This is a genomic window from Diaphorobacter sp., from assembly GCF_050251835.1.
In the GTDB taxonomy this organism is placed as follows: Bacteria; Pseudomonadota; Gammaproteobacteria; order Burkholderiales; family Burkholderiaceae_C; genus JBFXIE01.
Genome location: NZ_JBFWLZ010000008.1, coordinates 1 through 55578 on the forward strand (window position 1 = coordinate 1; position 55578 = coordinate 55578).

Annotated in this window: 50 protein-coding genes and 1 riboswitch (1 of these 51 only partly in view); of the genes, 31 read left to right on the top strand and 19 right to left on the bottom strand. The window is 68.4% G+C overall.

The window, feature by feature from the left end; translation table 11 throughout:
* Positions 1–153: 153 nt before the first annotated feature.
* The 3 genes from AB7E35_RS04565 to AB7E35_RS04575 all read right to left on the bottom strand — a co-directional run bounded on the left by AB7E35_RS04565 (position 154) and on the right by AB7E35_RS04575 (position 3642).
* Positions 154–1344, bottom strand: a complete 1191-nt coding sequence (locus AB7E35_RS04565; protein ID WP_428162513.1) for a CaiB/BaiF CoA transferase family protein — start codon at positions 1342–1344, stop codon at positions 154–156.
* A gap of 171 nt (positions 1345–1515) precedes the next feature.
* A complete protein-coding gene (locus AB7E35_RS04570) occupies positions 1516–2676 on the bottom strand; it encodes an acyl-CoA dehydrogenase family protein (protein ID WP_428162514.1) in 1161 nt (386 codons plus the stop codon).
* 72 nt (positions 2677–2748) lie between these two features.
* Positions 2749–3642 (bottom strand): FAS1-like dehydratase domain-containing protein, encoded by an 894-nt coding sequence (locus AB7E35_RS04575; protein ID WP_428167164.1) that lies wholly within the window; start codon positions 3640–3642, stop codon positions 2749–2751.
* A gap of 194 nt (positions 3643–3836) precedes the next feature.
* On the opposite strand from AB7E35_RS04575, the gene AB7E35_RS04580 reads away from it, so the two are divergent.
* From AB7E35_RS04580 to AB7E35_RS04630, 11 genes are all read left to right on the top strand, one after another.
* Positions 3837–4754, top strand: a complete 918-nt coding sequence (locus AB7E35_RS04580) for an SDR family NAD(P)-dependent oxidoreductase (RefSeq protein WP_428162515.1) — start codon at positions 3837–3839, stop codon at positions 4752–4754.
* 242 nt (positions 4755–4996) lie between these two features.
* Positions 4997–5890, top strand: coding sequence for a MaoC/PaaZ C-terminal domain-containing protein (locus tag AB7E35_RS04585; protein ID WP_428162516.1), 894 nt, complete (start codon positions 4997–4999; stop codon positions 5888–5890).
* A gap of 57 nt (positions 5891–5947) precedes the next feature.
* Positions 5948–6742 carry an enoyl-CoA hydratase/isomerase family protein gene (locus AB7E35_RS04590; RefSeq protein ID WP_428162517.1) on the top strand — a complete coding sequence of 265 codons (795 nt, stop codon included), beginning with the start codon at positions 5948–5950 and terminating at the stop codon, positions 6740–6742.
* A 243-nt stretch (positions 6743–6985) separates the two neighbouring features.
* Entirely contained in the window at positions 6986–8269 is a 1284-nt protein-coding gene (locus AB7E35_RS04595; protein WP_428162518.1) for an acetyl-CoA hydrolase/transferase family protein, read from the top strand.
* 68 nt (positions 8270–8337) lie between these two features.
* On the top strand, positions 8338–9546 hold the full coding sequence (locus AB7E35_RS04600) for an acetyl-CoA C-acetyltransferase (RefSeq protein ID WP_428162519.1): 1209 nt from the start codon (positions 8338–8340) through the stop codon (positions 9544–9546).
* Positions 9547–9755: 209 nt separating this feature from the next.
* The gene (locus tag AB7E35_RS04605) at positions 9756–10733 is read left to right on the top strand and encodes a Bug family tripartite tricarboxylate transporter substrate binding protein (RefSeq protein ID WP_428162520.1); all 978 of its coding nucleotides are present in this window, start codon (positions 9756–9758) and stop codon (positions 10731–10733) included.
* A gap of 55 nt (positions 10734–10788) precedes the next feature.
* Positions 10789–11766, top strand: a complete 978-nt coding sequence (locus tag AB7E35_RS04610; RefSeq protein WP_428162521.1) for a tripartite tricarboxylate transporter substrate binding protein — start codon at positions 10789–10791, stop codon at positions 11764–11766.
* Positions 11767–11864: 98 nt separating this feature from the next.
* Entirely contained in the window at positions 11865–12251 is a 387-nt protein-coding gene (locus tag AB7E35_RS04615; protein ID WP_428162522.1) for a Zn-ribbon domain-containing OB-fold protein, read from the top strand.
* Positions 12248–13456 (top strand): thiolase, encoded by a 1209-nt coding sequence (locus AB7E35_RS04620; RefSeq protein ID WP_428162523.1) that lies wholly within the window; start codon positions 12248–12250, stop codon positions 13454–13456. The genes AB7E35_RS04615 and AB7E35_RS04620 overlap by 4 nt, the downstream gene beginning before the upstream one ends.
* Before the next feature lie 91 nt (positions 13457–13547).
* Positions 13548–14705 carry an acyl-CoA dehydrogenase family protein gene (locus AB7E35_RS04625; protein ID WP_428162524.1) on the top strand — a complete coding sequence of 386 codons (1158 nt, stop codon included), beginning with the start codon at positions 13548–13550 and terminating at the stop codon, positions 14703–14705.
* Between the two features lie 116 nt (positions 14706–14821).
* The gene (locus tag AB7E35_RS04630; RefSeq protein ID WP_428162587.1) at positions 14822–15205 is read left to right on the top strand and encodes a PaaI family thioesterase; all 384 of its coding nucleotides are present in this window, start codon (positions 14822–14824) and stop codon (positions 15203–15205) included.
* Between the two features lie 52 nt (positions 15206–15257).
* Here the strand turns inward: AB7E35_RS04630 and AB7E35_RS04635 are convergent, their stop codons facing one another.
* Positions 15258–16181: a LysR substrate-binding domain-containing protein gene (locus AB7E35_RS04635; RefSeq protein ID WP_428162525.1), complete on the bottom strand. Its 924-nt coding sequence runs from the start codon at positions 16179–16181 to the stop codon at positions 15258–15260.
* 271 nt (positions 16182–16452) lie between these two features.
* Between AB7E35_RS04635 and AB7E35_RS04640 the strand changes: the two genes are divergently transcribed.
* On the top strand, positions 16453–17736 hold the full coding sequence (locus AB7E35_RS04640; protein WP_428162526.1) for a CaiB/BaiF CoA transferase family protein: 1284 nt from the start codon (positions 16453–16455) through the stop codon (positions 17734–17736).
* Positions 17737–17743: 7 nt separating this feature from the next.
* Here AB7E35_RS04640 and AB7E35_RS04645 read toward each other — a convergent pair whose 3' ends face one another.
* From AB7E35_RS04645 to AB7E35_RS04655, 3 genes are all read right to left on the bottom strand, one after another.
* The gene (locus tag AB7E35_RS04645; protein ID WP_428162527.1) at positions 17744–18724 is read right to left on the bottom strand and encodes a porin; all 981 of its coding nucleotides are present in this window, start codon (positions 18722–18724) and stop codon (positions 17744–17746) included.
* 341 nt (positions 18725–19065) lie between these two features.
* Positions 19066–20388 (bottom strand): Glu/Leu/Phe/Val family dehydrogenase, encoded by a 1323-nt coding sequence (locus tag AB7E35_RS04650; protein ID WP_428162528.1) that lies wholly within the window; start codon positions 20386–20388, stop codon positions 19066–19068.
* A 180-nt stretch (positions 20389–20568) separates the two neighbouring features.
* The gene (locus AB7E35_RS04655) at positions 20569–21486 is read right to left on the bottom strand and encodes a PPK2 family polyphosphate kinase (protein WP_428162529.1); all 918 of its coding nucleotides are present in this window, start codon (positions 21484–21486) and stop codon (positions 20569–20571) included.
* Between the two features lie 121 nt (positions 21487–21607).
* Between AB7E35_RS04655 and AB7E35_RS04660 the strand changes: the two genes are divergently transcribed.
* Entirely contained in the window at positions 21608–22102 is a 495-nt protein-coding gene (locus tag AB7E35_RS04660) for a PACE efflux transporter (RefSeq protein ID WP_428162530.1), read from the top strand.
* Positions 22103–22166: 64 nt separating this feature from the next.
* Here AB7E35_RS04660 and AB7E35_RS04665 read toward each other — a convergent pair whose 3' ends face one another.
* Positions 22167–22727, bottom strand: a complete 561-nt coding sequence (locus tag AB7E35_RS04665; protein WP_428162531.1) for a hypothetical protein — start codon at positions 22725–22727, stop codon at positions 22167–22169.
* On the bottom strand, positions 22724–23554 hold the full coding sequence (locus AB7E35_RS04670; RefSeq protein ID WP_428162532.1) for a DODA-type extradiol aromatic ring-opening family dioxygenase: 831 nt from the start codon (positions 23552–23554) through the stop codon (positions 22724–22726). Before AB7E35_RS04670 ends, AB7E35_RS04665 begins: the two co-directional genes overlap by 4 nt.
* Before the next feature lie 75 nt (positions 23555–23629).
* Here AB7E35_RS04670 and AB7E35_RS04675 point away from each other — a divergent pair, with 75 nt between their 5' ends.
* The 4 genes from AB7E35_RS04675 (at position 23630) to metH (ending at position 28740) form a co-directional block, all read left to right on the top strand.
* Positions 23630–24526 (top strand): LysR family transcriptional regulator, encoded by an 897-nt coding sequence (locus AB7E35_RS04675; RefSeq protein WP_428162533.1) that lies wholly within the window; start codon positions 23630–23632, stop codon positions 24524–24526.
* A 3-nt stretch (positions 24527–24529) separates the two neighbouring features.
* Positions 24530–24655 carry a hypothetical protein gene (locus AB7E35_RS04680; RefSeq protein WP_428162534.1) on the top strand — a complete coding sequence of 42 codons (126 nt, stop codon included), beginning with the start codon at positions 24530–24532 and terminating at the stop codon, positions 24653–24655.
* 71 nt (positions 24656–24726) lie between these two features.
* The gene (locus AB7E35_RS04685) at positions 24727–25719 is read left to right on the top strand and encodes a tripartite tricarboxylate transporter substrate binding protein (RefSeq protein ID WP_428162535.1); all 993 of its coding nucleotides are present in this window, start codon (positions 24727–24729) and stop codon (positions 25717–25719) included.
* A 175-nt stretch (positions 25720–25894) separates the two neighbouring features.
* Positions 25895–25973: riboswitch (S-adenosyl-L-homocysteine riboswitch) on the top strand.
* Positions 25974–25998: 25 nt separating this feature from the next.
* Positions 25999–28740: a methionine synthase gene (gene metH / locus AB7E35_RS04690; protein ID WP_428162536.1), complete on the top strand. Its 2742-nt coding sequence runs from the start codon at positions 25999–26001 to the stop codon at positions 28738–28740.
* Positions 28741–28827: 87 nt separating this feature from the next.
* On the opposite strand, the gene AB7E35_RS04695 is transcribed toward metH, so the two are convergent.
* The 6 genes from AB7E35_RS04695 to badH all read right to left on the bottom strand — a co-directional run bounded on the left by AB7E35_RS04695 (position 28828) and on the right by badH (position 35329).
* The gene (locus AB7E35_RS04695; RefSeq protein WP_428162537.1) at positions 28828–29424 is read right to left on the bottom strand and encodes a shikimate kinase; all 597 of its coding nucleotides are present in this window, start codon (positions 29422–29424) and stop codon (positions 28828–28830) included.
* Between the two features lie 117 nt (positions 29425–29541).
* Positions 29542–30531: a Bug family tripartite tricarboxylate transporter substrate binding protein gene (locus tag AB7E35_RS04700; RefSeq protein WP_428162538.1), complete on the bottom strand. Its 990-nt coding sequence runs from the start codon at positions 30529–30531 to the stop codon at positions 29542–29544.
* Between the two features lie 88 nt (positions 30532–30619).
* Entirely contained in the window at positions 30620–32263 is a 1644-nt protein-coding gene (aliA, locus tag AB7E35_RS04705) for a cyclohexanecarboxylate-CoA ligase (protein WP_428162539.1), read from the bottom strand.
* A 69-nt stretch (positions 32264–32332) separates the two neighbouring features.
* Positions 32333–33490, bottom strand: a complete 1158-nt coding sequence (aliB, locus tag AB7E35_RS04710; RefSeq protein WP_428162588.1) for a cyclohexanecarboxyl-CoA dehydrogenase — start codon at positions 33488–33490, stop codon at positions 32333–32335.
* Between the two features lie 244 nt (positions 33491–33734).
* Positions 33735–34517, bottom strand: a complete 783-nt coding sequence (gene badI, locus AB7E35_RS04715) for a 2-ketocyclohexanecarboxyl-CoA hydrolase (RefSeq protein ID WP_428162540.1) — start codon at positions 34515–34517, stop codon at positions 33735–33737.
* A gap of 44 nt (positions 34518–34561) precedes the next feature.
* Positions 34562–35329, bottom strand: a complete 768-nt coding sequence (gene badH / locus AB7E35_RS04720) for a 2-hydroxycyclohexanecarboxyl-CoA dehydrogenase (protein WP_428162541.1) — start codon at positions 35327–35329, stop codon at positions 34562–34564.
* Positions 35330–35473: 144 nt separating this feature from the next.
* Between badH and AB7E35_RS04725 the strand changes: the two genes are divergently transcribed.
* Positions 35474–36019: a MarR family winged helix-turn-helix transcriptional regulator gene (locus AB7E35_RS04725; RefSeq protein WP_428162542.1), complete on the top strand. Its 546-nt coding sequence runs from the start codon at positions 35474–35476 to the stop codon at positions 36017–36019.
* Positions 36020–36081: 62 nt separating this feature from the next.
* Here AB7E35_RS04725 and AB7E35_RS04730 read toward each other — a convergent pair whose 3' ends face one another.
* A complete protein-coding gene (locus AB7E35_RS04730) occupies positions 36082–36855 on the bottom strand; it encodes a ferredoxin--NADP reductase (protein WP_428162543.1) in 774 nt (257 codons plus the stop codon).
* 199 nt (positions 36856–37054) lie between these two features.
* Here AB7E35_RS04730 and AB7E35_RS04735 point away from each other — a divergent pair, with 199 nt between their 5' ends.
* Genes AB7E35_RS04735 through AB7E35_RS04750 form a run of 4 tightly spaced genes read left to right on the top strand, consistent with a single transcriptional unit; the run spans position 37055 to position 41684 of the window.
* Positions 37055–38251, top strand: a complete 1197-nt coding sequence (locus tag AB7E35_RS04735; protein ID WP_428162544.1) for an ABC transporter substrate-binding protein — start codon at positions 37055–37057, stop codon at positions 38249–38251.
* Complete coding sequence (locus tag AB7E35_RS04740; RefSeq protein ID WP_428167165.1) at positions 38251–40161, top strand: ABC transporter permease; 1911 nt, start codon at positions 38251–38253, stop codon at positions 40159–40161. The genes AB7E35_RS04735 and AB7E35_RS04740 overlap by 1 nt, the downstream gene beginning before the upstream one ends.
* Positions 40154–40945 carry an ABC transporter ATP-binding protein gene (locus tag AB7E35_RS04745; RefSeq protein WP_428167166.1) on the top strand — a complete coding sequence of 264 codons (792 nt, stop codon included), beginning with the start codon at positions 40154–40156 and terminating at the stop codon, positions 40943–40945. Before AB7E35_RS04740 ends, AB7E35_RS04745 begins: the two co-directional genes overlap by 8 nt.
* Positions 40938–41684, top strand: coding sequence for an ABC transporter ATP-binding protein (locus AB7E35_RS04750; protein ID WP_428162547.1), 747 nt, complete (start codon positions 40938–40940; stop codon positions 41682–41684). The genes AB7E35_RS04745 and AB7E35_RS04750 overlap by 8 nt, the downstream gene beginning before the upstream one ends.
* A 209-nt stretch (positions 41685–41893) precedes the next feature.
* Here AB7E35_RS04750 and AB7E35_RS04755 read toward each other — a convergent pair whose 3' ends face one another.
* Complete coding sequence (locus AB7E35_RS04755) at positions 41894–43672, bottom strand: methyl-accepting chemotaxis protein (RefSeq protein WP_428167167.1); 1779 nt, start codon at positions 43670–43672, stop codon at positions 41894–41896.
* Positions 43673–43752: 80 nt separating this feature from the next.
* Entirely contained in the window at positions 43753–45294 is a 1542-nt protein-coding gene (locus tag AB7E35_RS04760; RefSeq protein ID WP_428167168.1) for a YifB family Mg chelatase-like AAA ATPase, read from the bottom strand.
* A 259-nt stretch (positions 45295–45553) separates the two neighbouring features.
* Between AB7E35_RS04760 and AB7E35_RS04765 the strand changes: the two genes are divergently transcribed.
* From AB7E35_RS04765 to AB7E35_RS04795, 7 genes are all read left to right on the top strand, one after another.
* A complete protein-coding gene (locus AB7E35_RS04765) occupies positions 45554–46273 on the top strand; it encodes a TorF family putative porin (RefSeq protein ID WP_428162589.1) in 720 nt (239 codons plus the stop codon).
* 20 nt (positions 46274–46293) lie between these two features.
* Complete coding sequence (glnK, locus tag AB7E35_RS04770; protein WP_428162550.1) at positions 46294–46632, top strand: P-II family nitrogen regulator; 339 nt, start codon at positions 46294–46296, stop codon at positions 46630–46632.
* Positions 46633–46658: 26 nt separating this feature from the next.
* A complete protein-coding gene (locus AB7E35_RS04775; RefSeq protein ID WP_428162551.1) occupies positions 46659–48089 on the top strand; it encodes an ammonium transporter in 1431 nt (476 codons plus the stop codon).
* Between the two features lie 146 nt (positions 48090–48235).
* Positions 48236–49357, top strand: a complete 1122-nt coding sequence (glcE, locus tag AB7E35_RS04780; RefSeq protein ID WP_428162552.1) for a glycolate oxidase subunit GlcE — start codon at positions 48236–48238, stop codon at positions 49355–49357.
* A 3-nt stretch (positions 49358–49360) separates the two neighbouring features.
* Positions 49361–50179, top strand: a complete 819-nt coding sequence (locus tag AB7E35_RS04785) for a YoaK family protein (protein ID WP_428162553.1) — start codon at positions 49361–49363, stop codon at positions 50177–50179.
* 27 nt (positions 50180–50206) lie between these two features.
* Entirely contained in the window at positions 50207–51451 is a 1245-nt protein-coding gene (gene glcF, locus AB7E35_RS04790) for a glycolate oxidase subunit GlcF (protein WP_428162554.1), read from the top strand.
* A gap of 82 nt (positions 51452–51533) precedes the next feature.
* Positions 51534–52496, top strand: a complete 963-nt coding sequence (locus tag AB7E35_RS04795; RefSeq protein WP_428167169.1) for a ProQ/FINO family protein — start codon at positions 51534–51536, stop codon at positions 52494–52496.
* 97 nt (positions 52497–52593) lie between these two features.
* Here the strand turns inward: AB7E35_RS04795 and lplT are convergent, their stop codons facing one another.
* Complete coding sequence (lplT, locus tag AB7E35_RS04800) at positions 52594–53871, bottom strand: lysophospholipid transporter LplT (RefSeq protein ID WP_428162556.1); 1278 nt, start codon at positions 53869–53871, stop codon at positions 52594–52596.
* Positions 53872–54014: 143 nt separating this feature from the next.
* Between lplT and alr the strand changes: the two genes are divergently transcribed.
* On the top strand, positions 54015–55112 hold the full coding sequence (gene alr / locus AB7E35_RS04805) for an alanine racemase (protein ID WP_428162590.1): 1098 nt from the start codon (positions 54015–54017) through the stop codon (positions 55110–55112).
* 76 nt (positions 55113–55188) lie between these two features.
* Positions 55189–55578 carry the beginning of a DNA repair protein RadA gene (gene radA, locus AB7E35_RS04810; protein WP_428167170.1) on the top strand. It continues 996 nt past the right edge of the window, so only the first 390 of its 1386 coding nucleotides appear in the window; it begins with the start codon at positions 55189–55191; the stop codon falls past the right edge of the window.

Sequence of the window (55578 nt, forward strand, 5' to 3'; positions counted from 1 at the left end):
TAGACGGTCAGCTGTCCACGCCGCATGCTCTCCCACGGGATGCTCACAGCTCCCAGAGGGCTATCAGGCTGTGGACAACTTTCCGAAACCATGTCCTGAACTTCGAGGTTTAGAAGATACAAGGGCGGGGGTGAGGGCGCCCGCCATGTCGCATCAAATGGCCTGGGGTGATTGCAAAGCGTCGATCTGCTGCGCCGTCCAGCCCAGCCCGGCCAGGATGGCGGCGTTGTGCTGGCCCACGGCGGGCACGGCATCCATGCGGTAGTCAAACGCGCTGTTCACGCCCGGCGGCAGCAGCGCGGGTACATCGCCCGCGGGCGTGCCCACGGTGCGCCAGCGCTGGCGCGCCTGCAACTGGGGGTGCGCCCACAGGTCGGCCATGTCGTTCACGCGGGCGTTGGCAATGCCGGCAAGCTCCAGGCGTTCGACCACCTGGGCGGCGCTGAGGCTGGCAAACGTCTGCACGATCAGCGCCTGCAGCGCCTCGCGGTGGGCGTTGCGCTGGGCGTTGGAGCAAAAGCGTGCATCGGCGGCCACCTCGGGGCGCTGCAGCACGGTGTCGCAAAAGGCCTTCCATTCGCGCTCGTTTTGCAGGCCCAGCATCACGGTCTTGCCGTCGCCGGCCACAAACGGGCCGTAGGGGTAGATGCTGGCGTGGCTGGCGCCGGTGCGCGGCGGCGGCGGGGCGCCGTCGTAGGCGTAGTACATCGGGTAGCCCATCCACTCGCCCATGGCTTCGAGCATGGACACGTCGATATGGCTGCCCTCGCCCGTCTTGCCGCGCAGCAGCAGGGCCGACAGGATGTTGGTGTAGGCATACATGCCCGCGGCAATGTCGGCCACCGAGATGCCGGATTTGCTCGGCGTGTCGGGCGTGCCGGTGACGGACAGAAAACCCGCCTCGCTCTGGATCAGCAGGTCGTAGGCCTTCTTGTCGCGGTACGGGCCATCGGCGCCATAGCCGCTGATGTCGCACACGATCAGCTTCGGGTTGTGTGCCTTCAGGGCTTCATGCGACAGGCCCATGCGCGCGGCCGCGCCCGGCGCGAGGTTCTGCACCAGCACGTCGGCCGTCTTGAGCAGCTGCAGCAGCGCGGCCTTGGCCTGCGGCTGCTTCACATCGAGCGCCAGGCTTTCCTTGTTGCGGTTGAGCCAGGTGAAGTGCGAGGACTGGCCCTTCACGCGCTGGTCGTAGCCGCGCGCAAAGTCGCCGCTGCCGGGGCGCTCCACCTTGATGACGCGCGCGCCCAGGTCGGCCAGCTGGCGCGTGCAAAACGGCGCGGCGACCGCGTGTTCCAGCGAGATGACGGTGATGCCGTCGAGGGGGCGGATGGTTGGATTCATAGCTCGGGACTTTTATCGATCGGTGGCACTGCCCGCGACGTTCGCCACTGGCGCGACCCACACCAGCGGACGCCGCGCAAGGGCCGCCCCGCCGCGCTGGCGTCGTCCCCCTTCCCGCGCGAAGCGCGAGAGAAGGGGGAAGCGGCGCAGCCGCTCAGGGGGTTGTTCATCTCAGAACGAACGGGGCAGGCCCAGGATGTGCTCGGCCACGTAGCTGTAGATCATGTTGGTCGAGATCGGCGCCACCTGGTACAGGCGGGTTTCGCGGAACTTGCGCTCGATGTCGTATTCGCAGGCAAAGCCGAAGCCGCCGTGCGTCTGCAGACAGACGTTGGCCGCTTCCCAGCTGGCCTTGGCGGCCAGGTACTTGGCCATGTTGGCCTCGGCGCCGGCGTTTTGCATGGCGTCGATCTTCTCGCAGGCCTTCCAGCGCATCAGGTTGGCGGCTTCCAGCTCGATGAAGGCGTCGGCAATCGGGAACTGCACGCCCTGGTTCTGGCCGATGGGGCGGTTGAACACCACGCGCTCGTTGGCGTACTTGCTGGCGCGGTCGATGAACCAGTAGCCGTCGCCGATGCACTCGGCGGCAATCAGCGTGCGCTCGGCGTTCAGGCCGTCCAGCAGGGTCTTGAAGCCCTTGCCTTCCTCGCCCAGCAGCGCGTCCTCGGGGATTTCGAGGTTGTCAAAGAACAGCTCGTTGGTCTCGTGGTTGACCATGTTCAGGATGGGGCGCACCGTCAGGCCGTTGCCAATCGCGGTCTTCAGGTCGATCAGGAAGCAGCTCAGGCCTTCGGACTTCTTCTTCACCTGGTCGGCGGGTGTGGTGCGCGCCAGCAAAATCATCAGGTCGCTGTGCTGGATGCGCGAGATCCACACCTTTTGTCCATTGATGACCCAGCGGCCGTCCTTCTTCACCGCCGTGGTCTTGAGCTTGGTGGTGTCGCTGCCGGTGGTGGGCTCGGTCACGCCCATGGACTGGATGCGCAGCGCGCCGGATGCAATCTGCGGCAGGTACTTTTCTTTTTGCGCCTGCGAGCCGCTGCGCACGATGGCGTTCATCACGTACATCTGGCCGTGGCAGGCGCCCGAGTTGCCGCCGCTGCGGTTGATCTCTTCCATGATGACCGAGGCCTCGGCCATGGTCAGGCCCGAGCCGCCGTATTCCTGCGGGATCAGCGCGGCCATCCAGCCGGCCTGGGTCAGGGCATCGACAAACTCCTCGGGGTAGGCGCGGGCCTCATCGACCTTGCGGAAATATTCGTCAGGGTACTGGGCACAAAGGGCGCGCACGGCGTCGCGGATTTCCTGGTACTGGTCGGGCTGGTGAATCATGGTGGTTTTCTCAAGTGTTTTTAGCCTTCAGCGCTTATGGGTAAAGCGCTGGTAGCTATAAAGTTTGCAGCGTTAGAACAGCGTGGCCGTGCCCTGCATGGTCAGCCAGCCTTCGTGGTCTTGCGCCCACAGCTCGACGGTCTTGCCATCGGCCGACGGCTTGCCGTGCACGCTGAACGGGTGCAGGTCAAACGTGGGCCGCACCGCGCGAAAGTCGAAGCGGGCGACCTGCGCGCCGGGCAGGCTGCGGCGCAGCAGGTCCAGTAGCAGTGTGGCGATCAGCGGGCCATGCACGATCAGGCCGGGGTAGCCCTCGACCTCGGTCACGTACTTGCGGTCGTAGTGGATGCGGTGGCCGTTGAAGGTGAGCGCCGAGTAGCGAAACAGCAGCACATCGTCGGGAGTAATGGTGCGCGACCACGCGGCCTGGCCATCGAGTGGTGGTTTTTGCGGTGCAGGCGCGGGGTCGCCGGGCTGGGCGGCCGATCGGTACACGATGTCGTGCTCCTCGGTCAGCGCCAGGCCCTGCGCGTTGCGGTACTGGTGCTCCACCAGCACGAACAGCAGCTCGCCCGTGCGCCCCGCCTTGTGCTTGACCGACTGAATGGTGGACTGGCGCTGCACCTCTTGCCCTACCTGCAGCGGGTTGGCGGCCTCCCAGCGCAGACGCCCGCCCGCCCACATGCGGCGCGGCAGCGGCACCGGCGGCAAAAAGCCCCCGCGCCTGGGGTGGCCGTCAGGGCCAATCTCGCTTTGGCGCGCATGCGGCAGAAAGTACAGCCAGTGCCACAGCGGCGGCAGGGCGGTGCCGGCGGCGGGCGCCGGGTCGTCCCGGTCCAGCGTGGCCGACAGGGCGTCCACGGGCGCGGCGGTGAGGGTGTCGCTCAGCGTCTCGCTCTTGCCCTGCCAGGTTTGCAGGTGCGCGAGCTGGGCGGTATCGATGGTGGGTTCTGTCATGGCCGTCATGGTGCGGGCTGGTGGGCGAGCGCGCAATCCGCGTTTGTGGAAGCGTGCCTTCGGCGCCCATGAAGCCCCAGGTAAGCCCTGATCAAAGCTTTCATGCAGCCAAAGCCCCGCCTAGCGATTGCCGAATGGCGCCAGCGCGCCTTTGCGTTCATGCTTCGCCGCTCATTGACAACACAAACCGAAGGACGACGAACATGGCGCAACAAATGGTGCAGGACAAAGTGGTGGTGGTGACGGGCGCGGGCGGCGGCATTGGGCGCGACATGGCGCTGGCGCTGGCAGCGGCCGGCGCCAAGGTGGTGGTGAATGACATCGGCACCTCCACCACCGGCGAGGGCACCGACGCCGGCCCCGCGCAAAAAGTGGTGGACGAGATCAAGGCTGCCGGCGGCCAGGCCGTGGCCAACATGGACAGCGTGGCCGACGCTGCCGCTGCCGGCCGCATCATCCAGTGCGCGCTGGACCACTTTGGCCGCATCGACGGCGTGGTCAACAACGCGGGCATCCTGCGCGACCGTTTCTTCCACAAGATGAGCCTGGACGAGTGGGACGCCGTGATCAAGGTGCACCTGTACGGCAGCTACTACATGGCCCGCGCCGCCGCCACCCACTTCAAGGAGCAGGAAAGCGGCGCCTTCGTGCACATGACCTCCACCTCGGGCCTGATCGGCAACTTCGGCCAGGCCAACTACAGCGCCGCCAAGCTGGGGCTGGTGGCGCTGTCCAAGAGCATTGCGCTGGACATGCAGAAGTTCAACGTGCGCTCCAACTGCATTGCGCCGTTTGCCTGGAGCCGCATGATCGGCTCCATCCCCACCGACACGCCCGAGCAGCAGGCGCGCGTGGCCAAGATCCAGCAGATGACGCCCAACAAGATCGCGCCGCTGGCCGTCTATTTGCTGTCGGATCAGGCCCAGGACGTGAACGCCCAGGTGTTTGCCGTGCGCAACAACGAGATCTTTTTGATGAGCCAGCCGCGCCCCCTGCGCTCGGTGCACCGCAGCGAAGGCTGGACGCCCGAGTTCATCGCCGAGCACGGCATGCCCGCGCTCAAGGCCTCGTTCGTGCCGATGGACCGCTCGGCCGACGTGTTCAGCTGGGACCCGGTGTGATGGTGACAACCCCCTGAGGCGCTTCGCGCCTCGGTGCAGCCGCCAGAGGCGGCAGCTCTTCGGGGCCGTCCAAGCCTGCGCAGGCAGGCTTGGAGCCGCGGCCCTCAGCCCCTTCTCTCTGCGCGCTCCGGGAAGGGGGACGCAGCCCTCGCTGCGGGGCGGCCCTGGCTCGGCTGCCCTGGCCTGGGGCGGCGCCAATTGCCGGGGTTGCGCAGCGGCGTAAAGCGTCATGAAAGACCGAAATGGCTATTGACTACCAACACCTGAAAAACCGGGCCTTCGCGCCCGTGCACCAGCACTACACCGAGCGCGACACCATGCTGTACGCGCTCAGCCTGGGGCTGGGCAACGACCCGCTGGACGCCGGCGCGCTGCCCTTTGTCTATGAGGGGCTGGAGGGCGGCCTGCGCGCCCTGCCCACGCAGGCCGTGGTGCTGGGCTACCCGGGCTTTTGGGCACGCGAGCCCGACACCGGCATCGACTGGGTCAAGCTGCTGCACGGCGAGCAGCGCGTGCGCTGGCACCAGCCGCTGCCCGCCAGCTGCGAGGTGGTGGGCAAAAGCCGCGTCACGCATCTGATCGACAAGGGCGAGGGCAAGGGCGCCATCCTGGTCGTCGAGCGTAGCCTGCACAACCAGGCCGGCGAGTTGCTGGCCACGCTGCAGCAGGTCACTTTCTTGCGCGGCGACGGCGGCTACAGCCAGCTCAAGGGCGGCCAGCCCAGCGACGCACCGCTGCCCGCGCTGGCGCCCACACCCGACGACCGCGCCCCCGACTTCACCGACACCCAGGCCATCCGGCCCGAGGCGGCGCTCCTGTACCGCCTGATGGGCGACTACAACCCGCTGCACGCCGACCCCGCCGTGGCCGCCAAGGCGGGCTTTGCGCGCCCCATCCTGCACGGCCTGGCCAGCTACGGCCTGGTGGCGCATGCCATCTTGCGCCAGTGCGCGGGCGGCGACCCGGCACGCCTGAAGGCGCTGGACATCCGCTTTGCCGCGCCGGTGTACCCGGGCGAGACGCTGGTCACCGAGATCTGGCGCGTGCCCGGCCAGCCGGGGCAGCTGCAGCTGCGCGCCCGCGTGGCCGAGCGCGGCATCGTGGTGCTGAGCCACGGGTTTGCCGAACTGGCCTGATCGGGCCTGAACACCTCGCCCGGCCGTGGGCAAGGGAAAAATGACAAGGAGACACCCATGAGCGAATCCCCCGTGTTGACCTCCGTGCAGGACGGCATCGGCACCATCACCCTCAACCGCCCCGAGGCGCGCAACGCGCTCAACCAGGCCATGCGCCCGGCGCTGGCTGCCGCCATTGCGCAGATGCGCGACGACGCCAGCGTGCACGCCGTCATCCTCACGGGCGCGGGCGGCGCGTTCTGCTCGGGCGGCGACATCTCGGCCATGCTGGACACCAGCCGCACCGGGCTGACTTTTCGCAAAGGCATGCGCGAGCTGCACCAGTGGTTCCCCGAGCTGGAGAACCTCGAAAAGCCCGTCATTGCCGCGGTCGATGGCCCGGCCTTCGGTGCCGGCCTGGGCCTGGCGCTGGCGGCCGACTTCGTGCTGGCCACGCGCCGCGCCAAGTTCTGCGCGGTGTTCGGGCGCATCGGGCTGGTGCCCGACCTGGGCGTGATGCGCCTGCTGCCGCGCATCGTGGGCCAGCAGCGGGCCAAGGAGCTGGTCTTCACGGCGCGCACCGTCGATGCGCAGGAAGCCAGGCAACTGGGCATGGTGTTCGACATCGTCGAAGACGCCGCCGCGCTGCACGATGCCGCGCAGGCGCTGGCGCGGCGCTTTGGCGAGGCCTCCACCGCCGCCATCGGCATGGCCAAGACCGTGATGAACCAGGCCTTCGAGCTGGACGCCCATGCCATGGCCGAGCTGGAGTCTTACGCACAGTCGCTGTGCCGCGGCTCTGATTACCACCAGGACGCGGTGCGCCGCTTCAAAAACAAAGAGCCGCTGCGCTTCGATTGGGAAAAATTGTGAAGCATCCCCCTGAGGCGCTTCGCGCCTCGGTGCAGCCGCCAGAGGCGGCAGCTCTTCGAGGCCGTCCAAGCCTGCGCAGGCAGGCTTGGAGCCGCGGCCCTCAGCCCCTTCTCTCTGCGCGCTTCGCGCTGCGGGAAGGGGGACGCCGCCAGTGCGGCGGGGCGGCCCTTGCACGGCGGCCCTGGCCTGGGTTGCGCCAGTTTCAGGGGTTGCAGGTGCGTCGCAGCGCCGTGGAGAACTGACATGAGCCTCTTGGCTGACCAGTTGCAGCAGCTGATCCGCCCCGGCGACACCCTGTGGTGGGGCCAGTCCACGGCCGAGCCGCTGACGCTGACGCGCGCCGTGACCGCGCACCGCCACGCGCTGGCGCAGGGCGGGCGGTTGCGCGTGTTCGTGGGCATCGGCGCGTCGGACACGCTGGCGCCCGGGCAGGCCGACGTGATCGACTTTTTTGGCTACGCCGCGGGCGGCCCGCACCGCAGGCTGGCCGATGCCGGCGTGCTGGACATCCTGCCCAGCCACTACTCGCACCTGCCGCACCTGATCCGCGCGGGCGTGCTGCCTGCCGACGTGGTGCTGCTGCAGGTGTCCCTGCCCGACGAACAAGGCCGCTACAGCCTGGGCCTGGCGCAGGAATACCTGCCCGCCGTGCTGGCGCAGGCGCGCGTGGTGATTGCCGAGGTCAACCCCCAAGTCCCCTGGACGCACGGCAGCGTGCACCTGCAGGCCAGCGACTTTGCGTTGCTGATTGACGCCGAGCACCCGCCGCTGGAGCAAAGCCGCGCCGCCCCCGGCCCGGTGGAGCTGGCCATTGCCCGCCATGTCGCCGCGCTGGTGGAGGACGGCGCCACGCTGCAGTTGGGCGTGGGCAACCTGCCCGAAGCGGTGCTGGCCGCGCTGCACAGCCACCGCGACCTGGGCCTGCACAGTGGCGCGGTGGGCGACGGCATCGCAGCCCTGGCCGAGGCCGGTGTTTTGACCAACGCGAAGAAGAGCCTGGACACCGGCGTGGGCATTGGCGGCATCCTGATGGGCAGCGACAAGCTGCGCCGCTGGGCGCACCGCAACCCGCTGATCGAGTTGCGCGGCACCGGCTACACGCATGACCCCGATGTGCTGGCTGCCAGCCACAAACTGGCGGCCATCAATGCCGCCATCGAGGTGGACCTGACGGGCCAGATCAACGCCGAGGTGGCGGCCGGCTGCTACGTGGGCGCGGTGGGCGGCGCGGTGGACTTTTTGCGCGGCGCGGCCAAGAGCCGCGGCGGCCTGCCCATCGTGGCGCTGCCCGCCACCGCCAAGGGCCAGACGCGCATCGTGGCGCAGCTGGCAGGCCCGGTGAGCACGCCGCGCAGCGACGCGGGCCTGATCGTCACCGAGCATGGCGTGGCCGACCTGCGCGGGCAGACGCTGTCGCGCCGGGTGCAGCGGCTGATCGCCATTGCGGCCCCTGAACACCGCGAAGACCTGGAGCGCCAGGCCCACGCGCTGCTGCGCCGCTGCGGCGCGGTTTTTATTCAAAAGTGATAGCTGCTGGCGCTTGATAAACAAGCGCTAGTCCATTTTTTCATTCAGATTCATCAAGGAGAACCACCATGCGCAGAGCCGCCATCGTCACCCCTGTTCGCACCCCCGTCGGCACCTTTGGCGGCAGCTTGCGCCCCGTGCCCGTTGAAGAGCTGGCCGCCACCACGGTGCGCGCCGTGGTGCAGCGCAGCGGCATCGACCCCGCCCGCATCGACGACGTGGTGATGGCCCAGTCGTACGCCAACAGCGAAGTGCCCTGCGTGGGCCGCTGGGCCGCGCTGCAGGCGGGGCTGCCGGTGTCGGTGCCCGGCATGCAGCTGGACCGGCGCTGCGGCGGCGGCCTGCAGGCCATCGTCACCGCCGCGATGATGGTGCAAAGCGGCGCTGCCGACGTGGTGATTGCCGGTGGCGTGGAGAGCATGAGCAACATCGAGTACTACAGCACCGACATGCGCTGGGGCGCGCGCTCGGGCAATGTGCGCTTTTACGACCGGCTGGACCGCGGGCGCGAGCGCTCGCAGCCGGTGGAGCGCTTCGGCAAGATCAGCGGCATGATCGAAACCGCCGAAAACCTGGCGCGCGACTACGGCATCACGCGCGAGCAGGCCGACGTCTTCGCCGTGCGCAGCCACCAGAAGGCGGCCGCCGCCTGGGCTGCCGGGCGTTTCAACGATGAGGTCGTCCCCGTGCAGGTGCCGCAGCGCAAGGGCGACCCGGTGGTGTTTGGCCAGGACGAAGGCTTTCGCGCCGACGCCACGCCCGATAGCCTGGGCAAGCTGCGCGTGCTGATGCCGAACGGCACCGTCACCGCCGGCAACGCCAGCCAGCAAAACGATGCCTCGGCTGCCTGCCTGATCGTGGCCGAGGACAAGCTGGCCGAGCTGGGCCTGACCCCCATGGCCACGCTGGTGGGCTGGGCGGCCGCGGGCTGCGAGCCATCGCACATGGGCATCGGCCCGGTGCCGGCCACGCAAAAGCTGCTGGCGCGCCTGGGCCTGAAGATCGACGACATGGACCTGGTGGAGCTCAACGAGGCCTTCGCCTGCCAGGTGCTGTCGGTGCTCAAGGGCTGGGGCTGGCAGGACCAGGACGCCATCGAGCACAAGCTCAACGTCAACGGCTCGGGCATCTCGCTGGGCCACCCCATAGGCGCCACCGGCGTGCGCATCCTGGCCACGCTGCTGCACGAGCTGCAGCGCCGCAAGGGCCGCTACGGCCTGGAGACCATGTGCATCGGCGGTGGGCAGGGGATTGCGGCGGTGTTTGAGCGGGTGTAAATCCGCTAGCTGCGGGGCCTGCGGGAAAACCCTCTCCAAGCAGGCCTGAAGCCCGGCTTCGGCAAAAGCAGATTCACACCAGGCCCGCCGGGGGGCACCATCGCGGCCGTTGCTCACGCGCCGCACCACGGGTGCGTGGCCGTTCCGCCGGGGCAGTTCGCGCGTGCAACGCAGCCCCCGGCCCCCCAAGACTGACAGGAGACATTTTCATGACCGCATCCCCCCGCCGCCTCGCCCTGGCCGCCCTGGCGCTGGCGCCTTTTGCCCTTGCGCTGCCCGCCGCCGCGCAGGACGGCCAGCCCGTGCGCCTCATCGTGGGCTATGCCGCGGGCGGCCCCGTGGACCAGGGCGCGCGCCTGTTTGCGCCGGCGCTGTCCAGGGAACTGGGCATGCCGGTCATGGTGGAGAACAAGACCGGTGCCAACGCCACCATTGCCGGCAGCGAGGTGGTGCGCGCCAAGCCCGATGGCCTGACGCTGTGGTTTGCCGCCAGCCCCACCATCACCATCAGCCCCAACGTGATGACCAAGATGCCGTTCGACCCGGCCAAGGATCTGACGCCCGTGGCGCCCATCCTGAGCTACCACAACGTGCTGGTGGTCAATAACAACGAGCCCTACAAGAGCGTGCGCGAGCTGGTGGCTGCCGCCAAGGCCAGCCCCGGCAAGCTGGCCTACGGCTCGGCGGGCGTGGGCGGCTCCAACCACCTGGGCGCGCTGCTGTTTGCCAAGCGCAGCGGCATCGACATGAACCACATCCCGTACAAGGGCAACGCCCCGGCGATGACGGACGTGATCGGCGGGCAACTGAACATGATGCTGGACATCATCAGCACCGCCAGCACCTACATCCACAGCGGCAAGGTACGCGCCATTGCCGTCACCTCGCCGCAGCGCAATGCCTCGCTGCCCGACGTGCCCACGTTCGCCGAGTCGGGCATCGAGGGCCTCAAGGGCTTTGACGTCGGCGGCTGGTATGGCGTCTATGGCCCCAAGGGCATGTCGCCCGAGCTGGTGGCCAGGCTCAACAAGGCCGTCAATGCCGCGCTGCAGCAGCCAGACCTGAAGAAGCGCTACAAGGAACTGGGCTACGACGAGTGGACCGGCGCGCCGCAAAAGCTGGCCGAGCGCGGCGCACAAGAGCGCGCCATGTGGGCCACGGTGACCCAGGGCATCACCGTTGATTGATACGGGGCAAGGCCCATCGGACCGCAGCCGGTCTGACAACGATAGGAGACACCTCATGCATGCATTGACTTCGCGCCGCAGCTTTATCGCGGCCAGCCTGTTCACCGCAGCCCATCCGCTGGCGGCACTGGCTTCCGAGCCCTGGCCCACCAAGCCCGTGCGCTTCATCGTGCCCTTCCCGCCGGGCGGCCCGGTGGACACCACGGCGCGCGTGTTCAGCCACAAGCTGTCGGAAATCTGGAAGACGCCCACCGTCATCGACAACCGCGCGGGCGCCGGCGGCGTGGTGGGCGCGACAGCCGCCGCCAAAGAGGCGCCCGATGGCTACGGCCTGTTCGTGGGTGCCATCCACCATTCGGTCAACCCGGCGCTGATGGGCAAGCTGCCCTATGACATCGAAAAAGACTTCGTGCCCATCAGCTTCGCGGCCATGTTCCCCGTGTTCATCGTGGCGCACCCGTCGGTGCCGGCCAACACCATCCAGGAGCTGATCGCGCTGGCCAAAAAGGGCACGCCGCTGGCCTATGGCTCTTCGGGCAACGGCGGCGGCACGCACCTGGCGGGCGAGCTGTTCAACATGGAGGCCGGCACCAAGTTGCAGCATGTGCCCTACAAGGGCAGCGCCCCGGCGATGAACGACCTGCTGGGCGGCCAGGTGCAGCTGATGTTCAGCGACGCGCCCACGGCGCTGCAGCACATCAAGAGCGGCCGCGTGAAGGTGCTGGGCGTGGCCAGCCGCCAGCGCTCGGCCATGTTGCCCAACGTGCCCACGGGGGTGGAGGCGGGTCTGTCCGGCTACGAGGCCTATTCGTGGGCCGCGCTGTTCGCGCCCGCCAAAACGCCGCAGGCCGTGCTGGACAAGATCAACGCCGACTTCAATACCGCCATGAAAGACCCCGCCGTGCGCCAGCGCCTGCTGGACGCCGGCGCCGAGGCCGACCCCGGCACGCAGGAGCAGATGCGCCAGCGCCTGCGCAGCGAGCTGGACAAATGGGCCAAGGTGATCAAGACGGCGGGGATTACGCCGGGGTGATGCCGCGGCGAAGACGCCCTTTCATATTGTCAAATTGAAGTGACGCGGGCGCCGGGGCATGCTGCACTCGGTACTGCAAAGACTTTCAAGAGAAACCCATGCACCTGAGCGCACACACCCACTACCAGGCCGAGCTCGACGCCGGCCGCTTTTGCCTGCAGCACTGCCCGCAGTGCCAGCACCATGTCTTCACGCCGCGCGAGCTGTGCCCGCACTGCGGCGCCAGCACGCTGCGCTGGGTGCGCGCCAGCGGCCGGGGCACCGTGTATTCCGTCACCACCATTGCGCGCAAGGCCGATGCGGGGGGCAACTACAACGTGGCCTTGATCGACCTGCATGAAGGCGTGCGCATGATGAGCCGCGTGGAAGGCGTTGCGCCCGAGGACGTGCGCATCGGCATGCCGGTGCAGGCCCATGTGGCGCAGAAAGACGGGCGCGGGCTGGTGCTGTTCCAGCCGGTGGCGCAAGAAGGGGGTGCCGCATGAGCCGTATTCCGCAATCCCACCTGGACGCCGCCGCCGTCAACCGCCCGCTGCGCGGGCGCGTGGCCATCGCTGGCGCCGCCACCTATGGCTGCGGCGAGGCGCCCGGCATGGACGACATGACCCTGCTGGTGCGTGCCGCGCAGGCCGCCGTGGCCGACGCCGGGCTGACCATGCGCGACATCGACGGCCTGGCCACCTGCAGCGTCAATGCCAGCATGTGGACCATGCCGGTGATCGAGCATCTGGGCATCAACCCCACCTATGTGGACGGCACGATGATCGGCGGCAGCAGCTTCATTGCCCACCTGCTGCCTGCGATGCGCGCGCTGGAGGCCGGCCAGTGCAAGGCGGTGCTGGTGTGCTACGGCAGCGCGCAGCGCTCGGCCACCTTTGGCCGCAAGGAAAGCCAGGCCGCGCGCCGCTTTCTGGACCCCCAGCCCTACGAGTTTCCGTACGAGCCCGTGCTGCCCGTGGCCGCCTACGCGCTGGCCGCCGCGCGCCACATGCATGAATTTGGCACCACGCGCGAGCAGCTGGCCGAGGTGGCCGTGGCCGCACGCGCCTGGGCGCAGCTGAACCCCGAAGCCTTCATGCGCGACCCGCTCAGCATCGAAGACGTGCTGGCGGCACGCCCCATTGCCAGCCCGCTGTCCGTGCGCGACTGCTGCCTGGTGACCGACGGCGCTGGCGCCGTGGTGCTCACCCGCGCCGACCGCGCGCGTGACCTGGCGCGCCCGCCGATCTATGTGCTGGGCAATGCCACGGCCATCTGGAACCGCCAGATCTCGTGCATGCCCGACCTGACCACCACGGCTGCCGCGCAATCGGGCGGCCAGGCCTTTGCCATGGCGGGCCTGCAGGCCAGGGACATGGACATGGCCCAGGTCTATGACGCCTTCACCATCAACACCCTGCTGTTCCTGGAAGACCTGGGCTTTTGCGCCAAGGGCGAGGGCGGCGCTTTCGTGCAGGGGGGCGGCATCGCGCCCGGCGGGCGCCTGGCCGTCAACACCAACGGCGGCGGCCTGTCGTGCGTGCACCCGGGCATGTACGGCATCTTTGCGCTGATCGAGGCCGTGCGCCAGCTGCGCGGCGAGGCCGGTGCGCGCCAGCTCAAGCATTACCGCACGGCCGTGGTGCATGGCAACGGCGGCACGCTATCGAGCCAGTCCACGGCGGTGCTGGGCACGGCGGAAACCCTGTGACACCGCCAGAGGCGCGGCCCGCGCTGGTTTCATACACCGCCGGTGGCGCGCAGCGCTTGGAAACAACTGAAATACAGAAAGTGAAGCACACATGATCCGCGATCCAGAAATTCTTGAAGCCCTGCTCGACAGCGTGCGCCGCTTCGTGCGCGAGCGCCTGGTGCCCGCCGAAAACGAAGTCGCCGAGACCGACGAAATCCCCGAGGCCATCGTGCAGGAGATGCGCGAGCTGGGCCTGTTCGGCATGACCATTCCCGAGAAGTTCGGCGGCCTGGACCTGACTATGGAAGAGGAATGCCGCGTGCTGTTCGAGCTGTGCCAGACCTCGCCGGCGTTTCGCTCCATCATCGGCACCACCGTGGGCATCGGCTCGCAGGGCATCCTGATGGACGGCACGCCCGAGCAGCAAGAGCAGTGGCTGCCCAAGCTGGCGACGGGTGAAATCATTGCTTCGTTCGCGCTGACCGAGCCCGAAGCCGGATCGGACGCGGCATCGCTGCGCACCACCGCCATCAAGAACGGCGACCACTACATCGTCAACGGCACCAAGCGCTACATCACCAACGCGCCGCATGCCGGCATGTTCACGCTGATGGCGCGCACCAACCCCGAGGACAAGGGCGCGGGCGGCGTGTCCTCTTTCATCGTGGACGCCAAGACGCCCGGCATCAGCTTTGGCAAATACGACAAGAAAATGGGCCAGCGCGGCGCCCACACCTGCGACGTGATCTTCGACAACGTCAAGGTGCCCGCCGCCAACCTGATCGGCCTGAAAGAAGGCCAGGGTTTCAAGACGGCGATGAAGGTGCTGGAAAAGGGCCGCATCCACATTGCCGCGGTGGCGGTGGGCGTGGCCAAGCGCATGCTGCGCGATGCGCTGCAATACGCGCTGGAGCGCAAGCAGTTCGGCCAGGCGATCTGCGACTTTCAACTGGTGCAGGCCATGCTGGCCGACAGCCAGGCCGAGCTGTACGCCGCCGAGTGCATGACCATCGACGCCGCGCGCCGCCGCGACGACGGGCACAACGTGTCCACCGAGGCCTCTTGCGCCAAGATGTTCGCCACCGAGATGTGCGGCCGCGTGGCCGACCGCGCGGTGCAGATTCTGGGCGGCGCGGGCTACATGACGGAGTACGGCATCGAGCGCTTCTACCGCGACGTGCGCCTGTTCCGCCTGTATGAAGGCACCACACAGATCCAGCAGATCATCATCGCCCGCAACATGGTGCGCGAGGCGCGTAACGCATGAGCGGCACGATTGCGGCGCAGGACGCGGCACCGGGCCTTGCGCCTGACCCGGCGCGCACCGAGCCGCAGGACAGTGCATGGCCCGGCGGCGCGCCGCCGCCCGACCGCAGCGCTTTCATGCGCCTGATCGGCGCGGCGCAGGTGCCTGCGCCGCCGGGCAAGGTGCACGTGCGCCTGCCGCAGCTGCGCGAGGATTTGCTCAACCAGCTGCCGGCCGCGCACGGCGGCGTGATCATGACGCTGCTGGACTCGGTCATGTCACGCGCAGCGGGCCAGCTGCCCGGTGCGCCCTCGCAGACCGCCGTGACGGTGGAGATGACCAGCCGCTTTCACCGCCCTGCGCGCGGCCCGCTGCTGGCCGAAGGCTGGGTGGTGCACGCCACGCGCAGCCTGTGCAGCTGCGCGGGCCAGCTGCTGGACGAGCAGGGCCAGGTGGTGGCCACGGCCCAGGGCACCTTCAAGTACTGGCTGGCGCCGGTGACCTGGAAGTCCCTGGAGTAATTGGGCTAAAAGTGCCTCCAGCGCTTGTCAATAAAGCGCTAGGCGCTCCTTTTTAAGGAGCGTTGTCCAGCTTCAGCCGCCCTTGCGCGTCAGCCACCAGCAGCTGCACCAGCTCCTGCGCAAAGCTGGGCAGGGCCTCCAGGCTGCGCACGCAGATTTGCATGTCGCGCACCGACCACGCGTCCGACAGCGGCACGATGGCGATGTCCATGTGCTGAGCGTGGCGGCTGGCCGCGGACTCGGGCAGAACGCCCACGCCCACGCCGGCTTCGATCATGCGGCAGGCGGTCTCGAAGTTGCCCACCTGGATGCGCAGCTTGATCGGGCGGTGCAGCTGGTCGCTGGCCTGGCGCAAAAACGCATGGATGGCGCTGGACTCGTGCAGCCCCACGTAGTCCAGCTCCAGCGTGTCGGCAAAGTCGATCTGCATCTGGCCGTCCAGCGCATGGCCGCGCGGCACCACCAGCACCAGGCGGTCGCGGCGGTAGGGCAGGGTTTCCAGGTTTTCGGTGCGCACCAGCCCGGCGACGATGCCGATGTCGGTCTGCCCCTCGGTCACGGCGCGCACGATGTCGTGCGACAGCCGCTCGCGCAGGTCGATGTTCACGTCCGGGTTGCGGCGCAGGAAGTGGCGCAGCACGGGCGGCAAAAACTCGCCCAGCGAGGTGGTGTTGGCAAACACCCGCACATGGCCCTTGATGCCGCGCACGTATTCCTGCATGTCGCCGCGCAGGTGTTCGATCTGGCCCAGCACCATGCGCGCATGGGTCACAAAGGCCTGGCCCGGCGGCGTCAGCGTCACGCCCTGGCTGGTGCGGTACAGCAGCTTGGTGCCAATGCTTTCCTCCAGGTTCTTGATGCGCGTGCTGGCCGCGGGCAGGGAGATGAAAGAAAGCTCGGCGCCGCGCGTCATGCTGTTGGCGTCGGCGATATGCACCATCAGGCGCAGGTCCACAAGGTCGAAGTGCATTGCCATAGGGGCGCGATTTTAGGAGCCTGTCGGACTTGGAAATCGCCGGCTGCAAATCGACCGCAGCGGCCCATTTTTCACCGTCTTCTTGCCTAATAGCTGGGCTATTGGGCTGCGAACCCGGCAAAAACTGTGCTCGCTGGGGCCGATTTTCGCTTTCGACGCTCCAAGTCCTACAGGCTCCCAGAAAGCATCGCAAACGCCGGCTTTCACAAATGCGAACCAGGGCCGCAGCGGTGCGCGTACGATTGCTCCCACTTTTTTCATCCAAGCCCTCATGACTGCTGTTGCCGACCTTTCCTCTACCAGCGCCGCCACCGGCGCCCTGAGTCACCTGCGCGTGCTCGACCTCTCGCGCGTGCTGGCCGGTCCCTGGTGCACCCAGAACCTCGCCGACATGGGTGCCGACGTGATCAAGATCGAAAAACCCGGCGACGGCGACGACACCCGCCACTGGGGCCCGCCCTTTTTCCCCGACGCCGAGGGCAAGCCCACCGACAACGCCTGCTACTTTGCCGCCTGCAACCGCAACAAGCGCTCCGTCACCGTGGACATGGCCACGCCCGAGGGCCAGCAGCTGATCCGCGAGCTGGCCATGCAAAGCGACGTGGTGGTGGAGAACTTCAAGACCGGCGGTCTCAAGCGCTACGGCCTGGACTACGAGAGCCTGTCGGCGCTCAACCCGCGCCTGATCTACTGCTCGGTGACGGGCTTTGGCCACACCGGTCCCTACGCTCCGCGCGCTGGCTACGACCTGCTGATCCAGGCGATGAGCGGGCTGATGAGCATCACCGGCCACGCCGACGACCAGCCCGGCGGCGGCCCCATGCGCGTGGGCGTGGCTGTGATCGACCTGTTCACCGGCATGTACGCCACCACCGCCATCCTGGGCGCGCTGGAGGCCCGCCACCGCACCGGCCGCGGCCAGCACATCGACATGGCGCTGCTGGACGTGGCCATGGCCGTGCTGGCCAACCAGGGCGCGGGCTTTCTCAACGCCGGCAACATCCCCAGGCGCCAGGGCAACACCCACCCCAGCGTCGTGCCCTACCAGGACTTCCCCACGCAAGACGGCAACATGCTGCTGGCCATTGGCAACGACGGCCAATTTGCCCGCTTTTGCGAGGCGGCGGGCGTGGACTGGGCGAGTGACGAGCGCTTCACGCTCAACGCCGGCCGCGTCATTCACCGCGACACGCTCATTCCCATGATGGCCCAGCTCACACGCACGCGCAGCACGGCCGAGTGGGTGCGCCTGCTGGAAGACAAGGCCGTGCCCTGCGGCCCCATCAACCACGTCGGCCAGGCGTTTGACGACGTCCATGTGCGTGCGCGCGGCCTGCGCGTGGAGCAGCAGCGCTACCCCGACGGCGACATGCCCGCTGGCGAGGTGGTCAACCGCGTGGTCACCACGGCCAGCCCGCTGCGCCTGTCCGACACGCCCGTCACCCTGCGCCATGCCCCGCCCGCACTGGGCCAGCACACCGACGAGGTGCTGCGCGAGCGCCTGGGGCTGGATGCCGCGCAGCTGCAGGCGCTGCGCGCGCAGCGCGTGCTCTGAGGCGGCGTCAGAAGGCGTGGGCCACGCCCACGCCGAACGCCGTGCGCGAGGGGTTGTGTTCGTAGCGCTGGTGCCCCAGGCTCGCGTAGAGCATGGTGCGCTTGGACAGGTGGTACTCCGCCCCCAGTGACGCCATGTGGTGGGTCACCCCGTCGTTCAGCCGCTGGCGGCCATAGCTGGCGCGCAGCGTGGTGACACCCAGGGCGTAGCTGCCGCCCACCGACACCATGCGCGACGTATCGGGGCTGCTCCCCGCGCGGCTGTGGTCGTAGGCCATCATCAGCGTGGCGGCGCCCAGGCGGTACAGGCCGCCCAGGAACAGATCCTTGTCGCCGCTGCCGTTGCGCTCGTAGCCCACCATGGCGGCCAGCGGGCCCTGGTCGTAGTTCAGCGACACAGAGCTGCCGCGCCCGTCGCGTCCGGGCGCCTGGGTGCGCTCGGTCGAGGCGCTGGCATTGAACGAGAAGCCGTCCCAGGTGGGCGAGTCGTAGTAAATGCCGTTGGCCATGCGCCCGTATTCCGCGGCCCCGTTGTTGCTGGCGCGGTCGGTCGGCGTGTAGTAGTGGGCCAGGTGCCAGGCGGTGGAGGCAATGCGGTTGAAGTTCGAGAAGGCGTCGAACTTCCATTCCTGGCCCCACATCGCGCTGAGGGCGCGGCCCAGGCGCAGCCGGCCCCAGCTGCCTTGCAGGCCCACGGTGGATTCGTCATGCCAGAAGGGCTTGCTGCCCGCGCCTTCGGATTGCCCCGTGTCCAGCTCGAAGCGCGTGCTCAGGCGGAAGGTGGCCTTGAGGCCGCCGCCCAGGTCTTCCGTGCCGGCAATCGCCAGATTGCTGCGCTGGATCGTTCCCAGCTTGCTGGTCTTGTCGTAGTCACGAAAAACGCCGGTGTCCAGGTAGCCGCTGATGGTCACTTGCGACTGGGCGGCAGCCGGCAGGGCGAGGGCGGCGAGGGTGGCAAAACTGAGAGGCAGGCATTGGGACATGCGCATCCTGGGGAACTCCTTGTGTGATGGGAGCGCCAAACCGTTTCCTGCCGGAAATGGCATGGGCGCGACGCTGCCGCTGGCAGCAGGGAGAGCAATGAAACCGGCCATCGTAGGAATGGCCGGTGCGATGACGCGCCCGGCAGACGGTTCGGGATTCCAGGGGGCCGCAGGCACTGCGGACCGCCCGAACAAAGGGCGCATGCGGGCCGCCTGGGGCAGCCTGCACGGCCCATTATAAAAATGGGGTGCGCGCGCGCCATCCGCGATGTCCCGTATGCGCGTGCCGCCCGGACCGGCAAAGAAAAAGCGGCCCGAAGGCCGCCTTGCGCACGGAGCGGGCCGTTTCAGGGGTACAGGCCGCGCATCTCGCGCGCATGCAGGATGCGCTTGCAGGCCACGATGAAGGTCGCCGTGCGCAGCGTGACTTTGTTCTCCTGCGCCACCTGCCACACGCCCGCGAAGGCGTCCTGCATGATGCGCACCAGGCGGGCGTTGATCTCGTCCTCGGTCCAGAAGAAGCTGGAAAAGTCCTGCACCCACTCGAAATAGCTCACCGTCACGCCGCCGGCGTTGGCGATCACGTCGGGCAGCACCAGCACGCCCTTGCCTTGCAGGATGTCGTCGGCCTCGGGCGTGGTGGGGCCGTTGGCGCCCTCGATCACCATCTTGGCGCGTATGCGGTCGGCGTTGTCGCGGGTGATCTGGCCCTCCAGCGCGGCGGGAATGAGGATGTCGCAGGCCACGCCCCAGAACTCGTCGGGGGCCATGGCGTCGGCGCCCGCAAAGCTGGCCACGCCGCCCGTGTGCTGCACATGCCGCTGCAGCGCGGTCACGTCCAGGCCCGCGGCGTTGTGCACCGTGCCGGTGTGGTCCTGCACCGCCACCACCCTGGCGCCGGCCTGGGCAAACAGCTTGGCGGCGGTGCCGCCCACGTTGCCAAAGCCCTGCACCGCCACGCGTGCGTCGGGGATGGTCAGGCCCGTCAGCCGGGCGGCTTCCACGCCCACGGTGAACACGCCGCGGCCCGTGGCCTCGTTGCGGCCCAGCGAGCCGCCCAGATCCACCGGCTTGCCCGTGACCACGCCGGTGGCGGTGGCGCCCACGTTCATGGAGTAGGTGTCCATCATCCAGGCCATGATCTGCGCGTTGGTGTTCACGTCCGGCGCAGGAATGTCCTTGGACGGGCCGATCAGAAAGCCGATCTCGCTGGTGTAGCGGCGCGTCAGGCGCTCCAGTTCCGCGCGCGACAGCTTGCGCGGATCCACCCGCACGCCGCCCTTGGCGCCGCCGTAGGGCACGTTGACGGCGGCGTTCTTGATGCTCATCCAGGCCGACAGGGCCATCACCTCGGACAGCGTCACGTCCTGGTGAAAGCGCACGCCGCCCTTGCCCGGGCCGCGGCTGAGGTTGTGCTGCACGCGGTAGCCCTCGAAGTGGGCGATGGTGCCGTCGTCCATCTCGATGGGCACGTCCACGATCAGCGCGCGCTTGGGCCGCTTGAGCGTCTCCACCCAGCGCGCCAGACTGCCCAGGTAGGGCGTGACGCGATCCACCTGCTGCAGGTAGGTGCCCCAGGGACCCAGGTGGTTGGGGTCCAGGTAGGAGGGCAGGGCGTGCGCGGCGGTGGGGGCGGTCGAGGCAATGGGGGCTTGTGCGGTGTGTGGCATGCGGGCGTCCTTGCGCAGTGGGGTCTGTCAGGCAGATCACTGTAGGCCTGCAGCCCGGGCTTGTCCAATGCCGTTGCCCTGTGCAGGCATGCCGCGGCGGCATGGCCCCGCAGGCACCGCACGGCGTCTTTTGCTATTTAAAACATAGCTGCTAGCGCTTGTTTTATAAGCGCTTCGGCCTTATTTGACTGTGAACTTCTCCAGCGCCGGATCGCCCGGCGGGTAGCGCAGCTCCAGTTGCCGCAGCACGGCGCGCACCACCGAGGCGATCATCAGGTTGCGGTGCGTCTTGGAGTCTGCGGGCACGATGGTCCAGGGCGCCCAGGGCGTGTGCGTGGCAGCCAGAAACTGCTCGTAGGCGCGCTGGTAGTCGTCCCACTGCTCGCGCACCTTGATGTCGCCGATGTCGAACTTCCAGTGCTTGGCCGGGTCGTCCAGGCGCTCTTGCAGGCGCAGGCGCTGTTCGTCCTTGCTGATGTGCAGCATGAACTTCAGCACCACCGTGCCGGTCTCGGCCAGCATGCGCTCGAAAGCGTTGATGTGGGCAAAACGCTGGCGCTGCTGCTCGGGCGTGATCCAGCCGTTGACCACCGGCACCAGCACGTCTTCGTAGTGGCTGCGGTTGAACACCGTCAGCTCGCCCGCGCCGGGCACTTTGGCGTGGATGCGCCACAGGTAGTCGTGCGCGCGCTCGAACTCGGTGGGTGCCTTCCAGCCCACGGCGCGCACGCCCAGCGCGCTCATGCGGCCGAACACGCCGCGTATCGTGCCGTCCTTGCCCGATGTGTCCGTGCCCTGCAGCACCACCAGCAGCTTGTAGCGCCGGTCGGCGTAAAACAGGTCTTGCAGCGCGTCCAGCTCCAGCGCCAGCTCGTCCACGCGGGTTCTGTCCTGGGCCTTGTCCCCGCACGAAAACGGTTTGGCGGCCGGGTCAAAGTCCTTCAGGCGCACGGCGGCGGCGCCTTCGTCATCGCCATGCTTGCCGTTCCTGTTTTTGCCATTGCCATTGCCTGTCACGGCGAAGTCGCCCGGCTGCCACTGGCGCCACAGCCTGGCCAGGCTGTTGTCTGCGACGTCGAAGGGGTGTTGCTGGGGCATGAGAAATTCCTTCTTGAATGGCTGTGCGGCAATGTGTTGCTTCAAAGCCTATTGTGTCGCCTTGCCGGGCAACGCGGCCCCGCCGCTGCGTGGGTCAAGCAGGCTTCATATACTGCCCCGCATGAGTGCAACAACACATGCCGCCGGCCTGCAGGGGCCGAGGCGCAGGGTGCTTTTTGTCACCCTCTATGAAGCCATTGCCATTGCCGTCTCCAGCCTGCTGTTCATGGCCATCGGCCAGAGCGCGGGCGCGTCGGGCGCCATGGCCGTGGTGGCGTCCACGCTGGCCATTGTCTGGAATGTGGTGTTCAACCACCTGTTCGAGCGCTGGGAGGCGCGCCAGAGCGTCAAGGGCCGGTCGGTGCTGCGCCGCGTGGTGCATGCCGTGGGTTTTGAGGGCGGGCTGGCGCTGGTGCTGATACCGCTGATGGCCTGGTGGTTTGGCGTCAGCCTGTGGCAGGCCACGGTGCTGGAGGCCGGGCTGCTGCTGTTCTTTCTGGTCTATACCTACGCCTTCAATTGGGCGTTTGACCGCGTCTTCGGCCTGCCAGCATCGGCGCAGGCCCTGCCCGCTGCACCGCCTGCGGGCGCAGCAGGCGTGACGGTCGCTCCTTGATTCATAGCTGCCAGCGCTTGTCAAATAAGCGCTTCAGCCGTTTTTGACACCTCTTCACACCTTCTCACCCGATCAGGGCCACGCCGGGCAGGCCCCAGTGGTGCAGCAGCTCGCGCAGGATGAGCAGGCGCGCGGCGCTGGCGCCATCGACGGGCAGCGCGTCGTGCGCCGCCGGGCGCCCGGCGGCGCGGGCGGCCAGGCGGTCGAACAGTTGCTCAACGGCGGCGATGCCCAGCCAGTCGCCCGCCACCGCGCCCGCAGCCTCCGCGGCGCCAGGCCCGGTCGTCAGCGTGCGCAGCGCATGCGCGTGCGGGTCGCGCGTGGCCAGCTGCAGTGCCGCGGGCAGACGGGCGCGGGCGGGCATGACGGCGTCCTCGATCACCTCGATGGCCTGCTCGATCTGCAGCAGCGTGGGCGGGTTGCCACGCAGCCACCGCGCTGCCAGCTGCTCCGTGCCGACGGGCAGGGTCAGGCCGCCGGGGGCGTCCATGCTCCCCGGCTCTGGCAGAACGAGCGTGGACTGCGCGTTGATCTGCAGCAGCCAGCGGTCGCGCTCGCCGGCCGGGCCGATGGCGCGGGGCGGGTGGTTGGCGCTGGGCAGCAATTGACTTGCGTAGCCTGTCACTCGAAGCGGAAGGCCGAGATGTCCACCGCCATCACGCGGTCGGTAAACACCTTGGCGCCGCGGCTGTCGCCCGCCGCGCCCGCCACCACATGCAGCGGCAGCAGGTGTTCTTCGGCGCGCGGCGGGTGCGACAGGCGTGCGCTGGGGCCGGCGGCGGTGTCCCAGGCGGCCAGGCGGGCGTTGCGCTCGGGCGCGGGCAGCGCCACGGTCTCGCCCAGCCAGCGGTCGAATTCGGCGCCGATGGCCGTGGAGCGCGGGTCGCCATAGCCGCGCATGTTGTGGTAGCTCATGCCGCTGCCGATGATCAGCACGCCCTCGCTGCGCAGGGGCTCCAGCGCCTGACCCAGCCGCAGGTGCTCGGCCGCGTCCAGGCTGCGCAGCAGCGACAGCTGCAGCACCGGAATGTCGGCATCCGGGAAGGCCACCTTCAAAGGGATGAAGGTGCCGTGGTCGTAGCCGCGCTCGCCGTCGTAGGCTGGCGCAAAGCCCGCGCCGGCCAGCAGGCCGCCCACGCGCTCGGCCAGCGCGGGCGCGCCGGGGGCGGGGTAGGTCAGCTCGTAGGTGTGGGCCGGAAAGCCGTGGTAGTCGAACAGCATGCCGGGGCGCTCGGCGGTGCTCATGCTGGGCTGCGGCGCCAGCCAGTGCGCGGTGACCAGCACGATGGCCCGCGGGCGCTGCGGCAGGCTGGGGGCAATGCTGCGCAGGTAGGCGGCGGTTTTGTCCCAGGCGTCGGCCGGGTTCCAGTCCATGAAAAAGCACGGCCCTGCGCCGTGCGGGATGAACAGCGTGGGCATGCGGGAGGCGGTGGTGGTGTGGGTATGGGTCATGGCCGGCAGTTTGAGCTTTGACGCAGGATTTTCAAAGTCTCAAAATTGCACCACAGTTATTACCATGGGTGTTGAATGGACCGTATCACCAGCCTGCGCGTGTTCGCCCGCGCCGCGGCCGCGGGCAGCCTGTCGGCTGCGGCGCGCCAGTCGGACATGTCGTCCGCCATGGCGGCCAAGCATGTCAATGCGCTGGAGTCGCGCCTGGGCGTCAAACTGCTGCATCGCTCCACGCGCAAGCTGGCGCTGACCGACGCGGGCGCCACCTATCTGGAGGCGGTGCAGCGCATCCTGGCCGATCTGGACGAGGCCGACGCTGCGGCAGCATCGCAGCGCACGCTGGCCACCGGGCTGCTGCGGCTGAACGTGCCGCTGGTCTATGGCCTGCGCCACATCGCGCCGCTGATGCCCGCGTTCAGCCGCGCGCACCCGGCCGTCACGGTGGAGCTGGGCCTGACCGACGCAGTGGTGGACCTGGTGGAGCAGCGCTGGGACCTGGCCGTGCGCATCGGCGCGCTGCATGGCGACAGTCTGCAGGCCCGTCGCCTGGGCGACTGCACGCTGGTGCTGTGCGCCGCGCCCGCCTACCTGGACACGCACGGCGTGCCCCGCACCGTGGCCGACCTGGCCCAGCACAACTGCCTGGGCTACACGCTCTCCAGCACCAACAGTCCGGCGCAGTGGTCGTTTGGCAAGGATGGCCGTATCAAGCAGAAGGTGCGCGGCAACCTGCGCGCCAGCAGCGGCGATGCGCTGCTGGCCGCGGCGCTGGGCGGCCAGGGCCTGATCTACGAGCCCAGCTTCATCGTCGGGCAGGCCCTGGCGCGCGGTGAACTGCTGGCGCTGGCGCTGGACCTGCCCCCGTACGATCTGGGCGGCATCCACGTGGTGTGGCCCGCGACGCGGCATGTGCCGGCCAAGGTGCGGGCGATGATCGACTTTCTGGTGGAGCGGCTGGGCGCGCAGGCCTGAAACATGCGCCGCAAGGGCTGGGCGGTGCAGGTGTTTGCCGCGCCGGGCGGCACCCATCACAATCGCGAGCTGTTCGGCCCGCAACGGCTGGTGGACGACCATCTGCGAGCAGCAACTGCCCATTGCTGACTTCGCGCTGCAGCACCCCTTCGCCATTGCGCCCAACTGATCCCCCTTCGCAACACACCGAGACAACGCACATGAAGAGACGCTCCACCCTCGCCCTGCTGGGCACCGCTGCCCTGGCGGGCGCCGGCCTGCTGCCCCACGCCGCCCTGGCCCAGGCCGATGGCGCCTGGCCCGCCAAGCCCATCAAGTGGGTCGTGCCGTTCCCGCCGGGTGGCGCCATGGACGTGATCGCCCGGACGCTGGGCGAAAAGGCCGGCCGCACGCTGGGCCAGCCTTTCGTGATCGAGAACCGCCCCGGCGCGGGCGGCAATATCGGCGCCGATGCGGTGGCCAAGTCGCCGGCCGACGGCTACACCATCATGATCACGTCCATCGGCATGGCCACCAACAAGGCGCTGTACCCGCGCCTGAGCTATGACCCGCAAAAAGACTTCGCGCCCGTCAGCCTGCTGGCCGTCGTGCCCAATGTGCTGGTGGTGAACGCCTCCAAGACGGCCGACAAGTCGGTGGCCGACGTGATCGCCCGCGCCAAGCGCGACCCGGGCAAGCTCACCTACGCCTCGGCCGGCAACGGCACCTCCATCCATCTGGCGGGCGAGGTGTTTGCCTCCATGGCCGGGCTGGACCTGCTGCACGTGCCCTACAAGGGCAGCGGCCCGGCGGTGACCGACATGCTGGGCGGCCAGGTGGACCTGATGTTTGACAGCATCACCTCGGCGCGCCCGCACATCCAGGCGGGCAAGCTGCGCGCCCTGGGCGTGACCAGCGCCAAGCGCTCGGCCACGCTGCCCGACGTGCCCACCATCGCCGAGGCCGGCGTGCCGGGTTATGAAGTCTCGCCCTGGTTTGCCGTGTTCGCGCCCGCGGGCACGCCGCAGGCCATCGTGGCCAAGATCAATGCCGCGCTCATCGACGCCATGAAGCAGCCCGACACCCTGGCCAAGTTCGAGACGATTGGCGCCGAGCCCATCGGCAGCACGCCGCAGCAGCTGGCCACGCACCTGGACAAGGAGCTGGCCCGCTGGGGCAAGCTGATCAAGGAGCGCAACATCCGCATGGATTGAGCCTGACCGGCCATCGACCACTGAGCTTGCGGCGCTTGTCGTGCAAGGGCTGGAAGCTCTTTTTTTGATTGCGCGGGCGGGCACTTTGTGATGCTGCAGCGGGCGTGCAGCCATGCCCCGGGGCTGCGTCTTCCCGCGTGGCGCGGCCGGGTTCCGCCGGCAAGTAAAATCGCGCCTTCCCAAGGAGCGTTGCAGCGGGCGTGTGACTGCCCGTCAGGCTTGGGCATTCGCAAAACCAACGACGCTCGCCTGCCGCATCCCCATAGCCACAGGTGAGCCATGTCTGATATTTCCGCCCCCCCTCCCATGAAGCTGTCCGGCCTGGAGCCGGTTTTTATCGGCGAGGGCACTTTGTTCGTCAACGTGGGCGAGCGCACCAACGTCACCGGCTCCAAGGCGTTCGCGCGCATGATCCTCAACGACGAGTACGAGCAGGCGCTGTCGGTGGCGCGCCAGCAGGTGGAAAACGGCGCGCAGATCATCGACGTGAACATGGACGAGGCCATGCTGGACAGCAAGGCCGCGATGGTGCGCTTTTTGAACCTGATGGCCTCCGAGCCCGACATTGCCCGCGTGCCGGTGATGGTGGACAGCTCCAAGTGGGAGGTCATCGAGGCCGGCCTGCGCTGCCTGCAGGGCAAGGGCATCGTCAACTCCATCAGCATGAAGGAGGGCGTGGGTGAGTTCAAGCGCCAGGCCAGGCTGATTCGCCGCTATGGCGCTGCCGCCGTGGTGATGGCGTTTGACGAGCAGGGCCAGGCCGACACCTTTGCGCGCAAGATCGAGATCTGCGAGCGCGCCTACCGCATCCTGGTCGATGAGGTGGGCTTCGCGCCCGAGGACATCATCTTCGACCCCAACATCTTCGCCATCGCCACCGGCATCGAAGAGCACGCCAACTACGCGGTGGACTTCATCAACGCCGTGCGCTGGATCAAGCAGCACCTGCCGGGCGCCAAGGTGTCGGGCGGCGTGTCCAACGTGTCGTTCAGCTTCCGCGGCAACGACCCGGTGCGCGAGGCCATTCACACCGTGTTTCTGTACCACGCCATCCAGGCGGGCATGGACATGGGCATCGTCAACGCGGGCATGGTCGGCGTCTATGACGACCTGGAGCCCGCCTTGCGCGAACGCGTCGAGGATGTGGTGCTCAACCGTCGCCCTGACGCGGCGGAAAGGCTGCTGGAGATTGCCGAGGCCGCCAAGGGCGCCGCCAAGGACGACAGCAAGAAGCTGGAATGGCGCGGCACGCCCGAGCATCCGAGAACCGTCGGCGAGCGCCTGTCGCATGCGCTGGTGCACGGCATTACCGACTTCATCACCCAGGACACCGAAGAGGCCTACCAGGAGATCGTCGTGCGTGGCGGCGGGCGCCCGCTGCATGTGATCGAGGGCCCGCTGATGGACGGCATGAACATCGTGGGCGACTTGTTCGGCGCCGGCAAGATGTTCCTGCCCCAGGTGGTCAAGTCTGCCCGCGTGATGAAGCAGGCCGTGGCCCACCTGATCCCCTACATCGAGGAAGAAAAGCGCCAGCAGGAGGCCGCGGGGCTGGACGTGACCAGCAAGGGCAAGATCGTGATTGCCACCGTCAAGGGCGATGTGCACGACATCGGCAAGAACATCGTCACCGTGGTGCTGCAGTGCAACAACTTCGAGGTCATCAACATGGGCGTGATGGTGCCCTGCCACGAGATCCTGGCGCGTGCCAAGGCCGAGGGGGCCGACATCATCGGCCTGTCGGGCCTGATCACGCCCAGCCTGGAAGAGATGCAGTACGTGGCTGGCGAGATGCACAAGGACGACTACTTCCGCATCAAGAAGATTCCGCTGCTGATCGGCGGCGCCACCTGCTCGCGCGTGCACACCGCCGTCAAGATTGCGCCGCAGTACGAGGGCCCGGTGGTCTATGTGCCCGATGCGTCGCGCAGCGTGAGCGTGGCGCAGAGCCTGCTGGGCGAGCAAAAAGACAGCTACCTGGCCGAGGTGCAGGCCGACTACGAGAAGGTGCGCGAACTGCACGCCAAGAAGAAGAAAACCCCGCTGTGGCCGCTGGCGCAGGCGCGCGCCAATGCCACGCCGGTGGACTTCACGCAGTTCAAACCCACGGTGCCGCGCGCGCTGGGGCGGCGGGTGTTCAAGAACTTCGACCTGGCCGAGATCGCCAAGTACATCGACTGGGGCCCGTTCTTTCAGACCTGGGATCTGGCGGGGCCCTTTCCGGCCATTCTGGACGACGAGGTGGTGGGCGAGCAGGCATGCAAGGTCTATGCCGACGGCCAGGCCATGCTGAAGAAAATCATTGAAGGCCGCTGGCTGCAGGCCAACGGCGTGATGGCGCTGCTGCCCGCCAACCGCGTGGGCGACGACATTGAGTTCTATACCGACGAGTCGCGCACGCGCGTGGCGATGACCTGGTACGGCCTGCGCCAGCAGACCGAAAAGCAGGCCGTGGACGGCGTGATGCGGCCCAGCCGCTGCCTGGCCGACTTTGTCGCGCCCAGGGGCAGCGGCGTGGCCGACTACGCCGGTCTGTTTGCCGTGACGGCGGGCATAGGCGCCGAGAAGAAGGAGCAGGAGTTTCTGGCCGCGCTGGACGACTACAGCAGCATCATGTTCAAGTCCCTGGCGGACCGCCTGGCCGAAGCCTTTGCCGAATGCCTGCACCAGCGCGTGCGCACCGACCTGTGGGGCTACGCCGCGCAGGAGCAGCTGACGAACGAGCAGCTCATCAAGGAGCAGTATCAGGGCATCCGCCCCGCGCCGGGCTACCCCGCCTGCCCGGACCACACGGCCAAGACCGACTTGTTTCGCGTGCTGGACGCGCAGGACATCGGCATGCACCTGACGGAAAGCCTGGCGATGTTCCCGGCGTCCAGCGTCAGCGGCTTTTACCTGGCCCACCCTGATGCCACCTACTTCAGCGTGGGTCAGATCGGCGAAGACCAGCTGCAAGACATGGCCCAGCGCCGCGGCATGGACGAGCAGGAGCTGCGCCGCCTGCTGGCGCCGAATCTGTAATTGCCATCGGCGTGACCGCAGCCGGCGCGTGCCGGGCCGCCGCGCCCCCACCGCCGTGGACTACCGCCTGCGCGGCGTGTGCGTTGCTTACGCGACGGGTTTGGCGCCCGGCCCGGCGCCCGACGGCGCGTCCGAGTTCCTGCCCGGCTGTCCGCCCGGCCCGGGGGCGGCCAGGTCCAGCTGCATCACGATCATGTTGACCAGCGTGCTCACCGAAGGCCGGCCGGTCTCGATGACGTAGTGCGCCGCGTCGCGGTACAGCGGATCGCGGGTGCGGTAGAGGTCGCGCAGTCGCGCCAGCGGGTCGGCCACCTGCAGCAGCGGGCGGGCGCGGTCGTGCTTGACGCGCTTGAAGATGTCTTCGGGCGAGGCGCGCAGGTACATCACATGGGGAAAGCCGCGGCGCAGGGCGGCGCGGTTGTCCTCGCGCAGCACGGCGCCGCCGCCGGTGGACAGCACCATGCCGCCCGGGGTGTCGGCCAGCTCGGACAGCAGCGCGGCCTCGTGGTCGCGGAAGGCGGGTTCTCCGTGCTGTTCAAAGTAGGCCCGAATGCTGGTGCCCAGACGCTGCTCCAGCCGCTGGTCCAGATCCACAAAGGGCAGTCCCAGGCGGCGGGCGAGCTGGCGGCCGACGGTGGACTTGCCCGAGCCTGGCATGCCAACCAGGGCGCAACGCGTGTGCATGCTTGAGTGTGAGTTGTGTGGTGAAGGACGGCGAGTGTAAGGCGGCCCACGCGGTTTCACGCGCTGAAGGAGCGCTGGAAAGCCGCCACCTGCGCCTGACACCGGCGCCCACCGCCGTCAGTCCACCATGATCTTTTGCTCTTTGATCAGCGTGGACAGCAGCTTGCCCTCGTTGGCCAGCAGGGTCTTGAATTCTGCGGTCTCCAGCGGCGCCGGCTCGGCGCCCAGGTCGCCATAGCGGGTTTTGGTGGTGGGCAGGGCCAGGGCCTTGGCCAGTTCGCGGTTCATGCGGGCGATGATTTCTGGGGGCGTGTTCCTGGGCGCCCACATGCCGAACCAGATGTCCAGGTTGGCATCCTTGAAGCCTTGCTCGCCCACGGTGGGCACGTCGGGGAAGAAGGGCGAGCGCTTGGCGCTGACCACGCCCAGCAGCTTGACCTTGCCGGTGCGGATGTGCGGGAAGGCGATGCCGGGGTCGCAGACAAAGTCGGCCTGCCCGGCCATCACATCCTGCAGCGCAGGCGCCGCGCCGCGGTAGGGGATGTGCGTGACGAAGGTGCCGGTGGACAGCTTGAACAGTTCGCACGCCAGGTGCGGCGGCGTGCCGGCGCCAGCCGAGGCGTACGACAGCTTGCCGGGTCGCGCCTTGGCCAGCGCCACCAGATCGCGCGCGTCCTTGCCTTCAAACTGCGGCTTGGCCACCAGGTACATCTGCGTCTTGCCCACGCCGCCCACGGGTGCCAGATCGCGCGAGGGCAGGATGCTGGACTTGAACAGCGAGGGGTTGGCCGTCTCCACCGAGGTGGGGGCAATCAGGAAGGTGTAGCCGTCGGGGTTGGCGCGGATCACCTCCGCGGCGGCGATGTTGCCGCTGGCGCCGGGCTTGTTGTCGATGACCACGGACTGGCCGATGGACTCGCCAATCGCCTGCGAAACGATGCGTGCCATCACGTCGGTGCTGCCGCCGGGGGCAAAACCGACCACGATGCGAATGGGCTTGCTGCTGGGCCAGGCCTGCGCCTGTGCGGCGGCGGCGACGCCGGCGGCGCACAGGGTCAGGGCGGCCCGCGCCAGGCTGCGGCGGGTCAGAGAGAGAGAAAAGGTCATGGTGCTGTCTCCGTTGTGGTTGTTAAAAATCACCATTGGCCTGCGCCCGGCCCGTAGGCCGGACGCAGGCGGTTGTGCCCTCGGCCGCTTACGCGGCGCTCTCGCGCATCATTTCGCGCAGACGGAACTTCTGAATCTTGCCGGACGGGGTGGAGGGCAGGTCGTCGCGCACCACCAGCTTTTCGGGGATGTATTGCAGCGCCACTTTCTGTGCCTTCAAGAACTCCACCATGCCGGCCAGGTCGATGGTCTGGCCGGGTTTGGGCACCACCACGGCGCAGGCGCGCTCGCCCAGGCGCTCGTCCGGTATGGCGACGATGGCCGCCAGCGCGACGGCCGGGTGGCGGTAGAGCAGCGACTCGATCTCGACCACCGGGATGTTTTCGCCGCCGCGGATGATCACGTCTTTGCTGCGGCCGGTGATGCGCAGGTAGCCGCGCTCGTCGATGTAGGCCAGATCGCCGGTGTCAAACCAGTCGTCGGCATCGGTGCCGTTGAGGTGTGCGCGGTGCAGGTAGCCGCCAAAGTTGGAGCACGAGCGCAGGTACAGCTTGCCCGGCTGGCCGGGGGGCAGCGGGCGGCCGTCCACATCCAGCACCTTGATCTCGACGCCCGGCAGCGGGCAGCCGTCGGTGTGGATGGAGCGCTCGTCGTCGTCCTCCAGGCAGGTGGTGGTGACGGCGCCGTTTTCGGTCATGCCCCAGGCCGAGACGACCTTGGCGCCCAGTGCCTGGCGCGCCTGCTCGACCAGCGGGCCCGGAATGGGCGCGCCCGCGCACAAAAAGGTGCGCAGCGTGGGCACGCCCTGGCCGGTCTCGGCCACGGCGCGGGCCAGGTCGGTCAGGAAGGGCGTGGAGGCCATGGTGAAGGTCACGCCTTCGCTCTGGATCAGCGCAATGGCCTTCTTCGGGTCCCAGATGTCCTGCAGCACCGCGCTGCACTGGAGCAGGATGGGCATCATCAGGCCGTACATGAAGCCGGTCTGGTGCGCCATGGGCGAGGCCATCAGCACCACGCTGTCGCTGTCCAGCCGCATGCGCTGGGCGTAGGGCACGATGTTGGCCATCACGGTGTTGGCCGAGTGCATCACGCCCTTGGGCTCGCCGGTGGTGCCCGAGGTGTAGATCAGTTGCGTGATGTCGTCGGGGCCGGGCCGGTGGGCGGTGAGGATGTCCTGCGCGTCGGCCTCTTTCTCCCACTCTGGGCCGCTGAGCAGGGCCTCGAAGCTGTTCTCGCCGCTGCCGCCCGCGGTAATCACATGCTGGAGGTGCGGCAGGCTGGGCTGCAGCGCGGTGATCATTTTTTCAAAATCGAAATTGCGGAACACCTTGGGCGCAATGATGACCTTGGATTCGCCGTGCTGCAGCATGAAGGACAGCTCGCGCTCGCGGAAGATGTGCATCAGCGGGTTGATCACCGCGCCGATGCGCGAGCAGGCCAGGTAGGTCAGGGTGAACTGCCACCAGTTGGGCAGCTGGCACGACACGATGTCGTTCTTGCCCACGCCCAAACGCGCAAGGCCGACCGCAATGCGATCGGCCATCTGGCCCAGCTCGCGGTACGTGAAGCGTTTGACTTCGCCGCTCTCCACCTGCACGGCCGTCAGCGCCAGCTTGTCGGGGCAGGCGGCCACGCAGGCGTCCAGCGCATCGTTGATGGTGCGGTCGTGCCACAGGCCCTGTGCCACCATGGCGGCGCGGCGGGGGGGCAGCAATACGGCGTCAAATTTCATGTCTTGTCTCCTGGTGTGATCCGCCGCCTTGCTGTGGTTTGGCGGCGGTGTGTTGTGGTGGGCTGGATGTCAGGCGGGCACAAACTGGCGGCCGGCGCGGGTGCGGGCAATGATGGTTTTCATGATCTGCGCTGTGCCGTCACCGATCTGAAAGCCCAGCACATCGCGCAGGCGCTGCTCCATCAGGCCGCGGTCGTAGCCGCCGTGGCCGTAGCACAGCAGGCACTGGTGGATCACGTCGTAGGCCAGCTTGGGGCCCCACCACTTGGCCATGCCGGCCTCGGCGGTGTGCGGCAGGCCCTTGTCTTTGAGCCACAGGCCCTGCAGGCACAGCAGGCGGGCGCCTTCCACTTCGGTGTCGAACTGCGCCAGCGGGTGCGTCACGCCCTGGAAGGCGGCCAGCGGCTGGCCAAAGGCCTCGCGCTGGGTGATGTACTCCCAGGTTTCTTCCAGGGCCACACGGGCCACGGCCAGGCACTGCAGGCCAATCAGCGAGCGCGAGAAGTCAAAGCCGTGCATCACCTGCACAAAGCCCTTGTTCTCCTCGCCCAGGCGGTGGCTGACGGGCACGCGCACGTTCTCAAAGAAGATGGAGCCGCGGCCAATGGCGCGCTGGCCGTGGCAGTCAAAGCGGTTGGTGGTGATGCCGGGGGTGTCCATGGGCACCAGCAGCGCAGTCACGCCGTGGGCCTTGGATTCGGGCGTGCCGGTGCGGCCAAACACCACCGCAATGTCGGCCTGGTCGGCGGCAGAGATGGAGGTTTTCTCGCCGTTGATGACGTAGAAATCGCCATCGCGCTCGACGCGCAGGCGCAGGTTGGCGGCGTCCGAGCCACCGCGCGGCTCGGTCAGCGCGATGCAGCAGATGGCTTCACCGGCGGTGAGCTTTTTCAGCCAGGGCGCCACCACCTCGGGGTTGCCGTACTTGGACAAAATTTGTCCGTTGAGCGAGGCCAGCAGGTTCAGGTACGAGAAGCTCAGGTCCGCACGGGCGATTTCTTCATGGATCACGCCTGCGGCCAGGCAGCCCATGCCCAGGCCGCCAAATTCCTCGGGCAGTTCGGGGCAGATAAAGCCCAGGCTGCCCATTTCGCGCAGCAGCTCGCGGTTCAGGTCGCGGGTCTTGTCGCGCTCCAGAAAGCCGGGGGCCACGCGTTCGGTAGCAAAACGGCGGGCGGTCTCGGCCAGCGCCTGCAGGTCTTCGTCGATGTAGGGATTGGGGTTCATCATGGTGCTGCTCAAGGGTTTGTCATCTTCATGTTGCGCGTGCGCGGCGGGTCATCGACCAGCACCACCTTGGCCCCCACGGGTTTGCCCCGGCGCCAAAGCCTGGCCGCAGTGGCGTGTGTTCAGGGCCTCAAGCCTTCGACCTCCCCAAAAAAGCGCGTACGTATCGCTGTCGGGCTGCCAGACTGCCTCGGACGCTTTGGGGAAATCGACTGGCATGGCGGGTACTTCTGCCAGCGCAGGCTTACTTGGCGTACTTGCGGAACTCGGGCTTGCGCTTTTCTTTCAGCGCATTCACGCCTTCGCGCGACTCTTCGGTGTCGTAGTACAGCTTGAGCGCGTACATGCCCAGGCCCGCAATGCCGGCCTGGTGCGCGGTGTCGGCATTGAAGCTGCGCTTGGCAATGGCCAGCGCGGTGGGGCTGCGCTCGCACAGTTCTTCACCGATCTTTTGCACTTCGGCGTCGAGCTGGTCGTGCGGCACGCAGAAGTTGGCCAGACCCATGGCCACGGCTTCGGCGCCGCTGTAGCGGCGGTTCAGGTACCAGATTTCGCGCGCCTTTTTCTCGCCGACCACGCGGGCCAGAAAGGCGGTGCCGTAGCCGGGGTCGACCGAGCCCATCTTGGGCCCCACCTGGCCGAACTGCGCCTTGTCCGAGCAAATCGTCAGGTCGCAAATGGTGGCCAGCACGTTGCCGCCGCCAATCGCAAAGCCCTGCACGCGGGCAATCACGGGCTTGGGCACGTCGCGAATCGCCGTGTGCAGCTCCTCCATGGGCAGGCCGATGGTGCCGCGGCCGTCGTAGTTGCCGCTGTGGGCGGACTGGTCGCCGCCGGTGCAAAACGCCCGGTCGCCGGCGCCGGCCAGCACGATGGCGCCCACGTCGCGGTCGTATCCGGCCTTGTTCAGCGCGCGGATGATCTCGTCGCAGGTCTGGCCGCGAAAGGCGTTCATCTTCTCGGGGCGGTTGATGGTGATCCAGGCCACGCCGTTGCGCACTTCGTACAGGATGTCTTCAAAGTTCATGGTGTTCTTTCGGGGGTTGCGTGAGACGAAAGTAAGCCGCGCGATCAGCCGTGCATGGTCAGGCCACCGGAAACGCTGATCACCTGGCCGGTGATGAAGCCCGCGTCGTCGCTGCCAAAAAAGGCAATGGCGCTGGCCAGGTCGTCGGGCTGGCCCAGGCGGCCCAGCGGAATGGCGCTGCGGAAGGCTTCGATCAGCTTGGCGGGGTCGCGCGCGCCCTCGGCCACACCGGCCAGCAGGGCGGTGTCGGTGGGGCCGGGGCAGACCACGTTGACGGTGATGCTCTGGCGGGCGTGCTCGCGCGCCAGGGTCTTGGACAGGGCCACCAGGCCGCCCTTGCAGGCGGAATAGACCGCTTCGCCCGACGAGCCGCCGCGCGCCGCATCAGACGCCACGTTGACGATGCGGCCGTACTTGCGTTCGGCCATGCCGGGCAGCACCGCGTGCAGCATGTGCAGCGCGCCGGTCAGGTTGATGGCGATGAGCTTGTCCCACTCGGCCGGCTCGGTCTTGACGAAGGGCTTGAAGATGTCCCAGCCGGCGTTGTTGACCAGCACGGCAATCGGGCCCAGCTGCGCCTCGGCGGCAGCCACGGCGGCATCTACCTGGGCGCGGTCGGTGATGTTGCAGGCAAAGGCCGCTGCCTGACCGCCTTGGGCGCGGATGTCTGCGGCCACTTTTTCAGCGGCTTCGAGATTCATGTCGAACACCGCAACCCTGGCGCCTTCCTGCGCAAAACGGCGGCAGGTGGCACCGCCGATGCCGCCGCCGCCGCCGGTCACGATCACTGTCTTGCCGTTCAATCCTTGCATGATTTTTTCCTTGGGTGTGTGGTTTCAGTGCGGGTCGGTATGCTGTTGGTCGCATGGCCGTGCAGGGCGTCATATACGTCAACACATTGACTTATATTAGGGTTCTGCAGATCGCGGCGCAAGTAGAAAACACCAGGAAAAATAATGGATAACCCTATAAAAAATAGCGAAATTGCCAAGATGGAGTTGGCCAATCGCATCTTCTTTCGGTTGTATCAATGCGCAAATATGTTGCATAAAACCGGGACGCGGGCGGTGGAGGCCCAGGGTTTGACGACGCAGCAATGGGCGGTGCTGGGCGCCCTGTCGCGGCCCGAGGCGGCCGAGGGCATGAGCGTGGGCGACCTGGCCCGCTACCTGATGGTGAGCCGGCAGAACCTGTCGGGACTGATCAGCCGCATGGAGCGCGACGGCCACGTGGCCAACGCGCCCGATGACCGCGACCGGCGCTCGCGGCGCATCACCATGACGGCGTCGGGGCGCAAGGTCTGGCTGGATGAGGCGCAGCCCAACATCCAGCGCTATTACGCGCAGGCGCTGGACGAGTTTTCAGTGGGGGATATGGCGCACACCCTGCATTACCTGCTCAAGCTGCTGGACAACATGCAGCGCATCGACAGTGAGGGTGCGGTGGCCGCCGAAGACGACGGCCTGCAAGAGGCAGGGGAAGCGGACGGCGCTGGAGCCTGAGCGCCTGAGCGCCTGGGATCAGGCCGCGGGCGCCGCCCGGGCGCAATGCTTGCGCGCAAGGGTTACTTTTCGACGAAAGCGCGTTCGATCACGAAGTCACCGGGGCGGGTGGTGTTGCCTTCCTCGAAGTCGCGCTTTTCCAGCAGCGCCTTGAGCGAGGCCAGCATCTCCGGGCTGCCGCACAGCATCACGCGGTCTTCCAGCGGGTTCAGCTCGGGCAGGCCCAGGTCGGCGGCCAGCTTGCCGTTTTCGATCAGGTCGGGGATGCGGCCCTGGTTCTTGAACGGCTCGCGCGTCACGGTGGGATAGTACTTGAGCTGGCTGCTCACCATGTCGCCCAGAAATTCGTGCTTGGGCAGCTCTTGCGTCAGGTAGTCGTGGTAGGCCAACTCGGCCACCTGGCGCACGCCATGAATCAAGATCACCTGCTCGAATTTTTCGTAGGTCTCGGGGTCGCGGATCACGCTCAAGAACGGCGCCAGGCCCGTGCCGGTGGACATCAGGTACAGCCGCTTGGCCGGCAGCAGGTAGTCAATCAGCAGCGTGCCCGTGGGCTTTTTGCCGACGATGATGCTGTCGCCCACCTGGATGTGCTGCAGGCGCGAGGTCAGCGGGCCGTCGGGCACCTTGATGCTCAAAAACTCCAGATGCTCCTCGTAGTTGGCGCTGACGATGCTGTAGGCGCGCAGCAGCGGCTTGCCGTCCACCTTCAGGCCGATCATGGTGAAGTGCCCGTTGGAAAACCGCAGCGCCGGGTCGCGTGTGGTGGTGAAGGAGAACAGACGGTCAGTCCAGTGGTGCACCGTCAGTACACGCTCTTCGTGGAATGCGCTCATGGATGGGTGGACAGGAAAACGTTGAAAGAGGGGCGGGATGCCATAACACCGAGTGTTGCCGAGTTTCGCTGCTTTGTTATGCGTGCCAGGCATAAAGAGAATATGCGCCCCCGGCTGCAAGCGCGGTATTGTCCGGCAAACTCGGGCCGGCGGTACAGTTGCCGACCCCGGGTGCTGACCTGCGGCAAAGGATTCGATGATGCAAAAAACTTTCACAACCTTGGTGGCCACGCTGCTGCTCAGCGCGGGTACGGCCCATGCGCAGGGCGCCTACACGATCGGCGAGATCAACAGTTACAAAGCCCAGCCCGCCTTCCTGGGCCCCTACAAGAAGGGCATGGAACTGGCCGTGGAGCAGGTCAACGCGGCCGGCGGCATCCACGGCAAGAAGCTGCGGCTGGTCACGCGCGACGACAACGCCACCCCCGGCGATGCGGTGCGCGCGGCCGAGGAGCTCATCGCGCGCGAGAAGGTGGACGTGCTGATGGGCAGCTTTCTGTCGCACGTGGGTCTGGCGCTGACCGACTTCGCGCAGCAGAAAAAGCGCTTCTTCCTGGCGGCCGAGCCGCTGACCGACAAGATCGTGTGGGAGCACGGCAACCGCTACACCTTCCGCCTGCGCCCCTCCACCTACATGCAGGTGGCCATGCTGGTGCCCGAGGCCGCGGCGCTGAAGAAAAAGCGCTGGGCCATCGTCTATCCCAACTACGAGTACGGCCAGTCGGCCGTGGCCACCTTCAAGCAGTTGCTCAAGGCCGCACAGCCGGACGTGGAATTTGTCGCCGAGCAGGCCACGCCGCTGGGCAAGGTGGATGCGGGCAGCGTGGCGCAGGCGCTGCAAGACGCCCGGCCCGACGCCATCTTCAACGTGCTGTTCGCGGCCGATCTGGCCAAGTTTGTGCGCGAGGGCAACACCCGCGGGCTGTTTGCCGGGCGCAGCGTGGTCAGCCTGCTGTCGGGTGAGCCCGAGTACCTGGACACCCTCAGGAACGAAACGCCCGAGGGCTGGATCGTCACCGGCTACCCCTGGTACGCCATCCAGACACCCGAGCACAAGGCCTTTCTGGACGCCTACCAAAAACGTTTCAAGGACTACCCGCGCGCGGGCTCGGTGGTGGGCTACAACGCCGTCCAGTCGGTGGCCGCGGGCCTGAAGAAGGCCGGCAGCGCCGACACCGAAAAGCTCATCGCGGCCTTTCGCGGCCTGCAGGTGGCTACGCCCTTTGGCCCCATCACCTACCGCGTGCAGGATCACCAGTCCACCATGGGCGCCTACGTGGGCAAGACCGCCCGCAAGGACGGCATGGGCGTGATGGTGGACTTCAGCTACCAGGACGGCGGCAAGTTCCAGCCGTCTGACGCCGAGGTCAAACAACTGCGCCCGGCCGCGCCCTGATGGACTTTTCCGGACTCTTCGCCCAGCTGCTCAACGGGCTGGCGGGCGCGTCCACGCTGTTTTTGGTGGCGGCGGGGCTGTCGCTGATCTTTGGCGTGATGCGCATCGTCAACTTTGCGCACGGCTCGTTTTACATGCTGGGGCTGTACCTGGCCTATTCCTGCGTGGAGCGGCTGGCCGATGCCATCGGCTTTTGGCCCGCGCTGCTGCTGGCGCCGCTGGCCGTGGGGCTGCTGGGCGCGGCGGTGGAGGTGCTGCTGCTGCGGCGCATCTACCGCGCGCCCGAGCTGCTGCAGCTGCTGGCCACCTTCGCGCTGGTGCTGGTCATCAAAGACGCGGCTTTGTGGCTGTGGGGCCCAGAGGAGCTGCTGGGCCCGCGCGCGCCGGGGCTGGAGGGCGCGGTCGATCTGCTGGGGCGGCGCTTTCCGGCGTACGACCTGTTTCTGATCGCCGTGGGGCCGCTGGTGCTGGGGCTGCTCACGCTGCTGCTCACGCGCACGCGCTGGGGCACGCTGGTGCGCGCGGCCACGCAAGACCGTGAGATGGTGGGCGCGCTGGGCGTCAACCAGGCCTGGCTGTTTACCGGCGTGTTTGCGCTGGGCGCGCTGCTGGCGGGCCTGGGCGGCGCGCTGCAGCTGCCGCGCGAGCCCGCCAGCCTGGAGCTGGACATGCTCACCATCGGCGCGGCCTTCGTGGTGGTGGTGGTGGGCGGCATGGGCTCGCTGCCCGGCGCCTTTGTGGCGGCGCTGGTGATCGCCGAGCTGAAAGCCGTGTGCATCTGGCTGGGCGTGCAAGAGGTGGCGGGCGTGGAACTGTCGTTCTCCAAGCTCACGCTGGTGGTCGAATTTGTAGTGATGGCCGGCGTGCTCATCTGGCGGCCCTGGGGCCTGATGGGCCGGCCGCAGGCCGCCGCACGCAGCGTGGGCGCGCCCGAGGCACCGCTGCGCCGCGCCGGGCGGGGCGCTGCCACCGCCTGGGCCGCGCTGCTGCTGGCCCTGGCGCTGGCGCCGCTCATCGTGGGGCAGAGCAGCTACGCCACCGTGCTGCTGACCGACATCGCCATTGCCGCGCTGTTTGCAGCCAGCCTGCACTTCATCTTGGGGCCGGGCGGGCTGCACTCGTTTGGCCACGCGGCCTACTTCGGGCTGGGGGCGTATGGCGCGGCGCTGCTGGTGCGCGGGCTGGACTGGCCCATGCCCGCCGTCTTGCTGCTGGCGCCCCTGGCGGCGGCGGCAGGCGCGCTGCTGTACGGCTGGCTGTGCGTGCGCCTGTCGGGCGTGTACCTGACCATGCTGACGCTGGCGTTTGCGCAGATCACCTGGGCCATTGCCTTCCAGTGGGACGGCTTAACCGGCGGCAGCAACGGCATCACCGGCGTATGGCCGCCCGACTGGGCCGCGCAGGGCGCGGTGTTTTACTGGCTGGTGCTGGCCCTCAGCGCAGTGGGCATCTACCTGCTGCGGCGCATGCTGTTTGCGCCGCTGGGCTGGGCGCTGCGCGCCGCGCGCGACTCGGCCGTGCGTGCCGACGCCATCGGCATCGACGTGCGCCGCGTGCAGTGGGCGGCCTTTGTGGTGGCCGGGCTGCTGGCCGGGCTGGCGGGCGCGCTGTATGCGTTCTCGAAGGGCAGCGTGGCGCCTGATGCGCTGTCGGTCACCAAGTCGGTCGATGGGTTGGTCATGGTGCTGCTGGGCGGCATGCACACCTTGGCCGGGCCGGTGGTGGGCGCGGGCGTGTTCACCTGGCTGCACGACAGCGTGGCGCGCTCTACCTCCTATTGGCGCGCGCTGCTGGGCGGCATCATGCTGGTGCTGGTGCTGCTGTTTCCGCAAGGAATTTCGGGGTTTGCCCAGGTGTGGCAAGCGCGGGCAGCTATCAAAAACAAAGCGACCGGGGCGCGCCATGAGTGATGCAACGGCCAGCTTGCTGAGCGTGCAGGCGCTGCGCAAGTCCTTCGGCGGCGTGCAGGCGGTGCAGGGTGTGTCGTTTGACGTGGCCGCTGGCGAGCTGCTGGCGCTCATCGGCCCCAACGGCGCGGGCAAGACCACCACCTTCAACATGGTGGGCGGCCAGCTGGCGCCAGGCGGCGGGCGCGTGCTGCTGCACGGGCGCGACATCACCGGGCTGGCGCCGCGCGCCATCTGGCGCCTGGGCGTGGGCCGCACCTTCCAGATTGCGCAGACCTTTGCCAGCTTTACCGCGCTGCACAACGTGCAGCTGGCGCTGCTGTCGCACGACCGGCAGACCTGGCGCTGGTGGCGCCGCGCCGATGCGCACCGCCCGCAGGACGCCCTGGCCCTGCTGGAGCAAGTCGGCATGGCGGCGCAGGCCCAGCGCCCCTGCAGCGAGCTGGCCTACGGCGACGTCAAGCGCGTCGAGCTGGCCATGGCCCTGGCCCACGCGCCGGCGCTGCTGCTGATGGACGAGCCCACCGCCGGCATGGCCCCCGCCGAGCGCGTGGCCCTGATGCAGCTGGTGCAGCGCATCGCCCGCCAGCGGCGCATGGGCGTGCTGTTCACCGAGCACAGCATGGACGTGGTCTTTGGCCAGGCCGACCGCGTGGCCGTGCTGGTGCGCGGCCAGCTGCTGGTCGAGGGCACGCCGCAGCAAGTCCAGGCCGACGCGCGGGTGCAGGCCGCCTACCTGGGCACCGGGCTGGCGCCAGCCGGGCTTGTGGGGGATGCAAATGAATAAAAACGATAGCTACCAGCGCTTGCCAGGCAATGGCAAGAGTCCAGAAACATCACTACTCCAGGTCGAAGACCTGAACGCCTGGTACGGCGCGGCGCACATCCTGCACGGCGTGTCGCTGACCGTGGGGCGCGGCGAAGTCGTGGCCCTGATGGGGCGCAACGGCGCGGGCAAAAGCACCACGCTCAAAAGCATTGCCGGGCTGGTCGATCGCACCCAGGGCAGCGTGCGCTTTCAGGGCCGGCGCATCGACGGCCAGCCGCCCTACCGCATTGCCCGCGCCGGGCTGGGCTACGTGCCCGAAGACCGGCGCATCTTCACCGACCTGACGGTGCGCGAGAACCTGGAGGTGGGCCGCCAGCCGCCGCGCCGCTGGCAGGACGGCCAGAGCGTGCCGCTGTGGACGCCCGAGCGGCTGTTTGCGCTGTTTCCCAACCTGGGCGAGATGCCCGACCGCCTGGGCGGGCGCATGAGCGGCGGCGAGCAGCAGATGCTGACCGTGGCGCGCACGCTGATGGGCCAGCCCTGCCTGGTGCTGCTGGACGAGCCCTCCGAGGGCGTGGCGCCGCTCATCGTGCAGCAGATGGCGCGCACCATTTCTGAGCTGAAGGCCCAGGGCCTGGGCATCTTGCTGAGCGAGCAGAACCTGCCCTTCGCCCAGGCCGTGGCCGACCGCGCCTGCGTGCTGGAGCAGGGCCGCATCGTGCACACGGGCCCGATGGCTGGGCTGACGGTGTTTTAAGGCGCTAGCCCTTGTCTGATGAGCGCCAGAAGCTATCAATAGCGTAGCGTCTGCCAACTCCCCGCCGTTATTTCCGCGAAGGCGGGAATCCACCGCGGTGACCACTGGGCGACCCTGTGCATGAATCCCCGCCTGCGCGGGGATGACAGGTTGATTTGGCCTGTAGCCTTTATTTGCCGTGCGTTGTCCGCTATTGATTCAGTAGCGATTCAAAAGCTTTCCCAATCACCTTCCGCGCCCTGGTCAGCCGTGGAGGCCTTGGCGGCGGGCTTGGCCGGGGCCAGTGCCTTGGGCGTTGCCGGTCGTGCGCTGGCGGCGGGGGCAAAGCGCTGCTGCGTTGCGGACTGCGGCGCCGGGGCGGGAGACGCGGCCGATCGAGCGGCCCACGATGCGCCCGATGTGCTGCCCGATGTACTGCCCGATGCGCCGCCAGCCAGCGCCGTGTGCCCGCCCTGAATGCGGAACACGCTCACCGCCGAGGCCAGCTGGCCGGCCTGCGCCTTCAGGGCGCCGGTGGCGGCCGTGGCCTCTTCGACCAGCGCGGCGTTTTGCTGCGTGACCTGATCCATCTGCGTGATGGCCTGGTGCACCTGCTCGATGCCGCTGCTTTGCTCCTGGCTGGCGGCGCTGATCTCGGCCACCAGGTCGCTCACGCGCTGCACGCTTTGCACGATGGCGTCCATGGTGCGGCCGGCTTCGGCCACCTGCTGCGAGCCTTCTTCCACCTTGGCCACCGAATCGGTGATCAGCCCCTTGATGTCCTTGGCCGCACCGGCGCTGCGCTGCGCCAGGGCGCGCACCTCAGATGCCACCACGGCAAAGCCGCGGCCCTGTTCGCCAGCGCGGGCGGCTTCCACGGCGGCGTTCAGCGCCAGGATGTTGGTCTGGAAGGCAATGCTGTCGATCACGCCGATGATGTCGGCGATCTTGCGGCTGCTGTCGTTGATGGCGCCCATGGTCTGCACCACGCCCGCCACCACCTGGCCGCCCTGCACGGCAGTTTGCGACGCGGATGCCGCCAGCTGGTTGGCCTGGCGCGCGTTGTCGGCGTTTTGGCGCACGGTGCTGGTCAGCTGCTCCATCGATGCGGCGGTCTGCTGCAGCGAGCTGGCCTGCTCCTCGGTGCGCGACGACAGGTTTTGGTTGCCCGCATCCAGCTGGCTGGACGCCGTGGCGATGCCGTCGGCGCCCGCGCGCACGCGCGCCACCACCTGCGACAGATTGGCGTTCATCTCCTGCAGCGCCTGCAGCAGCTGGCCGGTCTCGTCGCCGCGGCTGGCATGCACCTGGCTGGTCAGGTCGTTGGCCGCCACGGCGCGCGCCACCTGCACCGCCTGCGCCAGCGGCTGCGTGATGCCGCGCGTGAGCCACCAGGCGCAGCCCGCGCCCGTGGCCACGCCCAGCACCCCCAGCACGATCAGCCACAGCCGGCTTTGGTCGTAGGTGGCGTTGATGTGCTGCGCGGTGCCGTCAATGCGTGCGCGCTGCATGTCCAGCAGGCGCTGGATGAGGGCGGTGTACTTGTCGGTGGCGGGCAAAAACACCTGGGTCAGCAGGCGCTCTGCTTCTTCGGCCTGGCCGTCGGCCTTGGCCTTGACGGCCTCGTTGCGCGAGGACAGGTAGGCCTTGCGCGCCTCCTGAATCTCGGCCCACAGGGCTTTTTCTTCGGGGCTGGTCAGCAGCGGCTCGATGCGCTTGACCAGCTCGGCCGACTCGCGCGTGGTGGTGGCGGTGTCGGATGCGAAGAACTGCGCCAGCGACGGGTCGGAGCTTTTGGCAATGGCGCTGGTGCGGCGCGCGGCGCTGTACACATAGCGGTACCAGTCGCTGATCATGCGCTCCACGGCCAGGGGCTGCTGCGTCATCTCGCTGGTGGCCTGTGCCACGGTCTGCAGCCGCCACAGGCCGAAGGCGGTCATCAGCGCCATCAACAGCAGGACGAGCGCAAAGCCGCCTGCCAGGCGGGCTCCGATACTGAGGTTCTTCATGAATGCTCCCTGACTTCTGAAAGTTGAACGTGAAACGGTGGCCACGCCCGCAGCCGGGGTGGTCCAGGCGTGACTGCGTTTCAGGCGCCGGCGGCGCGCAGCACGCGGCGGTACTGCACCGCCTCGGCCACATGGGCCACGGCCACGGTTTCGCTGCCGGCCAGATCGGCAATGGTACGCGCCACCTTCAGGGCGCGGTGCGTGCTGCGCGCCGACCAGGCCAGCCGCGCGGCAGCCGCCTGCAAAAAGCGCGCGGCGGCGTCGTCCAGCGCGGCCAGGCGATCCAGTTCGCGCCCGTGCAGCGCCTGGTTGGGCGTGCCCTGGCGCTGCATGGCGCGCTGGTGCGCGGCGGCCACGCGCTCGCGCACGGCGCTGCTGGTCTCGCCGGGCGGCGCGCCCAGCAGTTGGTCGGCGGGCAGGGCGGGCACTTCTACATGCAGGTCGATGCGGTCCAGCAGCGGGCCCGACAGCTTGCCCTGGTAGCGCGCCACCTGGTCGGGCGTGCAGCGGCAGGCGCGCTGGCTGGACCCCGCAAAGCCGCAGGGGCAGGGGTTCATGGCGGCCACCAGCTGAAAGCGCGCCGGAAACTCGGCGCGCTGCGCCGCGCGGGCGATGGTGATGCGTCCGCTCTCCAGCGGCTCGCGCAGCGCCTCCAGCGCGCTGCGGGCAAATTCGGGGAATTCGTCCAGGAACAAAACGCCTTCGTGGGCCAGCGATATCTCGCCGGGCCGTGGCGGCGATCCACCGCCGACCAGCGCCACCGCGCTGCAACTGTGGTGCGGGCTGGCGGTGGTGCGCTGCATCCACTGCGCGGGGCTGAAGCGCCCGGCCAGGCTGGCGATGGCCGCGCTCTCCAGCGCCTGCTCCACCTGCATCGGCGGCAGCAGGCCGGCAAAGCGCTGCGCCAGCATCGACTTGCCCGAGCCCGGCGGCCCCACCAGCAGCAGCCCGTGGCCGCCCGCGGCGGCGATCTCCAGCGCGCGCCTGGCGGCGGCCTGGCCCTTCACGTCGGCCAGGTCGGGGCCGCCGGTGGCGGGCTGCGGCGGCGTGGGCTGCAGGCGCTGCCAGCCGCCGTCGTCATCGGGCTCGGGTGCGTGCGCGGCGGCGGGCAGAAACTGGCGCACCACGTCCAGCAGGTGGCGGGCGCGGTAGATCTCGGTGCCGGGCACCAGGGCGGCCTCTTCGGCGCTGCCCGGCGGCAGCACCATGCGCACGGGCTGGTTCAGCGCGCGCAGCGCCAGGCTGGTGGCCAGCGCGCCGCGCACCGGGCGCAGCTGGCCCGACAGCGACAGCTCGCCCGCAAATTCCCAGCCCGCCAGCCGGGCCGCGTCGATCTGCCCGCTGGCCGCCAGGATGCCCAGGGCAATCGGCAGGTCAAAGCGGCCCGAATCCTTGGGCAGGTCGGCCGGCGCCAGGTTGACGGTGATCTTCTTGTTGGCCGGAAACTCCAGCCCCGCGTTTTGCAGCGCCGAGCGCACGCGCTCGCGCGCCTCTTTCACCTCCACGTCGGCCAGGCCCACCAGCACAAAGCTGGGCAGTCCGTTGGCCAGATGCACTTCGACGGTGACGGCGGGCGCCTGCAGGCCCAGCAGGGCGCGGCTTTGCACCAAAGCAAGACTCATGGTGACGGTTCTTTCCGGGGCGGATGTGTCATGGCGGTGCGCCGGGCCGCTGGCGCAGCGTTTTGGCACCAGGCTGGTGCGCGCCGCCGCCGCTGGCGGGCCCGATGGCCGCACAGTTGCTGCCAAATGTACCTTGGTGGTGCACCGCCGGCGCCTGGGCGGGGGCGCGGCGGTGCTGGCACGGTCTGTGCATCAGACCGCTTGTCATCCATCACGCAACCCCACCGGAGGAACCATGAACCGCTCTATCCACAAGTCCATGACCCTGCGCCTTGCCGCGGTCGCCCTCGCCGCTGCAGTGCCTGGACTGGCCAGTGCCCAGCTCAGCGCGAATGTGTCGCTGACCAGCAACTACAAGTTTCGTGGCCAGGACCAGGACGTGAACCGCATCAAGGGCTTCAGCCCGGCCATTCAGGGCGGTTTTGACTACAGCTTTGAAGGCACGGGCTTTTACCTGGGCAACTGGAACTCCAGCGTGGACTGGCTGCCGGGCAACGCGATCGAGGCCGACTTCTACGGCGGCTACAAGTTCAAGGCCGGTGGGCTGGACATGGACGTGGGCGCGCTGACCTACGTCTATCCCGGCAACACCAGCGGCAACACCACCGAGCTGTATGGCGCGGCCACCTGGGGGCCGCTGACGGCCAAGTATTCGCACACGGTGTCCAAGGACTACTTCGGCTGGGCAGGCGCCAAGACCTCCAGCAACCGCGGGCGCAACACCGGCTACCTGAACCTGGCGTTTGCCCAGGAGGTGGCGCCCAGCATCACGCTCAAGGCCGCCGTGGGCTACACGCGCTTTTCTGGCGACATCAAGGATCTGGGCGTGCCCAACTATGTGGACTACAGCCTGGGCGGCGCCTATGACCTGGGCGACGGCCTGTCGCTGTCTGCCGCCGTCGCGGGCGCCAACAAGAAAGGCTTTTTTGGCGACGCCAACAAGGCCCGCGTGATCGTCGCCCTTACCAAAACGATGTGAACTGATCCGAGGAGCCCATCATGAAAATGGTCACCGCCATCATCAAACCCTTCAAGCTCGACGAGGTGCGCGAGGCGCTGTCGGACATCGGCGTGCAGGGCATCACCGTCTCCGAGGTGAAAGGCTTTGGCCGCCAGAAGGGCCACACCGAGCTGTACCGCGGCGCCGAGTACGTCGTGGACTTTCTGCCCAAGGTGAAGATCGAGGCCGCCGTGGCCGACGAGCTGGTGGATCGCGTCATCGAGGCCATCGAAGGCGCGGCGCGCACCGGCAAGATCGGCGACGGCAAGATTTTCGTGTCGCATCTGGAGCAGGTGGTGCGCATCCGCACCGGCGAGACCGGCCAGGACGCCCTGTAACCCCCCACCCGTCAAGGAGAAACACCATGAAAAAACTGTTGGCTTCCCTTCTGTTGGGGCTCAGTCTGTTGTCCGGCGGGCCGCTGGCACTGGCCCAGGCCCCGGCCTCCGCGCCTGACGTGGCGGCATCGGTATCGGCTGCGGCAGAGCCCGCGCCCGCCGCTGCCATGGCCGCCGCACCGGCGCCCGCCGAAGCGCCCTTGCCTGCGCCTGTCGCCGAGCCGCCCGCGCCCAGGATCGACTCCGGCGACACCGCCTGGATGCTGACCTCCACGCTGCTCGTCATCCTGATGATCATCCCGGGTCTGGCGCTGTTCTACGGCGGCCTGGGCCGCAGCAAGAACATGCTGTCAGTGCTGATGCAGGTGTTTGTGGTCTTTGCGCTGGTGTCACTGCTGTGGGCCATCTACGGCTACAGCCTGGCGTTTGCGGGCGAAGGCAAGTGGGTGGGCGACCTGTCCAAGCTGTTCCTGAAGGGCGTGACCCAGGAGACCTTCGGCGCGCTGGCGACCATCCCCGAGTACGTGTTCGTCGCCTTCCAGGGCACGTTTGCGGCCATCACGGTGGCGCTGGTCGTGGGCTCGTTCGCCGAGCGCATCAAGTTTGCCGCGGTGCTCATCTTTGCGCTGCTGTGGTTCAGCTTCAGCTATGTGCCCATGGCGCACATCGTGTGGGGCGGCGGGCTGCTGGCGCAGGATGGCGCGCTGGATTTCGCGGGCGGCACCGTGGTGCACATCAATGCGGGTATTGCCGGCCTGGTGGGCGCCTACATGGTGGGCAAGCGCATCGGCTTCGGGCGCGAGGCGTTCACGCCGCACTCGCTCACGCTGACCATGGTGGGTGCCTCGCTGCTGTGGGTGGGCTGGTTCGGCTTCAACGCGGGCTCTGCCGGCGCCGCCAACGCCGCCGCCGGTCTGGCCTTTGTGAACACCGTGCTGGCCACCTCGGCCGCCACGCTGTCGTGGATTGCGGGCGAGGCGCTGCACAAGGGCAAGGCATCGATGCTGGGCGCGGCCTCGGGCGCGGTAGCCGGCCTGGTGGCAGTCACCCCGGCCGCGGGCTTCGTGGGGCCCATGGGCTCCATCGTCATCGGCCTGATCGCCGGCCTGGTCTGCCTGTGGGGCGTGGGCGGCCTGAAGAAGATGCTCAACGTGGACGACGCCTTTGACGTGTTCGGCGTGCATGGCGTGGGCGGCATCGTGGGCGCCATCCTCACCGGGGTGTTTGCCGCGCAGGGCCTGGGCGGCACCGGTGGCCTGACGCCCGACACCTTCAGCATGGGCGCGCAGGTGTGGGTGCAGGTCAAGAGCGTGCTGTTCACCATCGTGTGGTCGGGCGTGGTGTCCTTCCTGGCCTACAAGGCGGCCGACCTGCTGGTGGGCCTGCGCGTGGCCGAGGAAGACGAGCGCCAGGGCCTGGACATCAGCTCGCACGGCGAGACGGCGTACCACCGCTGAGTGCCATCGCGCTGGGTACTTTGACCATTCCCGGCAAGGGGCCCGCCCGGTTGCAAACGGGGCGGGCCCTTTTGTCGCGCGGGCCTGCCGCCCGTGTCTGCAGAACGCCCCCTGCGCGGGGAGGGCAGGGCAGTACCATCCACCGCATGGACGCCACCCTTCGCCAGATCATCGACCGCGTGCGCGGCTGTGCCGACCGCGGCACCGCGCTGCGCATCTGCGGCGGCGGCACCAAGGATTTTTTCGGCCCCGGCGCGCCGCAGCACGCGGGCGAGCCGCTGGACATGCGGCCGCTGGCTGGCATCGTGAGCTACGAGCCCAGCGAGCTGGTGGTGACCGCGCGCGCCGGCACGCCGCTGGCCGAGCTGGAGGCGCTGCTGGCGCAGCATGGCCAGAGCCTGCCATTCGAGCCGCCGCGCTTTGCGGGCCTTGGCAGCGCGGGCGGCACCGTGGGCGGCATGGTGGCGGCCGGCCTGTCGGGCCCGGCGCGCGCCAGCGCGGGCGCGGTGCGCGACTACGTGCTGGGCGTGCAGATCATCAACGGCCGCGGCGAATTGCTGCGCTTTGGCGGCCAGGTGATGAAGAACGTGGCGGGCTATGACGTCCCGCGCCTCATGGCCGGGGCCTGGGGGCAGCTGGGCGTGATCACCGAGGTCAGCCTCAAGGTGCTGCCGGTGCCGCCGGCCGAGGCCACGCTGCGCTTTGACTGCGACCAGGCCGAGGCGCTGCGCCGCCTGCACGCCTGGGGCGGCCAGCCGCTGCCGCTCAACGCCAGCTGCTGGGTGGAGGATGACGGCCAGGGCCGGCTGTACGTGCGCCTGCGCGGCGCCCGGGCTGCGGTGCAGGCGGCCTGCCGCAGCATGGGCGGCGCGCTGCAGCAAGGCCCCGGCGTGCCGGGCGACTGGAATGCCTGCCGCGACCAGCGCCTGCCCTGGTTCACCGCGCGGGCGCCGGACCATGCGCTGTGGCGCCTGTCGGTGCCGCAGACCGCGCCGGTGCTGCCGCTGCCCGCGGGCGTTGCGCCGCCGCTGGTGGAGTGGCACGGCGGCCTGCGCTGGGTGCAGGCGCCGCCAGACGCGGGTGATGCGCTGCGTGCCCTGGCTGCCCAGGCGGGTGGAAGCGCTACTCTATTCATAGCTGCTAGCGCTGGTAAATCGGGCGTTAAAGCCGTTTTTGATGCATATCCTGAGCCGCTGGCCGCCATCCACCTGCGGCTCAGGCAGGCGTTCGACCCGGCGGGTATCTTCAACCCGGGCCGGCTGGTGTAGGCCATGCGATTGCTGCGCCACATGACCGGGCGGCACCGCACCCGGGCCACCAACCGCGTGCTGGGCCTGCTGCTGGCCTTCAATGCCGGGGCGGTCAACGCCGGGGGCTTTCTGGTGGTGCACATGTACACATCGCACATGACGGGCTTTCTGTCGCTGGTGGCCGACAACCTGGTGCTGGGCAACACCACGCTGGTGCTCAGTGCCATTGGCACGCTGTGGGCCTTCATGTCGGGCGCGGGCACCACGGCCATCCTGGTCAACTGGGCGCGCCACCAGCGTCTGCGCAGCGGCTATGCGCTGCCGCTCTTGCTGGAGGCGGCGCTGATGCTGCTGTTCGGGTTGATGGGCGCCATCACGCTCACCTGGCGCACGCCGTTCTCGGTGCCGCTCACGGTGCTGCTGCTGGCCTACATCATGGGACTGCAAAACGCGCTGGTCACCAAGATGTCGTCGGCGCAGATCCGCACCACGCACATGACGGGCATCGTCACCGACCTGGGCATCGAGCTGGGCAAGGCCCTGTACTGGAACCGCAGCGGCACGCCGCCCGAAGCCCAGGTGCACGCCAACAAGACGCGCCTGCGCATGTTTGCCAGCCTGCTGGGCATGTTCACCGTGGGCGGCGTGGTGGGCGCGGCGGGCTTCAAGCATGTGGGCTTCATCTGGGTGGTGCCGCTGGCAGCCATCTTGCTGGCCTTGTCGCTGCCGCCGCTGGTGGCCGACTTTGACCGCCTGGCGCAGCTGTGGCGCACGCGTGGCTGGCGCCGCGCGGGCCAAGCGCCTGGCGACGATGCTGCCGCGCGCCCCGACGGCAGGTAACTGCAACACCACCATCCCAGGCACACCATGCAGACCCGGCTCGCACCCCAATACCAGGGCACGCCCCAAGGCCAGGAGGCCGACGCCATCCTGCGCCAATGCGTGCACTGCGGCTTTTGCACCGCCACCTGCCCCACCTACCAGCTGCTGGGCGACGAGCTGGACGGCCCGCGCGGGCGCATCTACCTCATCAAGCAGGTGCTGGAGGGCGCCGCGCCCACGCGCAAGACCCAGCTGCATCTGGACCGCTGCCTGACCTGCCGCAACTGCGAGAGCACCTGCCCCAGCGGCGTGCAGTACGGCCATCTGCTGGACATCGGCCGGCGCATCGTTGATGAAAAAGTGCGGCGCCCCCTGGGCGAGCGCGCCGTGCGCTGGGCGCTCAAGGAGGGGCTGCCATCGCCGCTGTTCGGCCCTGCCATGCGGCTGGGCCAGGCGGTGCGCGGGTTGCTGCCGCAGCCGCTGCGCGCCAGGGTGCCGCCGCGCCAGGGCGCGGGCAGCTGGCCCACGCGGGTGCACTCGCGCAAGGTGCTGCTGCTGCAGGGCTGCGTGCAGCCCGCGATGGCGCCGCGCATCAACAGCGCTACCGCGCGCGTGCTGGATGCCGCCGGCATTCAGACCGTGGTGGCGCCTGCTGCCGGCTGCTGCGGCGCCATCAGGTTCCACCTGAACGACCAGCGCGGCGGCCTGGCCCAGATGCGCGCCAACATCGACGCCTGGTGGCCCTGGCTGGAGAGCGGCGGGGTGGAGGCCATCGTCATGAACGCCTCGGGCTGCGGCGTCACCGTCAAGGAATACGGCCACCTGCTGAAGGGCGACGCGCAGTATGCAGGCAAGGCTGCGCGCATCAGCAGCCTGGCGCGCGACCTGTCCGAGCTGCTGCCCGATCTGGTGGAGCGCCTGCGCGGGCGCGTCAATCCACCCGCCGCGCCACTGGCCTACCACCCGCCCTGCACCCTGCAGCACGGCCAGAAGCTGCGCGGCGGCGTGGAGCAGCACCTGGCGGCGCTGGGCTTCACGCTGCGCGTGGCGCGCACCGAGTCGCACCTGTGCTGCGGCGCGGCCGGGGCCTATTCGGTGCTGCACCCGCACATTGCGTACCCGCTGCGCGAGCGCAAGCTGGGCGCGCTGGCCGACGCCTTTGCCGACCAGCCGCCCGCGGCCATTGTGTCGGCCAACATGGGCTGTATCACCCACCTGCAAAGCGGCACGGCCATTCCCGTCAGGCACTGGGTGCAGATGCTTGACGAGGCACTGCTGCCCGCCGCCTGAAGGCGGCCCGCGCCGCAAGGCTGGCATGATGCCGGGTTTTCTGATCGCCGCGCCGGACGGAGTTTCCGCGCCAATTTTTGCCATGAACGACACCGTGAACGCACCACAACCGCCCGGCGCAGACGCCGCGCAGCCCGCAGCCGCCCACACCCCTGCCGTGCCAGGCGGGTCGGCATCGGCATCGGCAGGCGTGCAGCAAGAGGCGCAAGAGGCGCAAGAGATTGCGCAGGCCGGCGCGCAAGACGTGGCGCACGATGCAGCCCACGAAGCGGCCCACGAAGCGGCCCAGGACGGCGGCGCCCAGACCGGGCCGCGCAAGGCCCGCCGCTTCGGGGCGCGGCGCGAGCCGCTGGCGCAGGCAGGCGCTGCTGAACCCGCTGCCGCAGAACCTGCCGCCGCCGGCAAGCCCCAGCCGCGCCGCACCCACCCGCTGCTGGAGCAGCTGGCCGGCTGGTACCCGCACCTGTTCGGCGCGCAGTTCCTGCCGCTCAAGCGCGGCATCTTCCAGGATCTGCTGGCCGCGCATGGCGAGGCTATCGACAAGGATGCGCTCAAGCTTGCCCTGCACATCCATACCCGCTCCACGCGCTACCTGAATGCCGTCGCCCAGGGCCTGCAACGCCACGACCTGCAGGGCCAGCCCGTCGAGGCCATGGCGCCCGAGCATGTGCACCACGCGCTGCTGGAAGTGTTTCGCCGCCGCAAGCCGCGCGATGGTGAAGACCTGACCGACAAGCTGCGTCGGCGCATCGCCCAGGCATTCGAGGCCAGCGGCCTCACGCGCGAGGCCTATGACGCCCTGGTGCGCGGGCGCGACGAAAAGGCCAACGCGCTGCTGGACGAAGCCTTTGCCCAGGTGGCCGAGCAAGACGCCAAGGCCGAGGCCCTGCTGCGCGCCTTCGAGGCCAGCGGCGCCGCGCCCGAGCAGTTTGCCGACATGTACGGCATGGACCGCCGCGTGGTCGCGCAGTCCCTGGCACGGGCGCGCCGGCTGCGTGCGCCCGCCGCTGACGGTGCATCCACCGAGGGCACGGGCGAAGCCTGATCCGTCGTGGCCCTCGCCGGGGTTTGTGGGTCAAAACTGCCTGCAGCCCAGGTAAATCAAGCGCTGGCAGCTATCAAAATTGATGAGCCTGCGCCGCTCAGTGGTGATCGCGCCGCGCGATCGTCAGCAGGTGCTCCACCTCGTCCGCCTGGTGGCGCAGGTTGTGGGCGTGCCAGCGCTGGATGACCCACATCACACCGGCCACCAGCAGGCCAAAGGCGGTGATTGCGCCAAAGGCCGACAGCCCCAGCTTGGTGGACAGGCTGTAGAACGCGCCCATGCCCAAAATGGCGGCCTGCTCGTTGAAGTTTTGCACGGCAATCGAGCGGCCCGCGCCCATCAGGTTGTGGCCGCGGTGCTGCAGCAGCGCGTTCATGGGCACCACCAGAAAGCCGCCCAGCCCGCCCAGAACGATCAAAAAAGGAATGGCCAGCCAGATGTTGCCGATGAAGTTCATGGCAATCACCAGCAGCCCCATGGCGATGCCCAGCGGAATCACCCGCGTGGCCATGTCCAGGCGCATGTGCATCGATGCCAGCACCGCGCCCGCCGCCGTGCCGATGGCCACCACGCCCACCAGGGCCGACGCCTGCGTGGTGCTGTAGCCCAGCGCCGCCGCGGCCCAGGCCAGCACGATGTAGCGCAGGTTGCCCGACACGCCCCAGAACAGCGTGGTGGTGGACAGTGAAATCTGCCCCAGCTTGTCGCGCCACAGCCGCCCGTTGCAGCTCCAGAAGTCGGGCAGCAGCGCCAGCGGGTTGGGCGGCATGGGGCGCATCTCCACGCCGGTGTGCGGGATGCGCAGGTTGAACCAGGCCGCCAGCAGGTACACCGGCACCAGCGCCAGGATGGCCGCCTCGGCCGCCAGGCTGATGCCCAGATCGACGCCCGGCATGTCCAGCGCCAGCAGGTGGCTGGAGATGTGCGGCGCGACCAGCTGGCCACCCACCAGCACGCCCAGGATGATGGAGGCGATGGTCAGACCCTCGATCCAGCCGTTGGCCTTGACCAGCTGCGACGCCGGCAGCAGTTCGGTCAGGATGCCGTACTTGGCGGGGGAATAGGCGGCGGCGCCCAGCCCCACCACGGCGTAGGCCAGCAGCGGGTGGTGGCCAAACAGCATCATCAGGCAGCCCACCACCTTGATGGCGTTGCTGAGCAGCATCACCCGGCCCTTGGGCATGGAGTCGGCGAATGCGCCCACCCAGGGCGCCAGCACCACGTAGAACAGCGCAAACATGGGCACCAGCGCGGCGCGCTGCCACTCGGGCGCCCCGCTGGTGCGCAGCAACTCCACGGCAGTCACGAACAAGGCGTTGTCGGCCAGCGAGCTGAAAAACTGCGCCGACATGATGGTGTAGAAACCGCGCTTCATCGGAGGGCTGGTGGCTCCATCAGCGGTGCTGATGGACTGTGAAACTTTGAAACACTCCTGGGAGCGACGGGCGGTTATATCACGCACCCCCGCCGGGCCGGTGCCAGAATGCCCCCCTGTGCCGTTCCGTGAAAACCCTGCCGATGCCGCGCCCGATCCTTGCCACCATCCACCCCGCCGCCGTGCGCGACAACCTGGAGCGCACGCGCCGCGCGGCGCCGGATGCGCGGTTGTGGGCCGTGGTCAAGGCCGACGCGTACGGCCACGGCATCGCGCGTGTTTTTGACGGCCTGCGCGCCGCCGATGGCTTTGCCCTGCTGGACCTGGCCGAGGCGCAGCAGCTGCGCGCCCTGGGCTGGCGCGGCCCCATCTTGCTGCTGGAGGGCGTGTTCGAGCCGCGCGACCTGGAGCTGTGCTCGCGCCTGGGCCTGTGGCACGCGGTGCATTGCGACGCGCAGATCGACTGGCTCAGCCGCCACAAGACCCAGGTGCCGCACCGCGTTTTCTTGAAGATGAACTCGGGCATGAACCGCCTGGGCTTCCCGCCAGGGCGCTACCGCAGCGCCTGGGCGCGGCTGAACGCGCTGCCGCAGGTTGATGAAATTTCTTTCATGACGCATTTTTCCGATGCAGACGGCCCGCGCGGCATTGCCCACCAGGTGCAGGCCTTTCATGCCGCCACTCAGGACCTGCCGGGCGAGCGCTGCATTGCCAACAGCGCCGCCATCCTGCGCCACGGCGCCGAGGCGCCGGTGCGGCTGGACTGGGTGCGCGCCGGCATCATGCTGTACGGCAGCGCGCCCGACCACCCCGAGCGCAGCGCCGCCGACTGGGGGCTGCAGCCGGCCATGACGCTGGCCTCGCGCATCATCGGCACGCAGCAGCTGCAGGTGGGCGACACCGTGGGCTATGGCTCGCGCTTCACGGCGGACGGGCCCCTCACCATCGGCGTGGTGGCCTGCGGCTATGCCGACGGCTATCCGCGCCATGCAGACACCGGCACGCCCGTGCTGGTGGACGGAGTGCGCACGCGCACCATCGGCCGCGTCAGCATGGACATGATTGCGGTGGACCTCACGCCCGTGCCCGGCGCCGGCCTGGGCACCGAGGTCACGCTGTGGGGCCGCGCCAGCAACGGCGCCGTGCTGCCCATCGACGAGGTGGCGCATGCCGCAGGCACCGTGGGCTACGAACTGATGTGCGCCCTGGCCCCGCGCGTGTCCGTGGTGGTGCAGGACTGATGCGCCGCATGGCGCCGCCGCACAGCCGCCCGTGCGCATCGTGGCGGCGCGTGCAGCGCCGCAGTTAGCATCCCTCATGGCCAAAGACAAGACCTTCTACTCCTGCACCGAATGCGGCGGCACCAGCCCGCGCTGGCTGGGCAAGTGCCCGTCCTGCGGCGCCTGGAACACGCTCATCGAATCCGTGCCCGACGCCGCCCCCGGCAAAAACCGCCTGAGCGCAGCCGCGGGCCAGTACGCTGGACTGGCCCAGGCGCAGGCGGTGATGCCGTTGTCGGCGATCGAGGCCACCGAGGTGGCGCGCACGCCCAGCGGCATCGATGAGCTGGACCGCGTGCTGGGCGGCGGTGTGGTCGAGGGCGGCGTGGTGCTGATCGGCGGCGACCCGGGCATCGGCAAGTCCACCCTGCTGCTGCAGGCGCTGGATGCACTGCAGCGCGCCGGCCTGCCCACGCTGTACGTGACG

What these genes read in the sequence shown, in the direction of transcription:
- AB7E35_RS04565 (WP_428162513.1), bottom strand. Translation starts at nt 1,344, where the DNA reads ATGAATCCAACCATCCGCCCCCTCGACGGCATCACCGTCATCTCGCTG.
- AB7E35_RS04570 (WP_428162514.1), bottom strand. Translation starts at nt 2,676, where the DNA reads ATGATTCACCAGCCCGACCAGTACCAGGAAATCCGCGACGCCGTGCGC.
- AB7E35_RS04575 (WP_428167164.1), bottom strand. Translation starts at nt 3,642, where the DNA reads ATGACGGCCATGACAGAACCCACCATCGATACCGCCCAGCTCGCGCAC.
- AB7E35_RS04580 (WP_428162515.1), top strand. Translation starts at nt 3,837, where the DNA reads ATGGCGCAACAAATGGTGCAGGACAAAGTGGTGGTGGTGACGGGCGCG.
- AB7E35_RS04585 (WP_428162516.1), top strand. Translation starts at nt 4,997, where the DNA reads ATGGCTATTGACTACCAACACCTGAAAAACCGGGCCTTCGCGCCCGTG.
- AB7E35_RS04590 (WP_428162517.1), top strand. Translation starts at nt 5,948, where the DNA reads ATGAGCGAATCCCCCGTGTTGACCTCCGTGCAGGACGGCATCGGCACC.
- AB7E35_RS04595 (WP_428162518.1), top strand. Translation starts at nt 6,986, where the DNA reads ATGAGCCTCTTGGCTGACCAGTTGCAGCAGCTGATCCGCCCCGGCGAC.
- AB7E35_RS04600 (WP_428162519.1), top strand. Translation starts at nt 8,338, where the DNA reads ATGCGCAGAGCCGCCATCGTCACCCCTGTTCGCACCCCCGTCGGCACC.
- AB7E35_RS04605 (WP_428162520.1), top strand. Translation starts at nt 9,756, where the DNA reads ATGACCGCATCCCCCCGCCGCCTCGCCCTGGCCGCCCTGGCGCTGGCG.
- AB7E35_RS04610 (WP_428162521.1), top strand. Translation starts at nt 10,789, where the DNA reads ATGCATGCATTGACTTCGCGCCGCAGCTTTATCGCGGCCAGCCTGTTC.
- AB7E35_RS04615 (WP_428162522.1), top strand. Translation starts at nt 11,865, where the DNA reads ATGCACCTGAGCGCACACACCCACTACCAGGCCGAGCTCGACGCCGGC.
- AB7E35_RS04620 (WP_428162523.1), top strand. Translation starts at nt 12,248, where the DNA reads ATGAGCCGTATTCCGCAATCCCACCTGGACGCCGCCGCCGTCAACCGC.
- AB7E35_RS04625 (WP_428162524.1), top strand. Translation starts at nt 13,548, where the DNA reads ATGATCCGCGATCCAGAAATTCTTGAAGCCCTGCTCGACAGCGTGCGC.
- AB7E35_RS04630 (WP_428162587.1), top strand. Translation starts at nt 14,822, where the DNA reads ATGCGCCTGATCGGCGCGGCGCAGGTGCCTGCGCCGCCGGGCAAGGTG.
- AB7E35_RS04635 (WP_428162525.1), bottom strand. Translation starts at nt 16,181, where the DNA reads ATGGCAATGCACTTCGACCTTGTGGACCTGCGCCTGATGGTGCATATC.
- AB7E35_RS04640 (WP_428162526.1), top strand. Translation starts at nt 16,453, where the DNA reads ATGACTGCTGTTGCCGACCTTTCCTCTACCAGCGCCGCCACCGGCGCC.
- AB7E35_RS04645 (WP_428162527.1), bottom strand. Translation starts at nt 18,724, where the DNA reads ATGCGCATGTCCCAATGCCTGCCTCTCAGTTTTGCCACCCTCGCCGCC.
- AB7E35_RS04650 (WP_428162528.1), bottom strand. Translation starts at nt 20,388, where the DNA reads ATGCCACACACCGCACAAGCCCCCATTGCCTCGACCGCCCCCACCGCC.
- AB7E35_RS04655 (WP_428162529.1), bottom strand. Translation starts at nt 21,486, where the DNA reads ATGCCCCAGCAACACCCCTTCGACGTCGCAGACAACAGCCTGGCCAGG.
- AB7E35_RS04660 (WP_428162530.1), top strand. Translation starts at nt 21,608, where the DNA reads ATGAGTGCAACAACACATGCCGCCGGCCTGCAGGGGCCGAGGCGCAGG.
- AB7E35_RS04670 (WP_428162532.1), bottom strand. Translation starts at nt 23,554, where the DNA reads ATGACCCATACCCACACCACCACCGCCTCCCGCATGCCCACGCTGTTC.
- AB7E35_RS04675 (WP_428162533.1), top strand. Translation starts at nt 23,630, where the DNA reads ATGGACCGTATCACCAGCCTGCGCGTGTTCGCCCGCGCCGCGGCCGCG.
- AB7E35_RS04680 (WP_428162534.1), top strand. Translation starts at nt 24,530, where the DNA reads ATGCGCCGCAAGGGCTGGGCGGTGCAGGTGTTTGCCGCGCCGGGCGGC.
- AB7E35_RS04685 (WP_428162535.1), top strand. Translation starts at nt 24,727, where the DNA reads ATGAAGAGACGCTCCACCCTCGCCCTGCTGGGCACCGCTGCCCTGGCG.
- metH (WP_428162536.1), top strand. Translation starts at nt 25,999, where the DNA reads ATGTCTGATATTTCCGCCCCCCCTCCCATGAAGCTGTCCGGCCTGGAG.
- AB7E35_RS04695 (WP_428162537.1), bottom strand. Translation starts at nt 29,424, where the DNA reads ATGCACACGCGTTGCGCCCTGGTTGGCATGCCAGGCTCGGGCAAGTCC.
- AB7E35_RS04700 (WP_428162538.1), bottom strand. Translation starts at nt 30,531, where the DNA reads ATGACCTTTTCTCTCTCTCTGACCCGCCGCAGCCTGGCGCGGGCCGCC.
- aliA (WP_428162539.1), bottom strand. Translation starts at nt 32,263, where the DNA reads ATGAAATTTGACGCCGTATTGCTGCCCCCCCGCCGCGCCGCCATGGTG.
- aliB (WP_428162588.1), bottom strand. Translation starts at nt 33,490, where the DNA reads ATGAACCCCAATCCCTACATCGACGAAGACCTGCAGGCGCTGGCCGAG.
- badI (WP_428162540.1), bottom strand. Translation starts at nt 34,517, where the DNA reads ATGAACTTTGAAGACATCCTGTACGAAGTGCGCAACGGCGTGGCCTGG.
- badH (WP_428162541.1), bottom strand. Translation starts at nt 35,329, where the DNA reads ATGCAAGGATTGAACGGCAAGACAGTGATCGTGACCGGCGGCGGCGGC.
- AB7E35_RS04725 (WP_428162542.1), top strand. Translation starts at nt 35,474, where the DNA reads ATGGATAACCCTATAAAAAATAGCGAAATTGCCAAGATGGAGTTGGCC.
- AB7E35_RS04730 (WP_428162543.1), bottom strand. Translation starts at nt 36,855, where the DNA reads ATGAGCGCATTCCACGAAGAGCGTGTACTGACGGTGCACCACTGGACT.
- AB7E35_RS04735 (WP_428162544.1), top strand. Translation starts at nt 37,055, where the DNA reads ATGCAAAAAACTTTCACAACCTTGGTGGCCACGCTGCTGCTCAGCGCG.
- AB7E35_RS04740 (WP_428167165.1), top strand. Translation starts at nt 38,251, where the DNA reads ATGGACTTTTCCGGACTCTTCGCCCAGCTGCTCAACGGGCTGGCGGGC.
- AB7E35_RS04745 (WP_428167166.1), top strand. Translation starts at nt 40,154, where the DNA reads ATGAGTGATGCAACGGCCAGCTTGCTGAGCGTGCAGGCGCTGCGCAAG.
- AB7E35_RS04750 (WP_428162547.1), top strand. Translation starts at nt 40,938, where the DNA reads ATGAATAAAAACGATAGCTACCAGCGCTTGCCAGGCAATGGCAAGAGT.
- AB7E35_RS04755 (WP_428167167.1), bottom strand. Translation starts at nt 43,672, where the DNA reads ATGAAGAACCTCAGTATCGGAGCCCGCCTGGCAGGCGGCTTTGCGCTC.
- AB7E35_RS04760 (WP_428167168.1), bottom strand. Translation starts at nt 45,294, where the DNA reads ATGAGTCTTGCTTTGGTGCAAAGCCGCGCCCTGCTGGGCCTGCAGGCG.
- AB7E35_RS04765 (WP_428162589.1), top strand. Translation starts at nt 45,554, where the DNA reads ATGACCCTGCGCCTTGCCGCGGTCGCCCTCGCCGCTGCAGTGCCTGGA.
- glnK (WP_428162550.1), top strand. Translation starts at nt 46,294, where the DNA reads ATGAAAATGGTCACCGCCATCATCAAACCCTTCAAGCTCGACGAGGTG.
- AB7E35_RS04775 (WP_428162551.1), top strand. Translation starts at nt 46,659, where the DNA reads ATGAAAAAACTGTTGGCTTCCCTTCTGTTGGGGCTCAGTCTGTTGTCC.
- glcE (WP_428162552.1), top strand. Translation starts at nt 48,236, where the DNA reads ATGGACGCCACCCTTCGCCAGATCATCGACCGCGTGCGCGGCTGTGCC.
- AB7E35_RS04785 (WP_428162553.1), top strand. Translation starts at nt 49,361, where the DNA reads ATGCGATTGCTGCGCCACATGACCGGGCGGCACCGCACCCGGGCCACC.
- glcF (WP_428162554.1), top strand. Translation starts at nt 50,207, where the DNA reads ATGCAGACCCGGCTCGCACCCCAATACCAGGGCACGCCCCAAGGCCAG.
- AB7E35_RS04795 (WP_428167169.1), top strand. Translation starts at nt 51,534, where the DNA reads ATGAACGACACCGTGAACGCACCACAACCGCCCGGCGCAGACGCCGCG.
- lplT (WP_428162556.1), bottom strand. Translation starts at nt 53,871, where the DNA reads ATGAAGCGCGGTTTCTACACCATCATGTCGGCGCAGTTTTTCAGCTCG.
- alr (WP_428162590.1), top strand. Translation starts at nt 54,015, where the DNA reads ATGCCGCGCCCGATCCTTGCCACCATCCACCCCGCCGCCGTGCGCGAC.